At 63.5% G+C, this 55336-nt stretch carries 57 protein-coding genes, 1 pseudogene and 1 riboswitch (2 of these 59 running past the window's edge); of the genes and pseudogenes, 29 read left to right on the top strand and 29 right to left on the bottom strand.

The annotated features are described in order from the left end of the window. The 3 genes from ACWGTO_RS02245 to ACWGTO_RS02235 all read left to right on the top strand — a co-directional run. A protein-coding gene (locus ACWGTO_RS02245; RefSeq protein WP_454573233.1) for a threonine/serine dehydratase crosses the window boundary here: on the top strand, positions 1-329 show its 3' portion. It extends 613 nt beyond the left edge of the window; 329 of the gene's 942 nt are visible here — the last part of the coding sequence; the start codon falls outside the window, past its left edge; it ends in the stop codon at positions 327-329. Between the two features lie 127 nt (positions 330-456). Continuing rightward, the gene (locus tag ACWGTO_RS02240) at positions 457-3069 is read left to right on the top strand and encodes a TIGR02302 family protein (protein ID WP_454573232.1); all 2613 of its coding nucleotides are present in this window, start codon (positions 457-459) and stop codon (positions 3067-3069) included. Between the two features lie 41 nt (positions 3070-3110). After that, the gene (locus ACWGTO_RS02235; RefSeq protein ID WP_454573231.1) at positions 3111-3482 is read left to right on the top strand and encodes a glyoxalase superfamily protein; all 372 of its coding nucleotides are present in this window, start codon (positions 3111-3113) and stop codon (positions 3480-3482) included. On the opposite strand, the gene ACWGTO_RS02230 is transcribed toward ACWGTO_RS02235, so the two are convergent. Then, entirely contained in the window at positions 3479-4369 is an 891-nt protein-coding gene (locus tag ACWGTO_RS02230; protein WP_454573230.1) for a LysR family transcriptional regulator, read from the bottom strand. The two genes, ACWGTO_RS02235 and ACWGTO_RS02230, sit on opposite strands and share 4 nt — an antisense overlap. Positions 4370-4595: 226 nt before the next feature. Here ACWGTO_RS02230 and ACWGTO_RS02225 point away from each other — a divergent pair, with 226 nt between their 5' ends. After that, entirely contained in the window at positions 4596-5546 is a 951-nt protein-coding gene (locus ACWGTO_RS02225) for a DMT family transporter (RefSeq protein WP_454573229.1), read from the top strand. A 6-nt stretch (positions 5547-5552) separates the two neighbouring features. On the opposite strand, the gene ACWGTO_RS02220 is transcribed toward ACWGTO_RS02225, so the two are convergent. The 3 genes from ACWGTO_RS02220 to ACWGTO_RS02210 form a co-directional block, all read right to left on the bottom strand. Next, entirely contained in the window at positions 5553-5924 is a 372-nt protein-coding gene (locus tag ACWGTO_RS02220; RefSeq protein WP_454573228.1) for a response regulator, read from the bottom strand. Between the two features lie 64 nt (positions 5925-5988). Next, positions 5989-6531, bottom strand: coding sequence for a hypoxanthine phosphoribosyltransferase (hpt, locus tag ACWGTO_RS02215; RefSeq protein WP_023673315.1), 543 nt, complete (start codon positions 6529-6531; stop codon positions 5989-5991). A 26-nt stretch (positions 6532-6557) separates the two neighbouring features. Continuing rightward, positions 6558-7202, bottom strand: coding sequence for a hypothetical protein (locus ACWGTO_RS02210; RefSeq protein ID WP_454573227.1), 645 nt, complete (start codon positions 7200-7202; stop codon positions 6558-6560). A 180-nt stretch (positions 7203-7382) separates the two neighbouring features. Here ACWGTO_RS02210 and ftsE point away from each other — a divergent pair, with 180 nt between their 5' ends. The 3 genes from ftsE to ACWGTO_RS02195 all read left to right on the top strand — a co-directional run bounded on the left by ftsE (position 7383) and on the right by ACWGTO_RS02195 (position 9884). Then, entirely contained in the window at positions 7383-8042 is a 660-nt protein-coding gene (ftsE, locus tag ACWGTO_RS02205) for a cell division ATP-binding protein FtsE (protein WP_112619244.1), read from the top strand. Continuing rightward, the gene (locus tag ACWGTO_RS02200) at positions 8035-9024 is read left to right on the top strand and encodes a cell division protein FtsX (RefSeq protein ID WP_454573226.1); all 990 of its coding nucleotides are present in this window, start codon (positions 8035-8037) and stop codon (positions 9022-9024) included. The genes ftsE and ACWGTO_RS02200 overlap by 8 nt, the downstream gene beginning before the upstream one ends. Before the next feature lie 134 nt (positions 9025-9158). Further along, entirely contained in the window at positions 9159-9884 is a 726-nt protein-coding gene (locus ACWGTO_RS02195) for a YdcF family protein (RefSeq protein ID WP_454573225.1), read from the top strand. Positions 9885-9889: 5 nt separating this feature from the next. On the opposite strand, the gene ACWGTO_RS02190 is transcribed toward ACWGTO_RS02195, so the two are convergent. Next, entirely contained in the window at positions 9890-10522 is a 633-nt protein-coding gene (locus ACWGTO_RS02190; RefSeq protein WP_454573224.1) for a pyridoxamine 5'-phosphate oxidase family protein, read from the bottom strand. 114 nt (positions 10523-10636) lie between these two features. On the opposite strand from ACWGTO_RS02190, the gene ACWGTO_RS02185 reads away from it, so the two are divergent. Together ACWGTO_RS02185 and ACWGTO_RS02180 are read left to right on the top strand one after the other, a co-directional pair. After that, positions 10637-11542 (top strand): LysR family transcriptional regulator, encoded by a 906-nt coding sequence (locus ACWGTO_RS02185; protein WP_454573223.1) that lies wholly within the window; start codon positions 10637-10639, stop codon positions 11540-11542. A 116-nt stretch (positions 11543-11658) separates the two neighbouring features. Continuing rightward, positions 11659-12456, top strand: coding sequence for a lysophospholipid acyltransferase family protein (locus tag ACWGTO_RS02180; protein ID WP_454573222.1), 798 nt, complete (start codon positions 11659-11661; stop codon positions 12454-12456). A 10-nt stretch (positions 12457-12466) separates the two neighbouring features. Here the strand turns inward: ACWGTO_RS02180 and ACWGTO_RS02175 are convergent, their stop codons facing one another. From ACWGTO_RS02175 to ACWGTO_RS02165, 3 genes are all read right to left on the bottom strand, one after another. After that, positions 12467-13093 (bottom strand): LysE family translocator, encoded by a 627-nt coding sequence (locus tag ACWGTO_RS02175; RefSeq protein WP_454573221.1) that lies wholly within the window; start codon positions 13091-13093, stop codon positions 12467-12469. Positions 13094-13178: 85 nt separating this feature from the next. Next, positions 13179-14126 carry an aldo/keto reductase gene (locus tag ACWGTO_RS02170; RefSeq protein WP_454573220.1) on the bottom strand — a complete coding sequence of 316 codons (948 nt, stop codon included), beginning with the start codon at positions 14124-14126 and terminating at the stop codon, positions 13179-13181. A 160-nt stretch (positions 14127-14286) separates the two neighbouring features. Then, complete coding sequence (locus ACWGTO_RS02165) at positions 14287-15255, bottom strand: GlxA family transcriptional regulator (RefSeq protein WP_454573219.1); 969 nt, start codon at positions 15253-15255, stop codon at positions 14287-14289. 163 nt (positions 15256-15418) lie between these two features. Here ACWGTO_RS02165 and ACWGTO_RS02160 point away from each other — a divergent pair, with 163 nt between their 5' ends. Continuing rightward, a complete protein-coding gene (locus ACWGTO_RS02160; protein ID WP_454573218.1) occupies positions 15419-16399 on the top strand; it encodes a quinone oxidoreductase family protein in 981 nt (326 codons plus the stop codon). On the opposite strand, the gene ACWGTO_RS02155 is transcribed toward ACWGTO_RS02160, so the two are convergent. Next, positions 16389-16934: a gamma-glutamylcyclotransferase gene (locus ACWGTO_RS02155; protein WP_454573217.1), complete on the bottom strand. Its 546-nt coding sequence runs from the start codon at positions 16932-16934 to the stop codon at positions 16389-16391. The genes ACWGTO_RS02160 and ACWGTO_RS02155 overlap by 11 nt on opposite strands. A 123-nt stretch (positions 16935-17057) precedes the next feature. On the opposite strand from ACWGTO_RS02155, the gene ACWGTO_RS02150 reads away from it, so the two are divergent. Together ACWGTO_RS02150 and ACWGTO_RS02145 are read left to right on the top strand one after the other, a co-directional pair. Then, positions 17058-18056 (top strand): DUF2125 domain-containing protein, encoded by a 999-nt coding sequence (locus ACWGTO_RS02150; RefSeq protein WP_454573216.1) that lies wholly within the window; start codon positions 17058-17060, stop codon positions 18054-18056. A gap of 60 nt (positions 18057-18116) precedes the next feature. After that, positions 18117-19041 (top strand): annotated as a pseudogene (locus ACWGTO_RS02145) (sugar kinase). Between the two features lie 6 nt (positions 19042-19047). Here the strand turns inward: ACWGTO_RS02145 and ACWGTO_RS02140 are convergent. Beyond that, complete coding sequence (locus tag ACWGTO_RS02140) at positions 19048-19983, bottom strand: prephenate/arogenate dehydrogenase family protein (protein WP_454573215.1); 936 nt, start codon at positions 19981-19983, stop codon at positions 19048-19050. 5 nt (positions 19984-19988) lie between these two features. Continuing rightward, entirely contained in the window at positions 19989-21098 is a 1110-nt protein-coding gene (hisC, locus tag ACWGTO_RS02135; protein WP_454573214.1) for a histidinol-phosphate transaminase, read from the bottom strand. Positions 21099-21244: 146 nt separating this feature from the next. Continuing rightward, positions 21245-21322: riboswitch (SAM riboswitch) on the top strand. A 60-nt stretch (positions 21323-21382) separates the two neighbouring features. Here hisC and metX point away from each other — a divergent pair. Beyond that, entirely contained in the window at positions 21383-22552 is a 1170-nt protein-coding gene (metX, locus tag ACWGTO_RS02130) for a homoserine O-acetyltransferase MetX (RefSeq protein WP_454573213.1), read from the top strand. Positions 22553-22610: 58 nt separating this feature from the next. Beyond that, positions 22611-23225: a methionine biosynthesis protein MetW gene (metW, locus tag ACWGTO_RS02125; protein WP_112562220.1), complete on the top strand. Its 615-nt coding sequence runs from the start codon at positions 22611-22613 to the stop codon at positions 23223-23225. 13 nt (positions 23226-23238) lie between these two features. On the opposite strand, the gene ACWGTO_RS02120 is transcribed toward metW, so the two are convergent. Beyond that, positions 23239-23700: a macro domain-containing protein gene (locus tag ACWGTO_RS02120; protein WP_454573212.1), complete on the bottom strand. Its 462-nt coding sequence runs from the start codon at positions 23698-23700 to the stop codon at positions 23239-23241. A gap of 134 nt (positions 23701-23834) precedes the next feature. Continuing rightward, a complete protein-coding gene (locus tag ACWGTO_RS02115; protein WP_454573211.1) occupies positions 23835-24155 on the bottom strand; it encodes a DUF1330 domain-containing protein in 321 nt (106 codons plus the stop codon). A gap of 236 nt (positions 24156-24391) precedes the next feature. Here ACWGTO_RS02115 and ACWGTO_RS02110 point away from each other — a divergent pair, with 236 nt between their 5' ends. Beyond that, positions 24392-25327 (top strand): glycosyltransferase family 2 protein, encoded by a 936-nt coding sequence (locus tag ACWGTO_RS02110; RefSeq protein WP_454573210.1) that lies wholly within the window; start codon positions 24392-24394, stop codon positions 25325-25327. A gap of 51 nt (positions 25328-25378) precedes the next feature. Here ACWGTO_RS02110 and ACWGTO_RS02105 read toward each other — a convergent pair whose 3' ends face one another. The 3 genes from ACWGTO_RS02105 to ACWGTO_RS02095 form a co-directional block, all read right to left on the bottom strand. Continuing rightward, positions 25379-26179 (bottom strand): DUF1194 domain-containing protein, encoded by an 801-nt coding sequence (locus ACWGTO_RS02105; RefSeq protein WP_454573209.1) that lies wholly within the window; start codon positions 26177-26179, stop codon positions 25379-25381. 64 nt (positions 26180-26243) lie between these two features. Next, on the bottom strand, positions 26244-28067 hold the full coding sequence (locus tag ACWGTO_RS02100; protein ID WP_454573208.1) for an ABC transporter ATP-binding protein/permease: 1824 nt from the start codon (positions 28065-28067) through the stop codon (positions 26244-26246). Between the two features lie 138 nt (positions 28068-28205). Then, positions 28206-28988 carry a class I SAM-dependent methyltransferase gene (locus ACWGTO_RS02095; RefSeq protein WP_454573503.1) on the bottom strand — a complete coding sequence of 261 codons (783 nt, stop codon included), beginning with the start codon at positions 28986-28988 and terminating at the stop codon, positions 28206-28208. A gap of 117 nt (positions 28989-29105) precedes the next feature. Here ACWGTO_RS02095 and gloB point away from each other — a divergent pair, with 117 nt between their 5' ends. Both gloB and ACWGTO_RS02085 read left to right on the top strand, forming a co-directional pair. Further along, positions 29106-29873 (top strand): hydroxyacylglutathione hydrolase, encoded by a 768-nt coding sequence (gene gloB, locus ACWGTO_RS02090; protein WP_454573207.1) that lies wholly within the window; start codon positions 29106-29108, stop codon positions 29871-29873. Between the two features lie 25 nt (positions 29874-29898). Next, on the top strand, positions 29899-30339 hold the full coding sequence (locus ACWGTO_RS02085) for a cupin domain-containing protein (RefSeq protein ID WP_454573206.1): 441 nt from the start codon (positions 29899-29901) through the stop codon (positions 30337-30339). On the opposite strand, the gene ACWGTO_RS02080 is transcribed toward ACWGTO_RS02085, so the two are convergent. Genes ACWGTO_RS02080 through ACWGTO_RS02070 form a run of 3 tightly spaced genes read right to left on the bottom strand, consistent with a single transcriptional unit; the run spans position 30314 to position 32751 of the window. Then, positions 30314-30988, bottom strand: coding sequence for a lysoplasmalogenase (locus ACWGTO_RS02080; RefSeq protein ID WP_454573205.1), 675 nt, complete (start codon positions 30986-30988; stop codon positions 30314-30316). The genes ACWGTO_RS02085 and ACWGTO_RS02080 overlap by 26 nt on opposite strands. Beyond that, positions 30985-31920 carry an aromatic amino acid exporter YddG gene (gene yddG, locus ACWGTO_RS02075; RefSeq protein WP_454573204.1) on the bottom strand — a complete coding sequence of 312 codons (936 nt, stop codon included), beginning with the start codon at positions 31918-31920 and terminating at the stop codon, positions 30985-30987. Before yddG ends, ACWGTO_RS02080 begins: the two co-directional genes overlap by 4 nt. Positions 31921-31950: 30 nt before the next feature. Next, positions 31951-32751, bottom strand: coding sequence for a DUF3108 domain-containing protein (locus ACWGTO_RS02070; protein ID WP_454573203.1), 801 nt, complete (start codon positions 32749-32751; stop codon positions 31951-31953). Positions 32752-33014: 263 nt separating this feature from the next. Between ACWGTO_RS02070 and rpmB the strand changes: the two genes are divergently transcribed. The 3 genes from rpmB (at position 33015) to ACWGTO_RS02055 (ending at position 34787) form a co-directional block, all read left to right on the top strand. After that, entirely contained in the window at positions 33015-33311 is a 297-nt protein-coding gene (gene rpmB, locus ACWGTO_RS02065; RefSeq protein WP_454573202.1) for a 50S ribosomal protein L28, read from the top strand. 120 nt (positions 33312-33431) lie between these two features. Further along, positions 33432-34112 carry a queuosine precursor transporter gene (locus ACWGTO_RS02060; protein WP_454573201.1) on the top strand — a complete coding sequence of 227 codons (681 nt, stop codon included), beginning with the start codon at positions 33432-33434 and terminating at the stop codon, positions 34110-34112. Between the two features lie 3 nt (positions 34113-34115). Beyond that, a complete protein-coding gene (locus ACWGTO_RS02055; RefSeq protein ID WP_454573200.1) occupies positions 34116-34787 on the top strand; it encodes a hypothetical protein in 672 nt (223 codons plus the stop codon). Between the two features lie 9 nt (positions 34788-34796). On the opposite strand, the gene ACWGTO_RS02050 is transcribed toward ACWGTO_RS02055, so the two are convergent. From ACWGTO_RS02050 to ACWGTO_RS02035, 4 genes are all read right to left on the bottom strand, one after another. Continuing rightward, complete coding sequence (locus ACWGTO_RS02050; RefSeq protein ID WP_454573199.1) at positions 34797-35822, bottom strand: esterase-like activity of phytase family protein; 1026 nt, start codon at positions 35820-35822, stop codon at positions 34797-34799. Then, on the bottom strand, positions 35819-37717 hold the full coding sequence (cobT, locus tag ACWGTO_RS02045) for a cobaltochelatase subunit CobT (protein ID WP_454573198.1): 1899 nt from the start codon (positions 37715-37717) through the stop codon (positions 35819-35821). The genes ACWGTO_RS02050 and cobT overlap by 4 nt, the downstream gene beginning before the upstream one ends. Before the next feature lie 11 nt (positions 37718-37728). Continuing rightward, positions 37729-38715 carry a cobaltochelatase subunit CobS gene (gene cobS, locus ACWGTO_RS02040; protein WP_181058211.1) on the bottom strand — a complete coding sequence of 329 codons (987 nt, stop codon included), beginning with the start codon at positions 38713-38715 and terminating at the stop codon, positions 37729-37731. A gap of 123 nt (positions 38716-38838) precedes the next feature. Next, positions 38839-39468, bottom strand: a complete 630-nt coding sequence (locus tag ACWGTO_RS02035; protein ID WP_142866468.1) for a J domain-containing protein — start codon at positions 39466-39468, stop codon at positions 38839-38841. 168 nt (positions 39469-39636) lie between these two features. On the opposite strand from ACWGTO_RS02035, the gene ACWGTO_RS02030 reads away from it, so the two are divergent. Beyond that, positions 39637-39939, top strand: a complete 303-nt coding sequence (locus ACWGTO_RS02030) for a BolA family protein (protein WP_192258319.1) — start codon at positions 39637-39639, stop codon at positions 39937-39939. Positions 39940-39944: 5 nt separating this feature from the next. On the opposite strand, the gene ACWGTO_RS02025 is transcribed toward ACWGTO_RS02030, so the two are convergent. Both ACWGTO_RS02025 and ACWGTO_RS02020 read right to left on the bottom strand, forming a co-directional pair. Beyond that, positions 39945-41498 (bottom strand): acetolactate synthase large subunit, encoded by a 1554-nt coding sequence (locus ACWGTO_RS02025; protein WP_454573197.1) that lies wholly within the window; start codon positions 41496-41498, stop codon positions 39945-39947. A gap of 121 nt (positions 41499-41619) precedes the next feature. After that, entirely contained in the window at positions 41620-42426 is an 807-nt protein-coding gene (locus tag ACWGTO_RS02020; RefSeq protein ID WP_454573196.1) for an alpha/beta hydrolase, read from the bottom strand. A 292-nt stretch (positions 42427-42718) separates the two neighbouring features. Here ACWGTO_RS02020 and ACWGTO_RS02015 point away from each other — a divergent pair, with 292 nt between their 5' ends. From ACWGTO_RS02015 to ACWGTO_RS02005, 3 genes are read left to right on the top strand one after another with little or no spacing between them, the layout of a single operon-like run. Next, positions 42719-44668: a PrkA family serine protein kinase gene (locus tag ACWGTO_RS02015; RefSeq protein ID WP_454573195.1), complete on the top strand. Its 1950-nt coding sequence runs from the start codon at positions 42719-42721 to the stop codon at positions 44666-44668. An 18-nt stretch (positions 44669-44686) separates the two neighbouring features. Beyond that, complete coding sequence (locus tag ACWGTO_RS02010; RefSeq protein WP_454573194.1) at positions 44687-46000, top strand: YeaH/YhbH family protein; 1314 nt, start codon at positions 44687-44689, stop codon at positions 45998-46000. 11 nt (positions 46001-46011) lie between these two features. After that, the gene (locus ACWGTO_RS02005; RefSeq protein WP_454573193.1) at positions 46012-47556 is read left to right on the top strand and encodes a SpoVR family protein; all 1545 of its coding nucleotides are present in this window, start codon (positions 46012-46014) and stop codon (positions 47554-47556) included. 111 nt (positions 47557-47667) lie between these two features. Here ACWGTO_RS02005 and ACWGTO_RS02000 read toward each other — a convergent pair whose 3' ends face one another. The 3 genes from ACWGTO_RS02000 to ACWGTO_RS01990 are packed head-to-tail and all read right to left on the bottom strand — an operon-like array spanning position 47668 to position 50298. Continuing rightward, on the bottom strand, positions 47668-48558 hold the full coding sequence (locus ACWGTO_RS02000; protein WP_454573192.1) for an HlyC/CorC family transporter: 891 nt from the start codon (positions 48556-48558) through the stop codon (positions 47668-47670). A 1-nt stretch (position 48559) separates the two neighbouring features. Further along, positions 48560-49690, bottom strand: coding sequence for a 3-dehydroquinate synthase (gene aroB, locus ACWGTO_RS01995; protein WP_454573191.1), 1131 nt, complete (start codon positions 49688-49690; stop codon positions 48560-48562). Beyond that, positions 49687-50298 (bottom strand): shikimate kinase, encoded by a 612-nt coding sequence (locus ACWGTO_RS01990; RefSeq protein ID WP_454573190.1) that lies wholly within the window; start codon positions 50296-50298, stop codon positions 49687-49689. Before ACWGTO_RS01990 ends, aroB begins: the two co-directional genes overlap by 4 nt. Positions 50299-50513: 215 nt before the next feature. Here ACWGTO_RS01990 and ACWGTO_RS01985 point away from each other — a divergent pair, with 215 nt between their 5' ends. From ACWGTO_RS01985 to ACWGTO_RS01965, 5 genes are all read left to right on the top strand, one after another. Further along, positions 50514-50666 (top strand): hypothetical protein, encoded by a 153-nt coding sequence (locus ACWGTO_RS01985; protein WP_023670666.1) that lies wholly within the window; start codon positions 50514-50516, stop codon positions 50664-50666. A 24-nt stretch (positions 50667-50690) separates the two neighbouring features. Continuing rightward, a complete protein-coding gene (locus ACWGTO_RS01980) occupies positions 50691-51602 on the top strand; it encodes a site-specific tyrosine recombinase XerD (RefSeq protein WP_454573189.1) in 912 nt (303 codons plus the stop codon). A 99-nt stretch (positions 51603-51701) separates the two neighbouring features. Next, entirely contained in the window at positions 51702-52652 is a 951-nt protein-coding gene (locus ACWGTO_RS01975; protein WP_454573188.1) for an acetyl-CoA carboxylase carboxyltransferase subunit alpha, read from the top strand. A 236-nt stretch (positions 52653-52888) separates the two neighbouring features. Continuing rightward, positions 52889-54184, top strand: a complete 1296-nt coding sequence (locus ACWGTO_RS01970; protein WP_454573187.1) for a L,D-transpeptidase family protein — start codon at positions 52889-52891, stop codon at positions 54182-54184. Between the two features lie 4 nt (positions 54185-54188). Beyond that, complete coding sequence (locus ACWGTO_RS01965; protein WP_454573186.1) at positions 54189-54422, top strand: sulfurtransferase TusA family protein; 234 nt, start codon at positions 54189-54191, stop codon at positions 54420-54422. 76 nt (positions 54423-54498) lie between these two features. Here the strand turns inward: ACWGTO_RS01965 and ACWGTO_RS01960 are convergent, their stop codons facing one another. Then, positions 54499-55336 carry the 3' portion of a CobW family GTP-binding protein gene (locus ACWGTO_RS01960; RefSeq protein WP_454573185.1) on the bottom strand. It continues 284 nt past the right edge of the window, so only the last 838 of its 1122 coding nucleotides appear in the window; its start codon lies off the right edge, out of view — the gene reads right to left on this strand; its stop codon occupies positions 54499-54501.

Genomic DNA, 55336 nt, shown 5'->3' with positions numbered 1-55336 from the left:
AGGGTGCGCCAACGCTGCATCGCGCCTTCGAGGCCGGACATCCGGTCGATGCGCCAGCCGAAGGCGTCGCCGCCGATTCGCTCGCGCCCAAGCGCGTCGGCGAGATGATGTTCCCGATCGCCGAGGCCTTCGTCGAACGCTCCATCCTGGTCACCGACGAAGCCATCATCGCCGCGCAGAAGGCGCTGTGGGAGCGTGTGCGGATCATCGCCGAGCCGGGCGGCGCTGCGGCCTTCGCGGCTCTCTTGTCCGGCCGCTACACCGCGGCGCCGGGCGAACGGGTTGCCGTGCTGGTCTGCGGTTCCAACACCGATCCGGCGAAATTCTAAAACCTTGCTTGACGGAAAAACCCGTCAAAGCTCTTCAAGTTTTCCGGAACCGCCTCGCCTTTGCCGTGTTTGCTGGTAAACTTCCGCTTGTTGAGTCCGGGCTATCCCGCCCGGGCAGGAAGGGCCGATGACGGAACGCCCCATTTCCAGCGGCGATCGCAGCCTGGCCGGGCGGCTTGCCTTGAGCCGGCTGGCAACACGGGTCTCGATGACGGTCGAGCGCGGGTGGCCGCTGCTTCTGCCGCTGCTCATCCTCGTCAGCCTGTATCTCAGCCTCTCCTGGCTCGGCCTCTTTCCCCGCCTGCCTGACATTGCGCGCATTGTCCTGGTCGCGGCGTTCGGCATTGCCACGCTCGCGGCGCTCTATCCGCTGCGTTTCTTCAAGCTTCCATCCGCCGCCGAGGTCGACCGCCGCATCGAGGCGGCCAACCAGTTGCAGCACAGCCCTGTGTTGGTGCAGACAGACCGTCCGAGCGGCAAGGAAAGCATTTTTTCCCAGGCGCTGTGGCGCGAACACCAAAAGCGCATGGCCGAGAAGCTTGGCAGCCTCGGCGCCGATCTGCCTCGCGCCCGCGTGCCGGAGCGCGACCCTTGGGGGCTGCGCGCCGTGGCGGCGCTGCTGTTGGTTGCCGCTTTTGCCTTTTCCTTTGGGCCGTCCGGCGGCAGGGTATCCGATGGTTTCCGCGCCCATGCGGCGCGCGACGTCGTGCCGCCGCGCATCGATGCCTGGGTGACGCCGCCGGCCTATACCGGCAAGCCGCCGATTTTCCTCACCACGCCAGTTCTCGATGGCAACACCAAGCAGGCAGCCGCCACCTTTACCGTGCCGCAAGGCAGCGACGTCTCGCTGCGCGTCACCGGCGGCTCCGGCGAGGAAACGCTCAGCTTCGCCGACAAGAGCGGCAACGCCCGCGCCATCGACCCGACGGGACCGCAGGCCGCCGCCGTCAAGGCAGCAGCAGTGAACCCGGCGACGCCCAAGCTGCGCCAGTTCACCGGCAAGCTGACCGCCGACGGCACGCTGACGCTGAAATCGGGCGAAGCCGATCTCGGTCAGTGGGCCTTCGCCGTGATCCCCGACAAGCCGCCGACCATTAGCTTCGTCGGCGAGCCTAAACGCGCCGTCAACGGCGCTTTCGAGCTCAACTACCAGATCGACGACGACTATGGCGCGGCCACCGCCAAGGCGGCTTTCGCACTTGCCGATCCGGCCGCGCCCGATGCGCATCCGCTCTACGGCCCGCCTGAAATGCCATTGGCGCTGCCGCGTCGCGGCGGTAAGGCGAACGCCGCCAAGACCACCAAGGATCTCACCGAACACGTCTGGGCCGGCGCCAGAATCAAGCTGTCGCTTGTCGCCACCGACGATGCCGGACACACCGCGACCAGCGAAACCAAGACTATTGTGATGCCCGAGCGGCCCTTCGCCAACCCGCTGGCGCGGGCCGTGATCGAGCAGCGCCGTCTGCTGGCGCTCGATGCCAATGCCAAGCCGCGCGTGCTCGAGCTGATGGACGCGATCACGCTTCGGCCCGAAGATACCTTCGCCAACATGTCGCATTACCTCGCCATCATGGGCGCCCGCAGCCGGCTGAAGATGTCCGACAGCGACGACCAGCTGCGCAACGAGGTTGCCTATCTCTGGGAAATCGCGCTCGGCATCGAGGAAGGCAATCTCTCGGCCGCCGAAAAGCGCCTGCGCCAGGCGCAGCAGGCGCTGCAGGACGCCATCAAGCGTGGCGCCAGCGACGAAGAGATCGAAAAGGCGATGAAGGAGCTTCGCGAGGCGATGAACGAATTCCTGCAGGAATTCGCCGAACGCGCCAAGCAGAACCCGAACGCGCCGCAGATGCAGCAGAACGGCCGCGAGCTGCGCCAGAGCGACATCGACCGCATGATGGACCAGATCGAGAACCTGGCGAAATCAGGCGACCGCGACAAGGCGCAGGAGCTGCTGTCGCAGTTGGAAAACATGATGAACAACCTACAGGCCGGCCGTCAGCAGCAAGGCGGCGAGCAGGACAGCGAGATGCGCCAGCAGATGGACAAGCTGGGCGAGATCATGCGCCGCCAGCAGGAGATGATGAACGACACCTACCGCATGGACCAGATGCAGCGCGGTCAGGGCCAGCGAGATCAGGACCAGCAGCAGGATGGCGACCAGCAGCTCGGCGGACAGGATGAGGACAAACCCGGCCCCGGTGACGATCGCGATCCGCTTGCCCGCAAAAAGCCGATGACGGCGCAGGAATTCGCCGATGCGATGAAGCAGCTGCAGGAAGGCCAGGGCCAGTTGCAGAGCGAACTCGACAAGCTGAAGAAGGGCCTGGAAGGCATGGGCATGCAGCCCAATGAGGGATTTGGCGATGCCGGCAAATCCATGGGCAATGCCGAAAAGTCGCTTGGCGAAGGGGAAGGCGACCAGGCAGTCGGCCACCAGGGTCGCGCGCTGGAGGCGCTGCGCAAGGGCGCCAAGGAGATGATGAAGCAGCTGCAGGCGATGCAGGGCGACCAGGGCGGTAGCCAGGAAGGCGTCCGCCAACAGGACGCCGACCGCGATCCGTTGGGTCGGCCACGCGCCAGCCGCGGACCCGATTTCGGCGATTCGGTGAAGGTGCCCGACGAGATCGACGTGCAGCGCGCCCGCCAGATCCTCGAAGCAATCCGCAAGCGGCTCGGCAACGCGCTCAGCCCCGACATCGAGCGCAGCTACCTTGAGCGGCTGCTGGAGCTCAAGTAGCCTCCAGGGCAATTTCCTTCGAACTGAATGGTATCAGCGCCATGCCGAAACTCGGGGCCGTCACGCCCATCCTGCGCATCTTCGACATCGCCAAGGCGCGCGAATTCTATCTCGACTTCCTCGGCTTCGAGGTCGAGTTCGAGCATCGCTTCGACGACAATGCGCCCCTTTACATGGCGGTTGTTCGCGACGGCTGCGTCCTGCATCTGAGCGAACATCATGGCGACGGCGCTCCAGGCATCGCCATGCGCATCAAGGTCGAGGACATTGCGGCGCTGCATCGCGAACTGATCGGCAGGAAATACCGCTATGCCCGACCAGGGCTTGAAACCACGCCGTGGGAGACCCGTGAAGTGTCGGTTGGTGATCCCTTCGGCAATCGCCTGCATTTCTACGAGGATGCGGCAAGCTAGGCAGTTCCAGGAAAGAGCCGTTCCAAATCGGACCTGTTGACGAAAGCGTCGCGGATCGCTTCCTGCATGCCGTCGATCGCCTCGCCTGACGCGTTCGGGTTGCGATGCATCACCACATTCGAGGAATCGATATGGCCGAACCCATCGGCGGCGGTAAGCTCGCGACAGCCATCGGGAATGTTGCTGCGCGAGATCGGCGCGATCGCCAGGCCAGAGGTGACGGCGAGCTTCAGGCCGCCAGTGGTGTCGCTGGTATAGGCGACTCGGTAGGCCAGCCCACGCTGCTCCAGCGATTTGATGGCGAAGTCCTTGCACCAGCCGGCCCGATTGTAGAGCGCGATCGGCACCGGCCGTTCCTCATGCATGTGATGCAGGCTCGATGTCACCCACACCGTCGGATCGTGCATCAGCACCTCGCCACCGCCAGGATCCTGCCATTCGAACACCACGGCGAGGTCGAGCTCGCCGGCAGCCAGCGCCGCCAGCTGTGTGCCCGAATGCGCGTAGCGCACCGTGACCTCGACCTTGGTGTGGCGCTTGGAGAAGGCGCCGAGCGCGCGCGACAGGATGGCGTGGCCATATTCCTCGGGAATGCCGATGCGCACCGGCCCGCCGAGCGGTGCCGCCGCCATCGAGGCCGCCGTCTCGTCGAGCAGCGAGACGATGCGGCGGGCATTGACGATCAGTTCGCCGCCACGGCGCGTCAGCGCAACACCGCGCGAGCCGCGTTCGAACAGGCTGTCGCCGACCAGCTCTTCGAGCTTCTTCATCTGCATCGACACAGCCGACTGGGTACGGCCGGCCTGCTCTGCCGCCCGGGTGAAATTGCCCGCTTCGGCAATCGCGACGAAGGTACGCAGGAGATCGCTGTCGAGGGTTGGCCGCATCGAATCCGTCATAAGCAAATTTGATCGCTAGTATCATTCCAATTCGTTTGCAACATGTCAAACGCCGGACGATAGTCAGCCTACCCATTGGATATGCGGCCGCGAAATCGGTTGCGGACCAATCAAGAGTCCTCACTCATACCCGCTGCCCGAAACGGTGGCGGGTTCTTTTTACCCCGCAGCCGGGCGGCTGCGGGCAGGCAAGGCAAGGGGCCAGCAAGACGACATGCGCAACCGGATCGTTCTCGGCATCATCAGCCTGTGCCTTGGCGTGCTGGTGTTCTCGCTCCAGGACCCGCTGGTCAAGGCGGTGTCGGGCGGCTATCCCGTGACCGAGGTAATGTGGATTCGCTCGATCGTTGCCTTGCCGATCCTGATCGTTCTCGTCCACGCCGATGTCGGCCTGCGGGCCATCGCCTCGAAGCGGTTTGGTCTGTTGACGATCCGCGCCTTCATCCAGTTCAGCTCCTACACCGTCTACTATCTGGCGATCGCCGCCTTGCCGCTGGCCGACGCGGTCGCGCTCTATTTCATGGCGCCGCTGTTCATCATGGCGATGGCTGGACCCTATCTTGGCGAACGTGTCTCCTGGCAGGCGCTGGCCACTGTGCTGATCGGCATGCTGGGCGTGGTCGTGATGCTGCGCCCGGGCGCCGGCCTGTTCGACTGGGCGGCCTTCTTGTCGCTGGGTTCGGCGCTGCTCTACGGTTTTTCGCAGCTGATGGCACGCAAGATCGGCGACACCGAATCCTCCACCGTCATGGCATTCTACCAGAACGGCGCCTACCTCGTGGGTGCTGCCGCGGTTGCCGGCTCATTCTGGCTTGCCGGCGTTACCCACGCGGTCCATCCCAGCCTCGAATTCCTGGTGCGGCCATGGGTCTGGCCGACGACACCGGATTTCCTCAAGATGGCCACCTGCGGCTTCGTCGCTTCGGCCGGCATGATCCTTTTGTCGCAAGCATACAGGCTAGCGCCGGCCAACCGCGTCGCCACCTTCGAATATACAGGCATCATCTGGTCGCCGCTGTGGGGCTTCCTGTTCTTCGACGAGGTGCCGCGCTCGACCACCGCCATCGGTGCGGTGCTAATCATTGGTGCCGGGCTGCTCGCGCTCAACACCGAGCGGCGCAGGAGCACCGGCCCCGTCCTTGCTGCAAGCCAGGATGCCGCGTGAGGCGTATCAGGCGAAGCAGGCCAGCGCCTGGTCGACCCGCGAGCGGATTTCGGCCAGCGTGAACGGCTTTTGCACGACATCGACAATGATGCCGTTCAGCTCTTCGGCGCGCTCGCGCTGATCGGCATAGCCGGTCATCAAAAGGATCTTCATCGTCGGAAAGAGCCTGACCGCGGCGATCGCCATCTCTATGCCGTCCATCTCCGGCATGCGGATGTCGGAGACGACGAGGTCGTAACCGCCGCCCGCCGCGCTGATCATCGCCAGCCCCTGTGCGCCGTCTGCGGCAATGTCGATAGTGTGCCCGGCGCGTTCGAGCGCGCGGGCGGCGAGGGTGCGGACGGACTCATCGTCCTCGACGATCAGAAGCTTTGCCATGGGCCGGAACTTGGCGGGCAAAAGTTGACTTTTTCTGAAAATTTGAAACGTCGGAGGTCTTTTCTCAGGCGTCGCCCTTCACGACACCGACAAACGGCAATTCGCGAAAAGCGTGAGCGACGTCCATTCCGTAACCGACGACGAAATAATCGGGACAGTCAAAGCCGACATAATCGGCGTTGAGCTCGGTCTGGCGACGCATGCGCTTGTCGAGCAGCACCGCAATGGCGCAGCTTTTGGCGCCACGCGACAGCATCAGATTGCGGGTGAAGGAGAGCGTCTTGCCTGATTCGAGGATATCGTCGATCAACAGCACGTCGCGGCCGGCGACCTCATTGTCGATGTCGCGCAGCACCCTCACCTCGCCGCTGGTGGTGCCGGCGCCATAGCTGGAAATGAAGATGAATTCGACCTCTGGCGACAGCCCGACATCGTGCATGGCCCGAATGAGATCTGCAGCGAAGATGAAGGAGCCCTTCAGCACGGAAATCACCAGCAGGTCGTGATAGTCGTGCTCGGCAATCTCCTTGGCGAGTTCAAGATTGCGCCGCGCGATCGCGGACGCCGAAAACAGGACTTCGATGTCCTTGCCGCGCACAACTGGCATCAATAACCTTTCCGAGAGAACGTCGCCTAGCCGGCGAAAGTGACCGAGACGGCCTTCACACCGTTTCTAGGCACGTCGAGACGGCTGGAAAAGCCGAATCTTTCGCCGGGCGCCAACGAACGGTTGGATGTCCCCAACGTATAGCGCGTGATGCGGCTGTCATTGCCGGTGACGCGTATCTCCAGCGGCGGCAATGATCCCGCCTTCACACCGTCATTTACGGCCTCGCCATCCACGAACAGAACCGGGGTGGCGCCGGATGAATCGACGCGCGAGGTGACGCCGGCAATGGTAAGCGCGGCGCCGGCCGGCTGCTCAGCCGCAAGGAACGGCGTTTGGCGCACCAGAGCGTGGCCCCCTGAGACCCAGAAGGCGGCGAGTGCCGCCCCAACGCCGGCGATCCAGAAGATCGGCCCGCCACGCGAAGCCGGCGGCCGCACCGTTGCGGCTTCCGGCTTGCGCAGCATGTCCATGCCTTCGATCGACGGCGTGGCCATGCCCCGCGCCGGCGACGACGCGGCTTCCACGCTTGGAACCAGGCGGGGCAGCACCTCATAATCGGCATCGACGATGTCGGTCGCCACAGGACGCAATTCCGGCGCGCCATTTGTCCACAGCCCGGTCATGATTTCGCCGGAAACCGGGCGCGCGGTTCTTTGGTCAGCCATCACGGCCCCGCTGTTCGCTCTTCGTTTCTTTTGCGTAAATGGAAATGGTTAACGCTTCCCCACCGGAACTCTTGTGACGCATTCAAAAACAGCGAAAATTAACCGACGGTTAACCATGGCGGCCGATGGTCGTTTGACAGAAAGGGCTGGCACGCCGCCGCCATACATTTCAGGTCGTCGCACGTGATCCGCTTCGAAAATGTCGGCCTCCGCTATGGCATGGGTCCGGAAATCCTCCGCGACATCTCGCTGCACATTCCGGAGAGCTCCTTCCAGTTCCTGAGCGGGCCCTCCGGCGCCGGCAAGACGACGCTGCTGCGCCTTCTGTTCATGTCGCTTAAGCCGACACGCGGGCTGATCACCATCTTCGGCAAGGACCGCTCGCGCATCTCGCGCGCCGAACTGCCGCATCTGAGGCGCCGCATCGGCGTGGTGTTTCAGGATTTCCGCCTGCTCGACCACATGACCACCTATGAGAATGTCGCCCTGCCGCTGCGTGTGCGCGGCCGCGAGGAAGCGAGCTATCGCACCGACGTCACCGAACTTTTGAAATGGGTTGGGCTTGGCGAGCGCATGCACGTGTTGCCGCCGGTCCTGTCGGGCGGCGAAAAGCAGCGCGCCGCCATCGCCCGTGCGCTGATCGAACAGCCCGAGATCCTGCTCGCCGACGAGCCGACCGGCAATGTCGACCCGCCGCTGGCGCGTAGGCTGCTCAGGCTGTTCATCGAGCTCAACCGCCTCGGCACCGCGGTGGTGATCGCCACCCACGATCTCGGCCTGATGGAGCAGGTCGACGCGCGCCGCATGATCCTGGCCGGCGGAAGGCTTGACGTCTATGACTGACTTGTCCGCCGAACAGCTGCATGAAGAGGCCGCCGAGCCGGCGGCAGCGACGCAGCGCGCTCAGCGCCGCATGGCGCCGATCGTGCCGGCGCAGAACATTGCCGGCCGCGCCTTGGTGCTGGTCATCGCCATCATGACCTTCCTGTCTTGCCTGACCTTCGGCGCCGTGACGCTGGTGCGCGACACCGCCTCGGTGTGGGAGAACCAGATCTCGCGCGAGGCAACCATCCAGATCAAGCCTGTCGACGGCCTCGACATGGAGGCCGCCCTTGCCCAGGCGTCGCAGATCGCCGGCGAATTCCCCGGCGTGAAGGCGACCCGGATCATCGACCGCGATGCGACGGCGCGTCTCCTGGAGCCGTGGCTGGGCTCGGGCCTGAACATCGACGAACTGCCGGTGCCGCGTCTGATCATCGTCACCATCGACGAGACCAGCCCGCCCGACTTTGCCGCCATCCGCGCGGCGATCACACCCAAGCTGCCCAGCGCATCGCTTGACGATCACCGCACCTGGGTCGACCGGCTGGTCGCCATGGCCCGCACCACCGTCACCATCGGCATCGCCGTTCTGGTGCTGATGCTGTCGGCGACGGTGCTGACGGTGGTGTTCGCCACCCGGGGCGCCATGGCCGGCAACGGCCATATCATCGAAGTCCTGCATTTCGTCGGCGCCGAGGCGCGTTTCATCGCGCGCGAGTTCCGCTGGCATTTCCTGGTCACCGGCATGAAAGGCGCTGCCGCCGGCGGCGCCGCCGCGATCCTCGTTTTCATCGTCTTTTCCTGGTGGTCGTCGCGCAACATGGCAACGCCGCAGGCCGACCAGGCCACCGCTTTGTTCGGCAATTTCGCCATCGGATCGGCGGGTTATCTCGGCGTCGGCCTGATGGTGCTGGTGATCGGTGGGCTGACGGCGGCGACATCGCACGCCACCGTCGTTGCCTATCTCAGCGACATCGATGTCCGCCAGCCGGACGCGGGCTGAACCATGAGGACAGAAGCGAAAACAGTTCGAGGGCCAACGGACAGGAACACCGGGGCGATCACGGATCGAAAAACGACGTAACGTAATGTGCGCTTTTTTCCTTATCAAAGCGGCATTTCAGGATTAACCATAGGATGATGGACGCGCGGAACTCGACCGGGACGGCTGGACAGATCCCAGTGGTGGGTGCGCGTTCGCATGGGCGCACCGGCCCGAGCCGATTGCGGACAGCATTGCGTCTCGCCTCCCTCTGTCTGCTGCTGCTGGTGGCGCTGTTTGCCGGCGGCTTCGGCTGGTTCGCCAGCAAGGTCAGCCACATGACCACTCCGGCCAATCCCGCCAAGGCCGATGCGATCATCGTCTTGACCGGCGGCCAGGCACGCCTCGACGCCGCACTCGATCTGCTTGCCTCCGGCAAGGGCGAGCGGCTGCTGATCTCAGGCGTCCATCCCTCCGCCAGCCGCCGCCAGTTGCAGGCCGCGACCGGCGGCGACAAAGCGCTGTTTTCCTGCTGCATCGACATCGACCGCGCCGCGCTCGACACGATCGGCAATGCCGAGGAAAGCGCCAAATGGGTTGAGAGCCACGCCTATGGCAGCGTCATCCTCGTCACCAACAACTACCACATGCCGCGCAGCCTCCTGGAAATGGGCCGCCTGCTGCACGGCGCCAGGCTTGAGCCCTATCCGGTGGTCAACACCAACCTCGACAATGGCGACTGGCTGACCAAACCGGAAGCGCTCCGCGTGCTTCTGACCGAATACAGCAAATACCTGCTGGCGCTGGCGCGCGGCATCGTTCCGATCCGCCAGACCCCTGACAGCGTCGCGCTGGCCGAGGTTTCGACCGCGAAGGACTGAGTCGATTATCCCTTGGCCGCGCCTTCCGGGGCGCGGCGCAGCCGCGCAATCTCCTGTTCGAGCCGCTCAATCCGCTTGTCGCGTTCGGCAAGTGCGGCCGCCACGTCGGCAGCCTCGAAACGCTGCGGAATGTGTTGCGGACAGTTGGCATCCCAGGCCGAGACGATGAACAGGATGACCTGCTCGGGGCGCGCCTTGTAGTCCTGCGGCATCAGCTTTGCCAAAAGCTCGGCATCGTCCTCGACGACGCGCGCCGTGCCCCAGATCTTGATGCGCTGCCGATGCGCATAGTCGATCAGGAACAGGAATGCCTGGTTGTTGTCGGCAAGGTTGCCCTGGGTGATGAACTGCCTGTTCCCCGAAAAATCGGCAAAACCGATGGTCTTCTCATCCAGCACCTTGAGGAAACCGGCAGGCCCGCCGCGGTGCTGGATATAGGGTTGGCCCTCGCCATTGGCCGTCGACAGGAAAACGCTTGTCTGCGCAGCGATGAAGTCGGCGAGGTCCGGCGTGATATGGGCGCGCCAGCCGCCACGCTCCTCGGCGCTTGCATAGCCTTTTCGCGATCCCTTGCGGGCCTGGATCGCCTTGACTGTCGGCGTGAAGGCGACATCGCTTGTGAAGGTATGGGCGTTCATGGAAGCCTCCGCGAGGCCAAACCTCTGGCCGTTGTGCACCAGAGATAGAGGCTTCCATGTTTTGGATGTAGATGGCATATTCGTAACCCGCCCTTCCAATTTCCGGGAGAAACCATGGATCGCCTCGAAGCCATGTCGCTGTTCGTCGCCGCGGTGGAAGCCGGCAGTCTTTCCGCTGCCGGCCGCCGATCCGGCATCCCGCTGGCGACGGTCAGCCGCAAGGTTTCCGACCTCGAAAAGCATCTGAAGACGCGCCTGCTCAACCGCACGACAAGGCAGCTGACGCTGACCGATGCCGGCCAGGCCTATCTTGCCGCCTGCCGGCGCATCCTCGGCGAGGTCAGCGAGGCCGAACGTACCGCCGCCGGCGAATACAGCACGCCGACCGGCGACCTGTTCATCACCGCGCCGATCGTCTTTGGCCGCCTGCACGTGCTGCCTGTCGTTACCGAGTTCCTGGCGGCCTACCGCCAGGTCAACATCCGCCTGACGCTGGCCGACCGGATTACCCAACTGGCGGAGGAACATCTCGACCTCGCCATCCGCATCGGCGAGCTTGCGCCTTCGAGCCTGGTCGCCATCCGCGTCGGCGCGATCCGCCGCGTCGTCTGCGCCAGCCCCGGCTATACCGCCGCGCACGGCATGCCACAGGCGCCGGACGATCTGGCTGCGCATGAATGCATCAGTTTCGAGGGGCCTGCGGCGCTCGCCAGCTGGAGCTTTGCCGGCGGCAAGGGTGAGCTCATCGTCCCGATCCGCTCGCGGCTGAGCGTCAACACCGCGGAAGCGGCGATCGATGCCGCGATTGCCGGCGCCGGGGTGACGCGGGTGCTGTCCTACCAGATCGCGGACGCGGTACGCTCCGGCGTGCTCGTCCCGGTCTTGCGGCCCTTCGAGCCGCAGCCATGGCCGGTGAGCCTGGTCCATGCCGGCCAGGGCCTGCTGCCGGTGAAACTGCGTGCCTTCCTCGATTTCGCCGCCCCGCGGCTGAAGCAGCGGCTGCTGGAGGCGACGTGGTGAGCTGAGGCGGGCTGCGGATCGACGGGGAGCCAGCCGATGTCGGGCCATTGCGGCGTTTCCTTTTTGTCTGCGCTTGGTGTAACCAACGCACACCTCCTCAACAGGCCCTTCCCCGCATGCTCTATATCCGCTCGCTGGCGTTCAACTTCGTCTTCTACGTCAATCTGATCGTCCAGATGATCCTCTGGACCCCGTACTATTTCCTGTCGCCGCGCCACCGTGCCTGGTTCGTGCCGAAATTCTGGTCACGCACCAGCCTCTGGCTCCACGACAAGATCGCCGGCACCAGGAGCGACATCACCGGCGTCGAGAACCTGCCCGAAGGCTCCTTCATCCTGGCGCCGAAACACCAGTCATTCTGGGACGCGATCGCTTTCTTTCCATTCCTCCAGGACCCGCTTTACATCCTGAAGCGCGAGCTCACCTGGATCCCGTTCTTCGGCTGGTACATCCTGAAGATGCGGATGATCCCGGTCCATCGCGGCAGCCGCTCCAAGGCGTTGAAGCAGGTCGTTGCCTCGACAAAGCAGGAAATGGCGCGCAACCCCCGCCAGCTGATCATCTATCCCGAGGGCACGCGCCGCGCGCCGGGCGATGAGCCGAACTACAAATACGGCATAGTCGAACTCTATGCGCAGCTCGGCGTTCCGGTGGTCCCGGTCGCCCATGTCGCCGGCCTCTATTGGCCGCGCCGCAAATTCCTGCGCTTTCCCGGCACCATCAAGGCCCGCTTCCTGCCGCCGATTCCGCCCGGGCTCGGCAAGGACGAATTCATGGACCGGCTAATCGGCGAGACGGAAGCCGCCTGCGACCAGCTGCTGATCGAGGCGTCGCAGGCGCCTAACCCGCCGTCGATGCCGCCGACGGCGGTCAAGCGACTGGCTGAACTCGCCGCCGCGAAGGCAAAGGCCTGATCTATTCAGCTTACGGCCACGCGGCCAATGCCGTGGTCACCACCAGCGTTGCTGCGAACACCAGATTGATGATCCGCGACGCCAGCGGCTGGCGCAGGTAGCGGGCGAAGGCCGCGCCGGCGAGCAGCCACAGCACATGGATGGCGACGATCATCAGAGTGAGAACAGCCAGCCTTGCCGGAACGCCGAGAGCATCGGCGCCGGCCGCCGTCGCGGAGCCGGCAAGGACGGCGGCAATCGCCACATAGGCCTTCGGATTTGCAACGGCGAGCAGGAAGCCGCCGAGGAAGGTTGGCAGCACAGCGCCGCTGTCGCGTGCCGCCAGCGGCGGCGCCGTCGCTATTCTGAAGGCGAGATAGAGGATGTAGGCGGCGGAAGCGACCGCCAGCATCGGCGCAACCCCTGGCATCGAGGCGAGGATAGCCGTGATGCCGGTGGCCACCACCAGCAGCACAGCGACCGTGCCAACTATGATACCCGATGCGTAGCCGAGCGAATTGCGCAGGCCAAAGGCTGCGCCAATCGCCGTGACGCTGATCGTGGCCGGGCCAGGACTGCCCATGACCACGGTTGCCGCCAGCACCAGCGCCAGCAATTGCTGCCAGGGCTGCGTCTGCGAAAGAATGTCTGCGACCATGCTGCTCCCGCCTCTGCCACCATATCGGGGCAGATTGGCAAGGCAGCGGACAATCGTCTTGAACGATCGTGCCGAACCTGACGCGTTACCCGCTGGCCTTGTCCAGCGCAGCAAGATCCTCCGCGCTGAGCTTCAGCGATGCCGCGCGCACCAGGCTGTCGACCTGGTCGAGCGTCGTCGCGCTGGCGATCGGCGCTGTGATGCCGGGCTGCGCCATCACCCAGGCGAGCGCCACTTCCGCCTGGCTGGCCGAATGCCGCGCCGAGACATTGTCGAGAGCCGCCAGGATGCGCATGCCGCGCGCATTGAGATACCCCTTCACGCCACCGCCGCGTTCACTTTTGCCAAGATCGGCCTCGCTGCGGTACTTGCCGCTGAGGAACCCCTTGGCGAGGGCGAAATAGGTGATGACGCCGATATCCTCCGCCGCGCACAGATCATGCAGCGGCCCGTCGAAGGAAGAGCGGTCATAGAGATTGTATTCCGGCTGCAGCACGGCATAGCGCGGCAGCCCGCGCAGACTGGCCACATCGAGCGCGGCGCGCAACTGGCCGGCGTCGAGGTTCGAGGCGCCGATATGGCGCACCTTGCCTGCGGCAAGCAGCTTCTGATAGGCGCCGAGCGTTTCCTCGTAAGGCGTCGTCGGGTCAGGCCAATGCGAGAGATAAAGGTCGATAACGTCGGTCTGCAGCCGCTTGAGCGACGCCTCCACCGCTCTTTCGATATGGGAGGCCGACAAATCCTTCTTGCCTTGCCCCATATCCGAGCCGACCTTGGTGACGACAACGATCTTGTCGCGGTTGCCGCGGCTCTTCATCCATTTGCCGATGATCGTCTCGGACTCGCCGCCCTTGTTGCCGGGCACCCAGCGCGAATAGGAATCCGCCGTATCGATGGCGTTGAGGCCGGCGCCGGCGAACCGGTCGAGCAGGTCGAAGGAGGTCTTCTCGTCAGCGGTCCAGCCAAAGACATTGCCGCCCAGAACCAGCGGCGCGATGGAAAGGTCGGTTTGACCGAGACGACGTTTCTGCAAGATGGGGCTCCGTGATGCTGGCGGCGGCGGGCGAACCCGAATGCTTCGGGCCGCAGCTAAGCTAGGTCTCGCCGCGCCGAGGTCAAAGGCCTCAGCCAATTTTCCAGCGGACCAGCGCTTCACAAAGGCGCGACCTGCCCGCCTATAACCTGGCCATTGCCTACTGGCTTTGACGCCGGTATTCGCCGGGTGGCAGTCCGACTGTGCGATTGAAAAGCCGGCTGAACGAGGCCGCGTCCTGATAGCCGACCTGATAGCATATCTCCGCAACACCAAGCCTGGTGCTTTCGAGAAGCGTCTTGGCGGCCTCGAGCCGTTGGTCCTGAATCCATCGGCCGGGAGTCGTGCGCAATTCATCGGCAAACCGGCGCGCCAGTGTTCGTGGCGACAGGCCGAGTTGCGCGCCAAGCAAGGCAAGGTCGAGCGTTCTGAGCTGGTTTCTTGCCAGGGTTTCGAGGCGGTCGCGCAACGGCTCATGCAAGGGCAGCAAATCGGTGAGCGGGAATTCATATGGCGCCTGGCTGTGGCGCGACGGCGGCAGCACCAGCAGCTTTCGAACCAACCGCTCTTCCTTGACGAAGCCAAACTCCTTTAGAAGCGCCTTGCCGAGTTCCAGGCCTGAAAAACCACCGCCGCAAGTATAGATCCGACCGTCCCCGACCAGGACGCGGGAAGCATCCCAGCGCACTTTCCGAAAGCGGCGCTGAGCATCGGCCTTCAGCCACCAGGAAATCGTCGCGCGTTTTCGATCGAGAAGGCCGGCATCGGCCAGGAAATAACCGGCCCCGCAATGCGCGGCGATAATGGCGCCGTCACGCTGTGCCCTGGTGATCAACGGCGCGGCATGGCGGCTCTCTTGCGCCAACGCGGCAACCAGTTCCGGCACCTGCATGCCGGGCATGGCAAGCAGGATCAGCAGGTCCATACGCTGCGAGGGTTCGCGTCTGGTGTGAAACGAAATTCCCGGTGTCGTCGTGGCGTCAGCCTGCCGCGCCACGAATTCGAAGGAAATCGCCGGTGCGCCGCGGATGGTGTTCACCAGGTCGAACATTTCGACGAGCGTGGCGGCGACTGCGGAATAGAAAGTCGACGGCAGCCAGATTACGGCGTGGAGGGGTTGGTTGGCCAAGATGCCTCCTCATGCACAACAAGATATGGCAAATTTAGCATACAGATTGTCAAATCTGCCAATTCTGATTTTCGGCGACCGCCCATAAGGTCCGCCGCGCCGATGCATGTATCGGCGTGTTTGGCCGGTCGCGTCCCGGCCGCTGGCCCGTGTGGAGACCGACATGAAAGCAATTGTATTCGACGAAATCGGCTCGCCGCGCGACGTGCTCTATCTCGATGATGTCCCCACGCCGCGCATCGGTGACGGCGAGGTGCTGGTCAGGATGGTCTCGGCTTCGGTCAACCCGGGCGACTTTCTGTTCATCCAGAACCTCTATCCCGAACCGAAGAAGCCGCATTTTCCCCGGCAGATCGCCGGAAATCATGGTGCAGGCATCGTCGAGGCGGCCGGGACAGGAGTCGCGCTGCAACCCGGCACGCTTGTCGCCTTCAGCCACTACAACACCTGGGCCGAGTACGCGGCCATTCCCGCTGAATGGCTTATCCCTTTGCCCGCCGACTATCCCGCCGAACGCGCCGGGCAAATGGTGAACCCCATCACCGCCTGGGACCTGCTGGTGGATTCCCGGGTGCAGCCTGGCCAGTGGCTGGCGGTCACGGCTGGCTATTCCTCGATTTCAACCATGGTGATGCAGTTCGCCCAACGGCGCGGCATCAATGTCATCGCGGTGGTACGACGTCAGCATCAAAGGCTGAACTTGAAGGAGCTTGGCGCCGCCGCCATCCTCGACCTGTCGGACGTGAATGGCGACATCCGGGAGGCCATCATGGACATGACCGGCGGCGCCGGACTGAACGGCATCATCGACAATGTCGGCCGGCCTGTCAGCGGCGAGTTGATCCGCACCCTTGCCCTTGGCGGGCAGATGGTCATCAACGGCGGCATGAGCGCGGAGCGTTTCGAGCTGCACAATTTCGACGTGCTGCTGAGCGGCGCCGAAATCAGGGCAAACATTTATCGCTACTTCTTTTCGCCGCCCGTCGAAGCCGACCGGCCGATGCTGCGCGAGATTGTCGACATCTTCGGCCAGCCCGGCTTCCATATCCCTGTCGGCGGTATCCACCCGCTGACCCAATTCAAGCTTGCCGTCGCAAACAGCCTGGATCGCGCCGATCTGGGAAAACAGATTTTCACGATGTAGCGTCGGGCGCGACCCCTCTCGCCACCTCTTCCAGCCAGTGATCGCGAATGCCGAGCGCCTTCAGATGCTCGACCGTGCTTACCACATAGCCCTCATTGTTTCCGGACTGGCCGACAGCCCCACGGATGACGCCTGCCGCATGCGCGGCATCGAGCCCGCCGGCATACTGTTCATGCTGGCGGTCGACGATGTAGGCGACGGCTTTCACGGTCTCACGCTCGGCCAAGCCGTTCCCGTCGAGGCTGATATCGAGCACACGCTCGAGATAGACACTGGTGACGAGTTCACGCTCGCGCAGATAGGTCAGCACCTCATCGCGCAACTCGCCGGGTACGCGAAACGCCAGCCCGATGCAGGAGCCGCCGCGGTCGAGGCCGAGCACCAGGCCCGGCCGCTCTCGCGTGCCGCGATGCACGAAGGAATACACGCAGAGCGACCGGCGGTAGCCGTAAAGCCGGGCGCGGCGGGTCTCGACATGAGCGAATCCCGGCCGCCAGATCAGCGAGCCGTAGCCAAAAACCCAAAAATCGCCCATATCGCCAAGCCTGATTGCACGTGAGTGACGCCGCCGCATCGGAATCGGTGCTCTTCTCTCTTTTTGCTTGTTGCGTAAGCCACAGTCCACCCGCAACACGCCCGCGTTAATGAAAGCCGCAGCATGACGTCAACTGACGAGCGTCCGTCAAAATTTCGCCGCCGGCTGTTCTGGATCGCCGCTTTGGTCGTTATGCTGTTCGGCGTCTACAGCGCGGTCTGGTTCTATGTCGCCGGCCGCGTCAGAAGCGAAGCCGACAAGGCGGTGGCGGAGCTGAACGCCAAAGGCATAGAGGCCGGCTGCGCCAATCTCACCGTCAGCGGCTATCCCCTGAGCTTTGCCGTCTTCTGTGACACGCTGGCTTACGAGGATGACACCAGGAACGTCGCCGCCTCGACCGGCAGCTTCAATTTCGTGGCCGAACTCATCCGTCCCCTGTCGCCCGCTGCCGAGTTGCGCGGACCACTGCGCACATCGGTGCCCGGAATGACGCCGCTATGGATCGATTGGGGCAATCTGCAGGCCGACGCAAAACTCTCCTGGCCCCTACCCCGCAGCATTTCGCTGCGGGCCGATAGCCTGTCCGGCCAGACCGACCCGGCCGATGACACCGACCCGGTCTCGCTGTTCAGTGCCGGCACTGCAGCGGGAGAGCTGCGGCCCGACGGCCAGGACATCGGCTATGTCGGAAGCTTCACCGATCTTGAGATCGACGCCGACGCGATCGGCGGGCGCGTGTTGCCGCCGCTCGATGGCAGCGGCGACGCGACGCTGAAGAACGGCGTTGCGCTGATGAAGACGGAGGCCAGGAGCCTGCGCGGCCAGGCGGCCGACATTCACAAGCTCGACCTGTCGTCGGGAACTGCGCGCATCACCGTCTCCGGCCCGGTGTCGGTCGACGCCAACGGACTGATCAACGCCGACCTGACGATCAAGCTCAAGGATCCCAAAGCTGTGGCGGCAATCCTCGCCACCGCAATCCCCGAGCAGAAGAGCCAGATCGAGCAAGGCTTTGCCGGCCTGGCGCTGCTCGGCAACGAACCGTCAATGCCGCTCAAGGTGGTGAGGGGCAAGGCTTCGCTCGGCTTCATTCCGCTGGGCAAGATCAAGCCGGTCGATTAGAGCATGATCCCAAAGCACGAACGGCTTTGGGGGAAGACCTATGCTTAGCCAAGCCAACACATGAGCCGGCCAGTTAAACTGCTCAGCGTTGGCGCGCTGACGCTGGATACCATCCTGCGTCTGGAAACCCTGCCCACGCATCAGGGCAAGTTCATCGCATCGGACGGCGTCCAGCTCGCTGCGGGCATGGCGACAAGTGCGGCCTGCGGCCGCACGCCGTCTCGGCGCGGAGGTGTTCCTGTGGGCCAGTGCGGGCGACGATGCCATCGGCGATCAGCTGCTGGCCGGCGTCGAAGCCGAGGGCGTCGATTGCAGCTTTGTCCGCCGCGTCAAAGGCGCGCGTTCGGCGCTGGCCTCGATCCTGATCGACGCCCATGGCGAGCGCATCATCGTGCCATTCTACGACCCGAAGGCGCAGGTTGACCCCGAGGCGCTGCCTGTCGCCGATCTTTCCGGCTTCGACGCCGTTCTGGTTGACGTCCGCTGGCCGGGCGCTGCAGCACTTGCCCTGACCGCCGCGCGCGACGCCGGCCGCCCGGCGATCCTCGACGCCGACACCGCGCCGCTCGAAGTGCTGGAGCGTCTGCTGCCGCTGGCCTCGCACATCGTCGCTTCGGAGACGGCGGCGCGCATTGTCTGCGGCCATGCGCTGGACCCTGAAACCGCCTGTGCCGACCTCGCTAGCCGCACCGATGCCTTCGTCGCGGTCACTGGCGGCGCGGCGGGCAGCTGGTGGCAAGATCGCTCATCGGGGTTGGTACGCCACGTCGCGGCGCCGAAGGTCAAGGCGGTGGATACGCTGGCCGCCGGCGACGTTTTTCACGGCGCCTTTGCCGTCGGGCTCGCCGAAGCCATGCCGATCGAGCAGGCCTTGCGTTTTGCCAGTGCCGCCGCCGCGCTCAAATGCCAGCGCTTCGGCGGCCGGCTGGGCGCGCCGAACCGGGCCGAGACAATGGCCATGGTCGCCGTAACCTGGCCTGCCTGAAACAGACTAGCCTTTTGTAGGATGCTCCACCGCCTGGCGGCCAAAATCCGGCACGTCAATATCCTGGCCGGCCTCGATGATCGAACGGCGCACGGCGCGGGTGCGGGTGAACAGGTCGAACAGCTTGTCGCCGTCGCCCCAGCGTATCGCCCGCTGCAGCGAAGCGAGGTCCTCCGAAAAGCGCGCCAGCATCTCAAGGATGGCGTCCTTGTTGTGCAGGCACACGTCGCGCCACATGGTCGGGTCGGAAGCGGCAAGGCGGGTGAAGTCACGGAAACCCGAGGCTGAATATTTGATCACTTCCGACTTGGTCACCGACTGCAGATCGTCGGCGGTGCCGACGATGTTGTAGGCGATGATGTGCGGCAGATGCGAAACGATGGCCAGCGTCATGTCGTGATGCTGCGGGTCCATCGTGTCGATGTTCGAGCCGCAGCGCCGCCAGAACTCCGACAGCTTTTCCAGCGCGGCCGAATCGGTGCCCGACAGCGGCGTGAAGATGCACCAGCGGTTTTCGAACAGCTCGGCAAAACCGGCGTCCGGGCCCGACTTCTCCGTACCCGCCAGCGGATGCCCAGGTATGAAATGCACGCCTTCCGGCACATGCGGCTGCATCTGCGCAATGACGGAGGCCTTGGTCGAACCGACATCGGTGAGGATGGCACCCTTTTTCAGCGCCGGCGCGATTTCCTCCGCCACCTCGCCCGACGAGCCAACCGGCACCGAAACGATGACAAGGTCGGCATCGCGAACCGCTTCTTTTGCGTCTGCGGTGTAGGATTCACCGAGACCAAGCTCCTTCGCACGCGCCAGCGTGGTCGGGCTGCGCGTCGCGATGGCGACATGCCTGGCCAGACCTTCGCGGCGGATGACGCGGGCCAGTGACGAGCCGATCAGGCCGATGCCGACCAGCGCGATTTTCTCGAACATCGGTGATGTCATGTGCTTCAGCTTTTCAGGAATGTCGTGAGCGCGTCGATGACGCCGCGATTGGCTTCTTCTGTGCCGACGCTCATGCGCAGCGCGTTGGGGAAGCCATAGCCGGTAACCCGCCGCAATATATAGCCGCGCTGGGTGAGATACTCGTCCGCTGCCTCTGCCGAATGCTTCTTGTCCTGCGGAAAGTGGATGAGCACGAAATTGCCGACACTCGGCGTCACCCTGAGGCCAAGCTTCGTCAGCTCTTCATTCAGCCAGGTAAGCCAGACCTCGTTGTGCAACGAACTGCGCTCGACATGGGCGCGGTCGCGGATCGCCGCGATGCCGGCCTCGATCGCCGTTGCATTGACGTTGAAGGGCCCGCGGATGCGGTTGATCGCATCGACGATGTGCAGCGGGCCATACATCCAGCCGATGCGCGCGCCGCCAAGGCCGAGCTTGGAGAAGGTGCGGGTCATGACCACATTCTGCGCGCTGCCCGCCAACTCGATGCCGGCCTCATAGTCGTTGCGTCGCACATATTCCGCATAGGCCGCGTCAAGCACCAGCAGCACATTGCCCGGCAGCGCGGCATGCAGCCGACGCACCTCCTGGAACGGCAGATAGGTTCCGGTCGGATTGTTGGGATTGGCGAGGAACACGATCTTCGTGGCCGGCGTAACCGCGGCCAGGATCGCGTCGACATCGGCGCGCTCCTCGGTCTCTTTGACCGCAACCGGCCTGGCCCCCGCCGACTGGATGTAGATCTTGTAGACCATGAAGGCGTGTTCGGTAAAAATCGCCTCGTCGCCCGGCGCCAGATAGGTCTGCGCCAGCAGGCCCAAAATCTCGTCCGAGCCGTTGGAACAGATGATGTTTGCCGGGTTGAGGCCGTGCACTTCGGCGATCGCCTCGCGCAGCCGCCTTGCGGTGCCGTCGGGATAGACGTCGAGCCTCGCGGCAACTTCACGCGCCGCCTCGATTGCCTTCGGCGACGGGCCGAGCGGGTTCTCGTTCGACGACAATTTATGGACCTTGGCGACGCCGGCCGGCGCCGTACTCTTGCCCGGCACATAGGCTTCTATGTCCATGATGCCCGCGCGGGGCGTCGGCCGTGCCTTGTCCGCTGTCTTGTCCATGTCGCAAATCCGTCTGAAATGCCGCCGTCCGGAGGCCGCAGCGGAAATACAAGCCGTGGCCGCTGTTGTCGAGAGGCTGCTGGGGTGTGCAATGCCTGGTCCCCACCCTGGCCGTTGACGCCGGGCCGCGCGAGTTCTAGAAGAACGCAACGTCCCGTGGTGATTTGGCCGGTCGGCTTGCAGCCACGTTAAACAACTCGCTAAAGGGCCGTTTGCGTGACGTAACCGGCTTTGCGATCGCATTGCCGGTTTTTTATTGCCTGACGGCGGGCAAGGAGAGTCACATGACCACGCTCCGCGCTGCAAAAACCAACAACGAGGCCGACAACCCGTCGAGCCCGGTGTTGCATTTCGGCGCCGACAAGCCGCTGAAGCTCGACGCCGGCACACTTCTGTCGCCGTTCCAGATCGCCTACCAGACCTACGGCGCCTTGAACGACGCCCGTTCCAACGCTATCCTGGTCTGCCATGCGCTGACCGGCGACCAGCATGTCGCCAGCACCAATCCGGTGACCGGCAAATCGGGCTGGTGGGAAGTGCTGATCGGCCCCGGCAGAATCATCGACACCAACCGCTTCTTCGTCATCTGCTCCAACGTCATCGGCGGCTGCCTCGGCTCGACCGGTCCGGCCTCGACCAATCCGGCCACCGGCAAGCCCTATGGGCTCGACCTGCCAATCATCACCATCCGCGACATGGTGCGGGCGCAGTTGATGCTGGTCGACCATTTCGGCATCGAAAAATTGTTTTGTGTGCTCGGCGGCTCGATGGGCGGCATGCAGGTGCTGGAATGGGCATCGTGCTATTCCGAGCGCGTCTTCTCGGCGCTGCCGATCGCCACCGGCGCGCGCCATTCCTCGCAGAACATCGCCTTCCACGAGGTCGGCCGCCAAGCCGTCATGGCCGACCCGGACTGGCATGGCGGCAAATATTTCGAGCATGGTGCGCGCCCGGAAAAGGGACTGGCGGTGGCGCGCATGGCCGCTCACATCACCTATCTGTCGGAGGCCGCCCTACACAGGAAATTCGGCCGCAATCTGCAGGATCGCGAAGCGCTGACCTTCGGTTTCGATGCCGATTTCCAGATCGAGAGCTATCTGCGCCACCAAGGCATGACGTTCGTCGACCGCTTCGACGCCAACTCCTACCTCTACATGACCCGTTCGATGGACTATTTCGACCTTGCCGCCGACCATGGCGGCCGGCTGGCCGATGCCTTCGCCGGCACAAAGACGCGATTTTGCCTGGTCTCCTTCACCTCGGACTGGCTGTTCCCGACGGAGGAGAGCCGCTCGATCGTGCATGCACTCAACGCCGCCGGCGCTTCCGTCTCCTTCGTCGAGATCGACACCGACCGCGGCCATGACGCCTTCCTGCTCGACGAGCCGGAACTGTTCGCCGCCATCAACGGCTTCATCGGCTCCGCTGCAAGGGCGAGAGGGCTCAGCGCATGACCCCGAAATATTGCAGACTTTTCGGCCATGGATCATGCGCCAGGCAAGGGGCGAAGCCATGAGCGTCAACCGCGCCCAGCGCGTCGACCTCGAAGTCGTCGCCGGCCTCATCCCGCCGCTCTCGCGGGTGCTCGACGTCGGCTCCGGCGACGGCCTGCTGCTCGAACTCCTGCAGGAGACCAAGCAGGTCGACGGTCGCGGGCTGGAACTGTCGCAGCGCGGCGTCAACGAGTGCGTGGCGCGCGGCCTCTCGGTCATCCAGGGCGACGCCGACACCGACCTCGAATTCTATCCCGACAAGGGTTTTGACTTCGTCGTCCTGTCGCAGACGCTGCAGGCGACCCGCAACCCGAAGCTGGTGCTGGACGAACTCTTGAGGATCGGCAACCGCGCCATCGTCTCCTTCCCCAATTTCGGCCATTGGCGGGTGCGGCTGTCGTTGTTCTTCAAGGGACGGATGCCGGTGACGGAGGACCTGCCCTATTCCTGGTACGACACGCCCAACATCCACTTCTGCACCATCCGCGACTTCGTCAACCTGGTCGAGGAGCTCGGCGCCTCGGTGGAAAAGGCGACCGCGCTCGACGGCAACGGCCAGAAGATCGGCCTGTCGATGCCATGGTGGTTCTGGAATTTCTTCGGCCAGCAGGCGGTGTTCTTGCTGAAGCGCTGATTCGCCGGAGACGCTACCCGGCGTACTCGACAAAGGTGTGATCTTCGCCAGCAAGCTCGCCCGCGATGATCGAGGCGATCTTTTCCCAGTCGCCACCGGCCAGGCCAGCGCCGATTTTCGGATAGCCGATGCGTTTGCCGGCGAATTGGACCTTGACTGCCCGCATGACCTTTCGGATCGCCTCATAGTCGGCTTTCATACCCTGCCCTTGCCAGTGGAATTGCGTGTAGCCGTTGACGATATGAAAGGTTCGGTCCCCGCGCCTGATCTCGGCGACCGATATGCGTCCGAGCTTGGCGGGATCGCCTTTCATGGTCGCGCGGTCGGCCGCATAGGCCTCGGGAAAGCGCTGCTTAATGGACAGCGCAATGCCTTTGCCCATCGCGCACTGGCAATTGCAGCCATGCACGACGACATCGAACCGCCCATCGAGCGCAAGTTGCAGCAGATCGCCGCGAATCGTCTGCATCGACATGGAAAACCGGCCTCCCAGTGACGGCGTTTCGCCCCCAGTTGGAGCGGGCAGTTTCCGCGTGCGCCTGTCTGACCGTCGCAAAACTGGGGTTTACGGGTCAATCGAATTCTCGATAGCTGCCGATTGATCTCCACCTATCCCAGCACGTCCGTGGCCTTGTGCGGGAGCCTGACACCGTCGGCGATGACCACATCGGCGTCGGAGTTGTCGGTGCGCAAGGCCAGAATCTCCCGATAGGCTGATGAATCGTACCAGCCGCGCGCATGTTCCTTGTCTGGAAACTCAATGATGATCAAGTGCCCGGACCAATCGTTCTCAATCACGTCCAGCTCGCCGCCATGAACAAGATAGCGGCCACCAAACGGTGCAAGTGTTGCATCGATCTTCTGCAGATACTCGACGATCTGCGGGCCCATTGTGACTTGGCGCATATGGGCGACGGCGTAGGCGGTCATGGCTGAACTCCCTGTGTAGTCGAAGCCGAACAACCGGCCCTCGTGGGCGCAATCTGCCGCGATGACGTCATCTGATCGATTACGTCAGACGTAATCGGATCGCCGAGGGCATCCTGGCTCAACAGTTTGTGATGACATTGCTGCTGCATTTTTGTAGCGTCGAATCGAACGCAATCCTGAGGCGGAACCGACCGTTCGTCCGAACACTACGGAATCCGGGGCATAGCCAAAGCAATATGTCGAAGACTGCCGACCTCGCTCCGCTAATCACGGTGATCACACCGACTCACAACCGGCGGAGCAAGGTTCTGCGCGCCGTCGAGAGCGTTCTGGCGCAGAACGTCACTCGTTTTGAGCACATTGTCGTCGATGACGGCTCGACCGACGGCACGGCCGCAGCCCTTGCCGAAATCCGCGACCCGCGGCTGGTCTATGTCGGTTCGAAATGGCGCGGCGCCAATGCTGCCCGTAATGCCGGCATCGAACGGGCGCAGGCGCCCGTGGTGACCTTTCTCGATTCCGATGATGTCTATCTTCCGGACCGGCTGGAGCGGACACTTGAGTGGTTCGAGGCCAATCCCTCGCTGGAAGTGCTGATCAGCTCCTTCGTCTCGCTGAAGGGCAATCGCCGCACCAATTGCGTCAATCGCGATGCGTTCCTGACCCGCGATTCGCTGGAGCGGGCCCTGGTTGGGCAGACAATCTTCATTGCCGGGTCGGCAATCACCGCCCGGCGCGAGTCGCTGCTGGCCATCGGCGGCTACGACAGCGACGTCACGCGCATGCAGGATCGCGAATTGTTGCTGCGCTTTGCCCACCGCAGCGGCGCGCAACTCTCCGAAGTGATCGACTGGAAAAAGTACAATTCCGAGAATTCCATCTCCGGACAGCGCGATGGCTATGTCGAAGCCTATGCCAGTTTGATCGACAAGCACCCCTATATCGCCGACCGCTACCCCCACATTCCGCCCTACATGATTGCCCGGCAGCTCATCGCCGACGCGCTCAAGGGCAGGGTTTCGCAGGCATTCTCCGGCTATCTGGCCAACCGGTCGTCGAAGGCACTCGGCTATTCGGTGCCGCAACTGTTGCGCGGCTATGTCGGCGGCCGGCGCTGGCGCCGCGATCTCTACACCGAATTTCGCGACAAATACGGTGCGCGGCCGGCCTGAAGCTCCCTGGAAGCCGCGCAGCGGCCCTCCCTCCGGAAATGCCCCAAAACCTCATTTATCGAGTTCCGGGAAATACGGATCGGAATAAAACCGCCGGTCGCGTTCGCCCTGCAGGCAATCCATCGGTGCGGCCGCGTCGATCGTGACCACGGTCGCATCGGCAATACCGCTCACCTCCATGATAAGCTTGCGGCGTATGGCGGTAGCGAATTCGGAGGCGGCGTAGATCGGCAGCACGAAGGAGCCGGGCCCGCCGGTGACACAGTCGTCATAGTACTGGTCGAGATGGCTGAAGGTCGGCGACGGGCTGATCAGGATCGGCAGGCCGTTGATGACGATGCCCTTGGCCACCGCGGCATCGCGTGTGGTGGCGACCGGCAGTCCGGTGTTGTTGGGACCGTCGCCGGAAATGTCGATGACACTGCGTGGCGCGTCGAACCCGGTGCCGTCGAACAGCCCGGCGCCGAAGGCAAGCGCGCCGGAGATCGAGGTGCCGCGAAAGCTGCGGAACGGCCGCGCGGCTATTCTGTCGGCGAAGGCGTTGGCGCTCTCTGCGCTGTCGATGACCTGCCAGGCGATGACGCCATCCTCGCGCACGACGCCCGCCCATTCGAAATAGGCAAGCGCGATGCGGCCGGTCGTGCCCGAGCGCACAGCCTTGATGAAATCGGGATGCCTGAGCGCCTCGACATAGCCGGCGCGCTGCAGCGCGAACTCCCTCTCGTCCATCGACTGCGAGATATCGACGGCCAGTACCAGTTCGACATCGACGGCACCGCTGCTTGCCGGGGCCACCACGGGCGTGACCGGAGTGCAAGCAAGGCAGGCTAGCAGGCTGAGCGCATCGAGCATGGCCGCACCACGGATGTTTCGATCCGCGAATCTTCGCCGCGATCGCGGCGAAATAAAGCCCCGGCTAGTTCTTTCGCCGTACAGTCGCCTTCGGCGGCGGGTCGATAGCGCCGGCCCTGACGCGGGCGGGTTTCAGCGCCGGCGCACCGGAATCCTTCACGATGCTCAGCGCGCGGGGGAAGAACTGATTGCTGTGCAGGCCTCGCCCGATGTTGAGGATCGCGGTCCCGGGCAGGCGTTTTTCCAGCATCGACAGAACCCGCCGCAGCGACGGCCCGTCGAACGCATCCATCGCCTCGTCGATGATCACCCATTTCGGCTTTCGCAAGGCGAGCCTGGCGAAGGCGAGCGAGCGTTGTTCGTCATCGCCGAGTTCACGCCCCCAGCGTGCGGAACGGTCGAGCGAGGATGACAGGCGCTCGAGGCCGACCTCGGCAAGCACTGCCGAAATTTCGGCATCGCTGGCTGGCGCGAGGCCGTTCGGATGGTCAAGCACCTCGCGTAGCGTGCCGGCCGGGAAATACGGTACGCGCGGCACGAAGATCGGGGCCTCTCCCGCCGGCAGGCCGATCCGTCCGCTCCCCCACGGCCACAGGCCGGCAATGGCGCGGAAGAACAGCGTCTTGCCGGCGCCTGGCTCGCCGGTGATCATGACGCGCTCGCCGGGATGGATTTCGACATGGCTTTCGGCAAGTTTGGTGCAGCCTTCCGGTGAGGCCACTTCAAGCCTCTCGAAGGTCATGTTGCCATTGGCATTGTCGCTGACCTCGATGCGCCTTTCTTTGTCATGCAGCACGTCGGTTTCATCGAGTGCAATGCGAAAGTCGGCGACACGCATCAGTGTCGCGCGCCAGTCGGCGATGCCGCCGATGTTGTTGATGAACCAGCGCAGCGACGAATGCACCTGGTTGAAGGCACCGACCGCCATCATCAGCCCGCCAAAGCTGATATCGCCCGAGAAATAGACCGGCGACGCCACCAGGATCGGCGCCACGACGGTGATCCAGCCATAAGTGTCTGTCACCCACGCCAGATTGATCTGCGCCTTGTAGATATTGCGCATCGCGCCCAGCACCGTGCCGAGGTCGATTTCGAGCCGGCGCTTCGCATCGGCTTCGCCGTGATAGAGCGCAATGGCGTCGACATTCTCGTTGACCCGCACCATCGAGGAGCGCAGCTCGGCTTCGCGCGTGTAGCGATCGCTGTTGAGGCGGATCAGCGGCCGGCCGACCAGCCAGCTCAGCCAGGAGGCGATGCCGGCATAGAGGAACGCGGCCCAGACCATGTAGCCCGGTATCGCCAGCGACCAGCCGTTGATGTGGAAGACGAAGCCCGACGACAATTGCCACAGCACGCCGACGAAGGACACGAGCAGGATGAAGGATTGCAGCAATCCGACGCCGAGATCCGTCGTCAGATCGCTGAGATGCGCGGCATCCTGCTGCATGCGCTGGTCGGGATTGACGCCGATGGCGCCGGCATTGGCGAGCCGGAAGGCCCGCGCCGGCCGCATCCACTGGTCGATAAGGTCGAGCGTCAGCGCCTCGCGCAGCTTCAGCCGGATCATCTGGTTGAGCCAGGTCTGAGCGATGTTGAGCACCAGCAGCGTACCGGCGATCATTGCAAAGATCATCAGCTGATGCAGGAAGGCTGCCATGTCACGACGCGCCAGCGCATCGTAGAAGGGCTGGTTCCAGCGGTTGAGCAGAACCTGGCCGATCGACGTCGCGACGATGACCGCCATGATGCCGACCGACGTCCACAGCAGCCATTTGCGCACCGGCGAGCCTACCAGCGCCCGTTTGATCGTCGCCACCTGGTCGCGCAGGCTGCTGGCTTCGACGGTTACCGGCTGCGGTGTGGCGTTGATGTCCAGTTGATCAGCCATGGCCTGGGGTCCTTACGTTCAACAGCGGTGCTGAAACCGGATGGAGGGACTTGAAGGCATCCGCCGCTCAAACGGGCTGCGAATGCATCTGCGACAGATAGGTGGGAAAATCCCACGCAACACCAGTTTTCATCACGATCACGAAGGTGTCACCCGACGCGTGGTCGATGTCACCCCATCGGCGCGGCGGCCAAGCCTTGTCGCGCCGTGCGGCGACAGCACCGGGACGAAGACGCGGCGCGAGGCGCGCTGCGCGACCGGCACACCCTGATAGAGCCGCTTCTGCGCCTCGACCACGATGACGCCGGAAAAGATTGGCCAGAACCGCCGGCCGGCGCGCTCCAGCACATTGTGGAACCGCATCATGAAGCGCCGCGGCGATGGCGGGAAGAACAGCGCATCGGACCAGGACGCCGGTGTGAAATTCGCCTCGCGCAGCAATTCGGTTAGCTGGCCGCGCGAGAACGGCCGGCCATTGCCGAACGGTGTGTGCTCGAACCGGGCCCAGACGCCGCGCCTGTTAGGAACGACGATGACGACGCGGCCCGCCGGCGACAACACCCGCCAGATTTCGTTCAGTGTCTCGCGCGGGTTTTCGACGTGTTCGAGCGAATGCACCAGCAGCATGCGGTCGATGCAGGAATCGACAAGCGGCAACTCCTCGTCGAAGACCAGCGCCGTCGAGGTCGGTCCATTCGCCGGCCAGACGACCGCACCTTGGGTTGCCGGCATGAAGGCAAAGACCCGCTCGGCATCGGCGCCGAACCGCTCCAGCCACGGCAAGGTATAGCCGAGCCCAACCAGCCGCTCATTGGGCACGGCAGCCCAGATCGAGGAAAGCGCCATGGTGATCGAGCGTTCGGCCAGGCGGCCAAGCGTGGTCGAATAGAAGGAACGGAGATCGACGATATCGGAATGCATACGCGGGACGGTAGCTGCGATGCCGCTGAAGTTCAACAAAGCCGCCAAGTCCTGCAAAGCTAGATGACATCGCGGGCCAAGCGCCCTATGTCTGCGGCGACAGATGGAGAGATGAAAATGCCAGTCGAAATCGAACAGTTCATGTGCCGCAGCGACAATTTCGGCGTGCTTGTGCATGACCCCAAAAGCGGTGAGACCGCCATCATCGACGCGCCCGAGGAGGCGCCGATCCTGGCCGCGATCGAGCGTACCGGCTGGAAGCCGACGATGATCCTGACCACCCATCACCATGTCGACCATGTCGAGGCCAATCTGGCGCTGAAGGAGCTCTTCAAGCTGCGCATCGTAGGACCGGATGCGGAAAAGGAAAAGATCCCCGGCATCGACGAGACCGTCGGCCAAGGCTCCGTCGTCCATCTCGGTGGCGAGCGGATCGATGTCATCGCCACGCCCGGCCACACGGCGGGCCACGTCTCCTATCATCTGCCGGCCTCGAAAGTGGCGTTCACCGCTGACACGCTTTTCGCGCTCGGCTGCGGCCGGCTGTTCGAATGCAAGCCGCCGGTGATGTACGACTCGCTGAAGAAGCTGGCGGCGCTGCCGGCCGACACGGTCATCTATTGCGGCCATGAATACACGCTCTCCAATGCCCGCTTCGCGTTGACCGTCGACCCGACCAATTCTGCGCTGAAGGAGCGGGCGGCGAAGATCGAGACGCTGCGCGCCGACAACAAGGCGACGCTGCCGACCACGATCGGCGAGGAACTGTCGACCAATCCGTTCCTGCGCTGGCACGATCCCGCGATCCGCAAGCACCTCGGCATGGAAAACGCCAGCGATGCCGACGTGTTCGCCGAAATCCGCAAGCGCAAGGATAATTTCTGAGCATCGTGACGTCTGCGGGAAAGCCATGACCAGCGCCGCTGAAATCATCGCCACGCTCGGCCTTAGGCCGCATCCGGAAGGCGGCTGGTATGCGGAGACCTTTCGCGACGGCGCCGGCGGCGCGCGTGGGCATTCGACGGCGATCTATTTCCTCCTTGAACAGGACCGGATTTCCGCATGGCACCGGGTCAAGGACGCGGCCGAGGTCTGGCATTTCCATGCCGGGGCGCCGCTGGCGCTGTCGATGTGCGAGGAAGGCAGTGCAATGATCGAGCAGGTGCTCGGCATTGAACTTGCGGCGGGCGAGCGGCCGCAGATCGTCGTGCCGGCCGGCTGTTGGCAATCGGCGCGCAGCCTCGGCGAATGGACATTGGTCGGCTGCACCGTGGCGCCGGGCTTCGACTTCGCCGCCTTCGAGATGGCCGAACCCGGCTGGGAGCCTAGCTTGGCAAAAAGCCGAGCGTAATCGCCAACTGGGCTGCGTAATAAAGCACCCAGACGGCATAGCGCATGCCGGCACGGTAGGGCGCGATGGCAGGCACGAGGAATTTCTCGGCGGCGAGCAGCCCGTCCGATGCCATGAACATAACGGCGCCGCCGATGACCCACGGATTGTCGAGCGTCAACGCCGAAACACCCATCGCCAATATGGCCGCGATATAGACGGCGATCGGCACCCGCAGGCCGGGACCGACACGGCGCCAGAGTGCCGCCAGCATGACGACCACGAAAGCCGCTATGGCAAGCGCCATCGCGCCGCGCCAGGTCTCGGTGCCCAGCACGTCCAGCCCGCCGCCGCGGCGCAGGAAGAGCGGCACATAGAGGATATGCGCCGCCAGGAAACTGGCCAAACCACCGAGGAAAGCCCTTTCGCCATCGCGCGACAGGAAGGCATCGCCGACGGCGCTGAGGGCAAGTGCCGCGACGAGCAGCAGCGGCCCTCCTTGCATGAAGGCGAGCACGGCAAGCATGGCCACGGCCAGCGTCTTTGCCGCCGAGCGGGCAAGTGTGGGCCGCATGTCCAGGGTGAAGGCGTAGATCACCGCCGCCACCAGCGAAAAAATCAATGTCGCATTGGCGTTGGCGTCGATGCCGCCGGCAAACGGCATCGTCATGCCCTGGCTCCGCCTTCGGATGCCCCGGCTTCACTTTCGGATACCCCGGCTCCACGCTCAGCCACCGCAGGTTTGCGCAGAAACAGCGATTTGGCCGCCAATGCCGCGCCGCCGGTGATCAGCACGCAGGCGGCGAGGATGCGCAGCGACGGCTCGGCGACGCCGGCCGCGATCAGCACCAGGGTCGACAGAAGCGGCGCGGCGTAGCTCGCCGCGCCGAGCACCTGGATATTGCCGCGCTTGACGCCGATATCCCAGGCGTAGAAGGCGGCGCCCACCGGCATTGACCCGAGACCGAGCACAGCAAGCCACTGGCCGGGGCCGTCGGGGAGCACCGTCTTTTCCAGCAGGAGATGGCAGACCAGCGAAAGGGCTGCGGTGGCGGCGCAGAACCAAGTGACGATCGAGGTCGGCACCGCCGGAAAACGCCGCGACAGCAGCGAATAGGACGACCACAGCAGCGCGCAGACGGCCGCCATTGCATAGCCAAAGGCATAGCGCGCATCGAAGGCCAGTCCTCCGCCCTTGGTGACGATGAGCACCGTGCCGGCGAGCCCAAGCAGCGCACCGACGACGTGGTTCCAAGCCAGCTTCTCACCCGGCATCAGCGCCGATCCCAGCACGATCAGCAGCGGCCACAGATAGGCGATCAGACTTGCCTCCACCGCCGGTGCGTTGCGCAGCGCGGTGAAGTAGAAAAAGTGGTAGCCGAACAGGCCGGCAATGCCGATCACCCATACCTGGCGTGGAATCTTCTGGCTTTTGCCGCTCGGCGGCATGAACAGCCGGGCGACCAGCCCTACCGCGGTGCCGATGGTGAAGGTGATGGCCGACAACAGAAAGGGCGGGACAGCACCCGAAGCATCTGTGAGCAATGCCAGCAGCGCCCACATGGCAACCGCCGAAAAGCCGATCAGTGTTGCGCGCGCCATGCCCGTCTCCGGCGACGCGCAAAAACGCGTCTATTCAGTTGCTTCGAACCGCCGCGCACTAACGGTCAAGGTGCCGATCTGAGTCCCGACCGTGGCGTGGATCGGCGCATATATCCCGGTTTGGCCGAGCGGTGCAAACGTCACCATCATCTGGCTCTTGTTCTTCAGGTAATTCAGCGCCTTGCGGCCCTTGCGGTAGCCCGCCACCGGCTCGAAGCCCATCTTGCAGGTGACAGTGTCGCCCTTGTAGCCCTTGACCGAGATCGAGCCCTTCGAGGCATAGGTCAGCGTCAGATCGGCGCGCATTTCGCCGTCGTAGAACTTCACCTTGCGCCCGCAGACCTTGTCGAGGCTGTCGGCATGGATGACGGTGGCGGCCATCGGATCGAGCACCGATGTCAGATCGTTGCCACCCAGCGGTATCCACGTCTTGGGGTTGCGCTTTTTCGGCTCGGGGATGACCTGGGTGGCGGTGACCGCGCCATTGGCAAAGCGGATGTCGACCACGGAAGCTTTCTTGCCGGACTTGTAATCGGCGCGAAACGCCTGCGGCTGCATCTGCTTGCCCAGGATCTTGCCCTTTGACGAGATCGTGCCGCTCGTATCGTCGAACAAGGTGGCGAGACCGGCTGCCGCGACGGTGCCGTCTATGGCATAGCTGTCGCCTTGGTAATGGCTGGAAAATGTCGCCTTAGCCACCGAAAGCCCGAGGAAGGATACCGTGTATTCGCCCTTGAAGGACTGCGGAGCGGCCGCCGGGGCGGCGGCAAACGTTGAGGTCGGCAACGCGATGGCAAGCATGGCCGCAACGGCATGTGACAGTCGAAGCATGGCGGGGGTCGTTCCCTAAATTTCCAGGCCGCAGACGGGGCAGCTTCGGCCTGGCATGTCCCTATGCGACCGCTTATAGGCTGAATTCCGGCCTTAATATGAAACGGGCGCCGCATCTCTGGGGAAGCCGGAGCTTGACGCCCCGGCGAAATGCAACTATGGAACGCCAACTTTTTCCATAAGGCCGCCTGACTGAAACCGCGCGCCGCCCGGCGCGGGCGAAAATGGTTTGGCAGGCTTAGAAAGAACTGAAGGTTAGAACCATGTCCCGCACCTGCGAACTCACTGCCAAGGCAGTCCAGACCGGCAACAATGTGAGCCACGCCAACAACAAGACCAAGCGTCGCTTCCTGCCGAACCTCGTCAATGTGACGCTGATTTCGGAAGCGCTGAACCAGAATGTGCGCCTGCGCATTTCGGCCAACGCGCTGCGTTCGGTCGAGCATCGCGGTGGCCTCGACGCCTTCCTGGCCAAGGCCGACGCCAAGGAACTGTCGCAGCGTGCGCGCCTCTTGAAGAAGCAGATCGCCAAGAAGCAGGCCGACCAGCCCGCCGCTTAAGACTTTAAGGCGGGGGACGACCGCCTTGAGCATCGGAGTGATCCGATGCTCAAAATCATAAGGCAGCGCCATCCGAACTTCGGATAGCGCCTGGCTGGTTCCATTACCCAGGATAAAAAAATGACTTCCTTCTCGCGATATTTGCCCTTTGTGGCCGCCATGGCGCTTGTCGTCGTGGCATCGAACATCCTGGTGCAGTTTCCGATGCAGGGCCAGGTCGGCGGCCTGTCGCTGGCCGACATCCTGACCTGGGGCGCCTTCACCTACCCGTTCTCCTTCCTGGTCACCGACCTTGCCAACCGTCGCTACGGCCCGACCGTGGCGCGCCGCATCGTCTTTGTCGGCTTCATGACGGCGGTAATCTGCTCGATCCTCATCCCGCCCTTCCTGTTTCGCCACGGGCTGATCGAATTCGAGACCGCCGCCGACCGGCTGGTGCGCATTGCGGCGGCTTCGGGTGCTGCGTTCCTCTGCGCGCAGTTGCTCGACGTCACCGTATTCAACCGGCTGCGCCGGCAGAGCTGGTGGCGCGCGCCGATCGTCGGCACGCTGGTTGGCTCGGTGTTCGATACGCTGGTGTTCTTCAGCATCGCCTTTTCCGCCCTCTTCGCCTTTGCCGGCCCGAATGACAGCTTTGCGCTGGAGACGGCACCGCTGATGGGCGTGCTGCCGGTGGAGACCGTGCGCTGGGTGTCCTGGGCGCTCGGCGATCTCTCGGTGAAGCTGATCATCGCCGTTGTGGCACTGATCCCTTACCGGCTGCTCGCCGCCCGCTGGAGCCAGCCGGCGGTCGCGGTCTAGGCCGTGATCCCCTGGGTCCAGCTTGACGCTGCAAAGACGCCCGACGGCGCCCAGGAACTGCGCTTAAAGCAGCGCGGGGCTGAATTCTCGATCATGCTCGGCACCAACGAGTTGATGAACAGTCGCCTCAGCGGTTCCGAGGAAGCGCTGGCAAAACTCTCCTGCGACAGGATTGCCGGACACGGCCGACCGAAAATCCTGATCGGCGGCCTCGGCATGGGCTTTACGCTGCGCGCAGCGCTTACCGAGTTGGGCGCCGACGCGAGCATCACCGTCGCTGAGCTTGTCCCGGCCGTCGTCGCCTGGGCGCGCGGCCCGATGGCAGTGCTTTTCGACGGCTGCCTTGACGATCCCCGCGTGAGCGTCCTTGAGGCCGATGTTGGCCACATCATAAGGGCCGACAAGGCCGCCTGGGACGCCATCCTGCTCGATGTCGACAATGGCCCTGAAGGCATTGTCTACAAGGGCAATGATGCCCTCTATGACGCTGCCGGCCTCGGCGCGGCACGTGCCGCACTGAAACCTGGCGGCGTGCTGGCGGTGTGGTCGCAAGGGCCTGACAGCGGTTTTACGCGGCGGCTGAAGCAGGCAGGGTTTTCGGTCGAGGAAGCAAAGGCGCGCGCGCATGGCAAGCGCGGCGCGCGCCATGTCATCTGGCTCGCGACAAAACCGTAGCGCCGCCGCTCAATCCTGGTGCAGGATGAATTCCAGGTAGAGGTTGCGTTGCAGGATCGAGTGGTTGTCGTCCGAGATCAGCGACACCATCAGCGCACCGTCATCGCGGGTCCAGACGTCGAGCCCTTCCATATTGTCGATCTGATAGCCCATGTCGGCGTCCATCAGCACCGGCCCGTCGGCGACAGCGCCTTTCTCGACGCTTTCGCCATAGATCCGCCTGAGCCGCATCCTGACGCCACCAGCCATGGAGAAACTGCGCTCCAGCAGCAGCAGGTCGCCATCCGGCAGGAAGGCGCCGTCGGTGATGTCGAAATCGCCATTGCGCTTCACCGTGAAGACGCCCTTGTGCGGCCCTTCGATGATGGCGGCATAGATATTGCCTGATTTGTCGAGGCTCTTTTCCGAGACCACGACCAAGCCGCCCTCGTGCTGGCCGTAGGGATTGGCGTGGGTGACCGTCTCGAAGCCGCGGTTCTGCCGCAGTTCCCGGGCTGGAACCAGGAAATTCAGCTGCTTGAACGGCGCCTTCATGTTGCTGGCGTCGATCTTGAACTGGGCGACGCGGTGATCGCGCTCGAAGCCGACGGTGGCAATGCCGTCCTTGACCGCCAGGCCTTCGGCGTCGACCTGCCATTTCTTGTCGATCGGCCGGCCCGAGGCATCGACCATCTGCTGCATGCGGAAATTCTGGACGCCTGACGGACGCTTGCCGGCATCGTGGGTGATCGAACCGAAAAACCAGAAGCCGGTATCGGCGACGCCGATGAAATCGCCGCCGGGCTTGAGGAAGCGAAACGCTGACAGCGCTCCGAAATCGCGCGTCGGCGACGTCATCTCCAGCCCGCCGACAAACTCCAGCGGACCGAACTGTTTGTCGGCGCTGCCTATATGGAAGGTGGTGATCGGCCGTGCCGAGACTTCGACCGGCTCGACCGAGCTTGGGCCGGCGGCGTTGGCCAGCGCCAAAGCCATACCGAACAAGGCAGTGGCGGCGAAGAGCGTCTGCCTGAAGCCGCCGCGCAAGAAGATCATCCGGCGCGCCGATAGCCGCCGCGGCGCGTGTCGCGCGCGTTTTCCTCGGCAAACAGCGAGGCCAGCTGCTCGGTCATGGCACCGGCCAGTTCCTCGGCGTCGACGATGGTGACGGCGCGCCGGTAGTAGCGGGTGACGTCGTGGCCGATGCCGATGGCCAGCAACTCGACCGGCGAGCGTGTCTCGATCAGTTCGATGACGGCGCGCAGATGACGCTCGAGATAGTTGCCCGGATTGACCGACAGCGTCGAATCGTCGACCGGCGCGCCATCCGAGATCATCATCAGGATCTTGCGCTGTTCGGGCCGGGCGATCAGCCGGTTGTGCGCCCACAGCAGCGCCTCGCCGTCGATGTTTTCCTTGAGCAGGCCTTCGCGCATCATCAGGCCGAGATTGCGCCGGGCACGGCGCCACGGATGGTCGGCGGATTTGTAGATGATGTGGCGCAGATCATTGAGCCGGCCGGGGTTCGGCGGCTTGCCATCCTTCAACCACTTCTCGCGCGCCTGGCCGCCCTTCCACGCCCGCGTGGTGAAGCCGAGGATCTCGACCGAAACGCCGCAGCGCTCCAGCGTACGCGCCAGTATGTCGGCGCAGGTGGCGGCCACCGTGATTGGCCGGCCGCGCATCGAGCCCGAATTGTCGAGCACCAGCGTCACCACCGTGTCGCGGAATTTGGTGTCGCGCTCCTGCTTGAACGACAGCGGCTGCATCGGGTCGATGACGACGCGCACCAGCCGGGCCGGATCGAGATAGCCCTCTTCGAGGTCGAAATCCCAGGAGCGGTTCTGCTGCGCCATCAGGCGGCGCTGCAACCGGTTGGCGAGCCGCCCGACGACGCCGGAGAGATTGGCCAGCTGCTTGTCGAGGAAAGCGCGCAGCCGGTCGAGCTCTTCCTCCTCGCACAGCTCTTCCGCACCGACCGTCTCGTCGAAGGCGGTGGTAAAGACCTTGTAGTCGATTTCCTTCGGCAGGTTGGTGAAGGGGTTGTCGTTGCGGCGCGCCTCACCGGGCGTCTCGGCATCCGCATCGTCGTCGTCGGACAAATCGTCGGCCGTGGCATCGGAGGCTTCCGTCTCGGACGACTGTTCGTCGTCGGCCGACGCCTCGGCATCCTCGGACTGCGACTGCTCGGAGCCGGAATCGTCTTCGCCGCCCTCCTCGCTCTGCTCCTCGCCCTGCGGCTGGTTCTCGTCATTGTCCTCGGAGTCTTCGGTCTCCTGGTCGTCGCCGAGTTCCTCGGCCATCTCCATGGACGCCAGCATGTCGCGCACGACGCGGGCGAAGGCCTGCTGGTCGCCGAGCTTGGCCGACAGCCCGTCGAGATCGGCCTTGGCCTTCTCCTCGACCCAGGGCCGCCAGAGGTCGACCAGCCGCTCGCCGCTCTTGGGGATCGGGCGGCCGGTCAGCTTCTCGCGCACCATCAGCGCCAGCGCTTCCTCGATCGGCGCGTCGGCCTTGTCCTTGACGTCGACGAGGTTGGCCTTGGCGTATTTGTCCTCCAGCATCGAGCCTATATTGTCGGCGACGCCCTGCATGGCGCGGCTGCCGATCGCTTCGACGCGGGCCTGTTCGACCGCGTCATAGATCGAGCGCGCCAGCTTGCCTTCCGGCGCCAGTTTGGTGTGGATGCGCTGATCGTGGCAGGCGCGCTTCAGCGCCATGGAGTCGCCGAGCCCGCGGGTAATGGCGATATCCTCTTTCGAGGCTTTCTTCGGCAGTTCCGGCAACCGTGCACGACTACCGGCAAGGGCGGGCCTGTCCTTGGCGAAACCGACCTCAAACTCCTTGTCGCCGGCAATGGCGCGCATGCAGACTGTGACGGCGCGCTTGAAGCTGTCGGCTTCAGACCCCGTCTTCGACTTGTTGCGCGTGTTGTCGCCCGGACCCGCCATCGAGGCTCTGCTTAGCCCAGCACCACGTTTGCAGCGCTCTCGGGCAGATCCTCACCGAAGGCGCGCTGGTAGAACTCGGCCACCACCGAGCGTTCCAGCTCGTCGCACTTGTTGAGGAAGGTCAGCCGGAACGCCATGCCGATATTGCCGAAGATCTCGGCATTCTCGGCCCAGGTGATGACGGTCCGCGGGCTCATCACGGTCGACAGATCGCCATTGATGAAGGCCGAGCGCGTCATGTCGGCGACGCGCACCATCTTGTTGACGATCTCTTTGCCCTTGCCGTCGCGATAATGCTTGGCCTTGGCCAGCACGATGTTCACCTCATTATCGTGCGGCAGGTAGTTCAGCGTGGTGACGATCGACCAGCGGTCCATTTGCGCCTGGTTGATCTGCTGGGTGCCGTGATAGAGGCCGGTTGTGTCGCCGAGGCCGACCGTGTTGGCGGTCGAAAACAGCCGGAATGCCGGGTGCGGGCGGATGACCCGGCTCTGGTCGAGCAGCGTCAGGCGGCCAGACGATTCCAGCACGCGCTGGATGACGAACATCACGTCCGGACGGCCGGCATCGTACTCGTCGAAGCACAGCGCGACATTGTGCTGGTAAGCCCAGGGCAGGATGCCGTCGCGGAATTCGGTGATCTGCAGCCCGTCCTTGACGACGATGGCGTCCTTGCCGACGAGGTCGATACGGCTGACATGGCTGTCGAGGTTGACGCGTACGCAGGGCCAGTTGAGGCGGGCGGCGACCTGTTCGATATGCGTCGACTTGCCGGTGCCGTGATAGCCCGACACCATGACGCGGCGGTTGTAGGCAAAGCCGGCGAGGATCGCCAGCGTCGTCGCCTTGTCGAACAGATAGTCCGGATCGATGTCCGGCACATGTTCGCTGGTCACCGAATAGGCCGGCACCACCATCTTGGAGTCGAAGCCGAATTTGTCCTTCACCGAGACCGTCGTGTCGGGCAAATTGGCGATGTCGCGATCGACCTTGTTCATCTCTATCCACGTCTCCACGGGCGAAATGCCTGATTTCGCCGGCAATCGATTTTGTCCGGGGGCGGTCTTAGAGCCTTTTCCACCCTTATGAAAGTTGGAAAACGACACGAACCGTTGGGTCGCTCAGCACAAACCCGCCTGCTTGAGCACGCGATAGGCCTGCAGCACATCGCGGAACCGGTCTTCCGAACCTCTGTCGCCGCCATTCGCATCCGGATGGTGGCGCTTCACAAGTTCCTTATAGCGCGCCTTGATGTCCTTGCCAGTCGCCTTTGTATCAAGGCCAAGCGTTTCCAGTGCCTTGGCCTCAAGCGGCTTGGCCTTTCGTTCGCGCGCCTCGCGCGGGTCTTTCGGCCCTTTGAACAGATCGAAAGGGTCGCGCATGCGGTTGTAATAGCCAGCGCGGCCGGAGCGCATCTGCGCCATATCGGGCGAAGAGCGAGTCGAGGCGCCAGCGAGGCCCATCTTCCATGTCGGCCGATGGCCGGTCATCGCTTCCTTCTGGAAGCGGGCGATCTCGGTGTCCGGGACGCCGGAGAAGTAGTTGAAACCCTTGTTGTATTCACGCACATGGTCGAAGCAGAACTGGAAATACTCGCCTTCCTTCATGCGACCGACCGGCGCGCGATGGGTGCCGGCCTCCTTGCAGCCGTCCCACTGGCAGATCGGCGAGCGTGACTTCAGCTCCGCATCCTTTTCGGGACGGATCCGAATCTTCTCGAAATATTTGGGGTACGGTTTCATCTCACCCATTTATGGGCTGTTCGCACGTGCGAAACAAGAATTGACATTTTCACGATGATCGCCCTAACCGCTGAATCGCGGCATAAAGCAAGGCGAATGGTGATTTTTGAGGCGGCCCGGCGAGATCGATCCCGATTTCCCGATCACGCCTTGCAGATATGGTGAAGGGAAGTGGCGATGTCCATACAGGCGACCATGGAAGACAAGCTGAACAAGGCGTTTTCGCCGGAGCGGCTGGTGATCGTCAATGAAAGCCACCTCCACGCCGGTCACCACCACCACGGCTCAGACCATCACGGCGCTTATGACGGCACCGGCGAGACGCATTTTCGCGTCCGCATCGTCTCGCCGGTCTTTGCCGGCATGAGCCGCATCGACCGCCACCGCGCCGTCAACGAATTGCTGGCGGCGGAGTTGAAGGCGGGCGTCCATGCGCTCGCCATCGAACCGGCCGCACCCGGCGAAAAGACCCGCTGGTAAGCCTCTCAGATCACCGCTTCGATCAGAAACGGTCCGGGGCGCGACAATGCACTGTCGAGCAGCGCGTCGAAGCGCTCGCACGTATCGGCGCGGGCCGCTTCCACGCCCATCCCCTTGGCCAGCGCAACCCAGTCCAGCACCGGGTCGTCGAGATCGAGCATACGCCTGGCGTTCTCGCCGATCGAATTCACGCCGAGATTCTTCATCTCGCCATGCAGGATGGCGTAGGTCCGGTTGGAAAAGACGATCGTGACCACGTCGAGCTTTTCCCGGGCCTGCGTCCATAGGCCCTGTACCGTGTACATGCCGCTGCCATCGGCTTCGAGATTGATCACCTTGCGATCCGGGCAGGCGATCGCCGCGCCTGTTGCCATCGGAATGCCGCCGCCGATCGATCCGCCCGTGCCCATCATATAATCGTGCGGGGCAGCAAAGGCCGACAGCGCGAAGAACCGCCGTGCCGAGGTGACCGCTTCGTCGCAGACGATGGCATTCGCTGGCAGCTTGCGCGCCACCGAAAGAGCGATCGCGTCGTCCGTCAATCTGCCGCTTGGCGTCGGCTCGTCGGGAAAGGCCGTTGCGACGGTGAATTGCTTCGTCGACTTGATGCCGAGCTCGTCGGCCAACGCCTCCAGCGCCGCTTTCAGATCCTCGCCATGCGCCGCCAGGGAGAGCACCTGGCAATCGTCTCGGACCAGCCGTCCCGGCTTGCCCGGATAGGCGAAGAAGGCCACCGGCTCCTTCGCGCCGACCAGCACCAGCACGTCGACATCTCGGAGCGTGGCTGTCGCCGCATCGACCGGATAGGGGATGCGCGTCGGCGCGAACCGTCCGCGCCCGCGCTGCATCCGGGCGATCAGAACCTCGCTGAACAGGCGGACATCGCCGGCCGCCGAGATTCGACCCGCGATCTCAAGCGCATCGGCCCGTGCTGCACGCCCGCGCACCACCATGCCAATACGGCCCGGACGGGCGCGGATCGCTTCGGCGACTGCGCGCACGGCTTCCATGTCGACGGCGGGGGTCGGCGCCAGTTTCACCTTGCCAGGTGAAACCGCGTCAACCTCGCCCCAGGCAGCATCTGCCGGCAGGATCAGGGTCGTGACACCAGGCGGCGTCAGCGAGGCGCGATAGGCGGCCTCCGCTGCCGGGGCGATATCGGCCGGACCTTTGACGCGGCCAACCCAGTTCGACATCGGCGCCGCCAGGCCCTCTATGTCGCTGGTCAGCGGCGCGTCGAGCGGCAGATGGTAGGAGGCGTGGTCGCCGACAATGTTGATCATCGGGCTGCGCGCACGCCTTGCATTGTGCATGTTGGCCAAACCGTTGGCGAGACCCGGTCCGGTATGCAGCAGAGTCGCCGCGGGACGGTCGGTCATGCGCGCATAGCCGTCGGCGGCACCCGTTACCACGCCCTCGAACAGGCCGAGCACGCACCGCATCTCGGGCTTGCGATCCAGCGCGGCAACGAAATGCATTTCGGACGTGCCCGGATTGGCGAAACAGACCGTGACGTCATTGGCCAGGAGCACGTCACACAGCAGGTCGGCGCCATTCATGAAATTCTCTCCGGTTAGCGTCACAAAGCAGACGGTCGAAGGGTGCAATAGCACCCGCAAACGCCGGCACGGCAATATCCCGCCGGCGCTTTTGGTCTGATCCAGCTGTCTCGCAGCGCAATCAGCTGACCGCGGATTTGAGGAACGCCAGCGTGGCGGCCGTCAACGCATCGCCGTCCTCGCCAAAGTCATGGTTGATCGACATATGCGTGTAGGCGCTGCCGTCGAACAGTGTCACCGCAGTGCCGGTGGCGCGCAGGCGCTCGGCAAAGGCCGTCGATTGCTCGTCGCGGCCATCGGCGCGTGAATAGGCAATGAAAGTCGGCGGATGCTTGCGCCCGTCGACATAGCTCGCCGGCGACAGAGCCGCCCATTGCGAAGGATCGGAAAAGACGCGGGCATAAGCGCGGACCATGCCGCCGCTTTTTTCGAGTGCCGCAAGATCATAGGCCCTGGTATCGTCGAGGATCAACCCGGCAACGCCGGGCAGCCCGCCGCGCATGCCGGTCAGCGCGATCAGATGGCAGCCGGCCGAATGGCCCATGCCGACGATGCGGTTCGGATCGCCGCCATATCGGGCGATGTTGGCGCGCACATAGGCATAGGCCTTTTCGACATCGCCCGCCTGGGTGGCGACATCGGCTTCCGGCAGCATGCGATAGTCGATCGAGACGAAGCAGAACCCGTTGGCGAGCAGGAAGGCCGGCTTGGCGCCCACCTGGCTGCGCTTGCCGAGCCGCCAGGCGCCGCCATGAACGAAAAGCACCACCGGCAGGTTGTTCGCACCGGCGGGAGCGTAGATGTCGAGCTTGGCCGGTCCATAGTCGAACGTTTGCGGTTCTGGCTGGCGTAGCCGCAAGGCAGCCGACGCGCCGACCGGCAGCATCGCTGCCAGCGACGCGAATATCAGACTTCGCCGGTCCATCATCGCCCTCTCCTGGTCTGCCGCTACAGTGCATCGCAGTAGCGGGCACGTCCAGTTATCGATTGGCAAACAAGCCGACCGCGCGCACACTGATCTTGGCTGTTGATTCGGGTGGGCACACTGGTTCACAACGAGATGCGCGACGCGCCGCTTCTTTGCGGCCACGAAGAGTGGCGCTCTCAAAGCTATGTGATCCCAGCCGGTTAATTGAGTTTGCCGGGAACAAACAACGCTTGCCGGCAGTTGAAGGAGCGATGAGCCGATTGGCAGCCTATCGGCTCCGAGGCAAGGCATCATGCGCGAGAACCAATCAGACGTCTTCGATCTGTTTTCGGAGATCTATGCGAACGCGGCTCAGGAAGAGATAAGCCTTCAGCAATATCTGCTAGCCTGCCGTGAGGACAAATCCATGTATGCCTCGGCCCCCGAGCGAATGGTCGAGGCGATAGGCGAGCCGAACCTGGTCGATACCAGCAAGGATGAGCGGCTGGGCCGCATTTTCTCCAACCGCACGATCAAGATCTACCCCTCCTTCTCCGACTTCTACGGAATGGAGGATACGATCGAACGTATCGCCGGATATTTCCGCTATGCCTCGCAGGGGTTGGAGGAACGCAAACAGATCCTCTATCTGCTTGGCCCTGTCGGCGGCGGCAAATCCTCGCTCGCGGAGCGGCTGAAGAAGCTGATGGAGCAGCGGCCAATCTACACGCTGAAGGTCGGCAACCAGATCAGCCCGGTCTTCGAATCTCCGCTCGGCCTTTTCAACCCCGACCGCATGGGCGATCTGCTGGAAGACAAATACGGCATAGCCCGACGCCGCCTGAACGGACTTATTTCGCCCTGGGCGGCCAAGCGCCTCGACGAATTGGCCGGCGACATCTCCAAATTCAGTGTCGTCAAGCTGTTGCCGTCGCGGCTGCGCCAGATCTCCATCGCCAAGACCGAGCCCGGCGACGAGAACAATCAGGACGTCTCGGCACTGGTCGGCAAGGTCGACATCAGGCAATTGGAGAACTTCAGCCAGTCCGACCCGGATGCCTATTCCTACAGCGGCGGCTTGAACCGGACCACGCAGGGGCTGCTTGAGTTCGTCGAGATGTTCAAGGCGCCCATCAAGGTCCTGCATCCGTTGCTGACGGCAACCCAGGAAGGCAGTTACAACGGCACCGAGAATTTCGGTGCCTTCCCTTACCAGGGCATCGTCGTCGCCCATTCCAATGAATCGGAATGGCAGCAGTTCAAGAACAACAAAAACAATGAGGCCTTCCTCGACCGCATCCTGGTGGTCAAGGTTCCCTATTGCCTGCGCATCACCGAGGAAAGGCAGATCTACGAGAAGCTGCTGCGCGAGAGCGAGCTGGCGAGCAGTCCCTGCGCGCCCGAGGTGCTGGACATTCTCAGCCGCTTCACCGTTTCGACCCGCCTGGCCGAGCACGAGAACTCACCGCTCTACACCAAGATGCGCGCCTATGACGGCGAGAATCTCAAGGAAGTCGACCCCAAGGCCAAATCGGTCCAGGAATATCGCGACGCCGCCGGCGTCGACGAGGGCATGACCGGAGTTAGCACACGTTTCGCCTTCAAGATCCTGTCGCAGACGTTCAACTACGACACCAAGGAGGTGGCGGCCGATCCGGTGCATCTGATGTACATCCTCGAGGAGGCGATCAAACGCGAGCAGTTCCCGAAGGCAACGGAAGCCGCCTATCTCGAATTCATCAAGTCGGAACTCGCAGCCCGCTATGCCGAGTTCATCGGTCACGAGATCCAGAAGGCCTATCTGGAATCCTATAGCGAGTACGGCCAGAACCTCTTCGACCGCTACATCGCTTACGCCGATGCCTGGATCGAGGATCAGGACTACAAGGACCCCGATACGGGGCAGATCCTCAACCGCGAGGTCCTGGAGAAGGAATTGTCCCAGGTCGAAAAGCCGGCTGGCATCGCCAATCCCAAGGACTTCCGCAACGAAGTCGTCAAATTCACCTTGCGAGCCCGGGCTCGCAACGACGGTCGCAATCCCTCCTGGACGAGTTATGAAAAGCTGCGCGAGGTCATCGAGAAGCGCATGTTCGGCCAGGTCGAAGACCTGCTGCCGGTGATCAGCTTCGGCTCCAAGCAGGACAACGTCACCGAGAAGCGGCACAATGAGTTCGTGCAACGCATGGTGGAGCGCGGCTACACCGAACGGCAGGTGCGCCGGCTGGTCGACTGGTACATGCGCGTGAACAAGGCGGGTTGAGCAAGCCTGGACGGTTCCATGCCGATCTTCATCGACCGCCGTCTGAACCCGAAGGACAAGAGCCTTGGCAATCGCCAACGCTTCCTGAAGCGTGCGCGCGAAGAACTCAAGCGCAGCATCCGCGACCGCGTCCGCGCCGGTAGCATCGCCGATCTGGATCGCGACCATGCCGTGCCGATCCCACGCAAAGGCACTGGCGAGCCGACCTTCAGCGACGCCAAGGATAGCGGCCGGCGCCAGCACATCCTGCCGGGCAACAAGTCGTTCAATACCGGTGACCTGGTCCCAAAGCCAAGCGGCGGAGGAGGCGCAGGCGCTTCGGCTCCCGGAACCACGGAATCCGAAGACGATTTCCGCTTCGTGCTGTCGCGCGAGGAGGTGCTGGATCTATTCTTCGAAGACCTCGAATTGCCCGATCTGGTCAAGCTCAGCCTCAAGCAAATTCTCAGCTTCAAGCCGAAGCGGGCGGGTTTCGCGGCCAGCGGAGCGCCGACCAACATCAATGTCGGACGCACGATGCGAAACAGCCACGGGCGACGCATCGCGCTGAGGCGTCCGAAACGGGCGGAGGTGGAAGCCCTGGCCCGGCAGATCGCCGAACTGGAAGCAAAGCCGACAAATCCCAAGACGCATGAGCGCATCGTCGCCCTGCGCGCGGAGCTCGATCGGCTGGAGCGCCGGCGCCGGCGGATCGCCTATGTCGATCCGGTCGACATTCGCTTCAACCGCTTCGACCCCCAGCCGAGACCGAATGCCAGCGCCGTCATGTTCTGCCTGATGGACGTGTCCGGATCGATGGGCGAGCGGGAAAAGGATTTGGCCAAGCGCTTCTTCGTCTTGCTGCATCTGTTCCTGACGCGGCGCTATGAGCGCACGGAGATCGTTTTCATCCGCCACACGCACGAGGCCAAGGAGGTGGACGAGCACACATTTTTCTATCATACGCAGAGCGGCGGCACCGTCGTTTCCACGGCGCTCGAGGAGATGCACCGCATTATCGAAGAGCGCTATCCGGCCTCTGAGTGGAACATTTACGCCGCCCAGGCCTCCGACGGCGACAACTTTGCCACCGACTCCGAGCGCTGCATTGAGCTGCTCGACCGCAGGCTCATGCGGCTTTGCCAGTATTTCGCCTATGTCGAGATCATCGACGAACGGGAAAGCCACATTTTCGGTTCGACCGAGAACGGAACGTCGCTCTGGCGCGCCTACAACGCCGTCGATCAGAAATGGCCGAGCTTCCAGATGCGGCGCATCGCCGCTCCGGCCGATATCTATCCGGTGTTCCGCGAACTCTTCGCCAGGCAACCCGATCTGCGCAAGAGCGCTTGAGGACATCGCCGATGGCCAGCCAGGCGCGCAAATCTGCACTGCTGTTTTCCGGATCGGACTGGGATTTCGCGAAACTGTCGCGAGTATATGACGAAATCGAGGCGATTGCCGTCGAAGAGCTCCGCCTCGATATCTATCCCGTGCAGATGGAGGTCATTTCGTCCGAACAGATGCTCGACGCTTATTCGTCCGTCGGCATGCCACTGATGTATCGCCATTGGTCGTTCGGCAAGCATTTCATCTATGACGAGCTTCTCTACCGCAAGGGGGCGCGCGGCCTGGCCTACGAGATCGTCATCAACTCCAATCCCTGCATCGTCTATCTCATGGAAGAAAACACCATGGCGCTGCAGGCGCTGGTAACTGCCCATGCAGCATTTGGCCACAACCACTTCTTCAAGAACAATCATCTCTTCCGCCAATGGACGGATGCCGGCGGCATCCTGAGCTACCTGAATTTCGCCAAGGGCTACATCGCCCGGTGCGAGGAGCGGCATGGGCTGGCCGCGGTGGAGTCGATCCTCGATGCCGCCCACGCTCTGATGGAGCAAGGCGTGTTCCGCTACCATCGGCCGCCGAAACTGTCCTCCGAGCGGCAGCGCGAAGGACTGCGCGAGCGCCTCGAATATGAGGAGCGATCGTTCAACGATCTCTGGCGCACGCTGCCGCCGTCGCAGGGAAAGAACAAGCCTGAAGCGAGGGACGAGGTCCTGGCGGAGCGCAAGAAGTCGCTCAACCTGCCCGAGGAGAACCTGCTCTATTTTCTCGAGAAGAACAGTCTGGTGCTCGAGCCCTGGCAGCGTGAGATCGTCAGGATCGTGCGCGTCGTCGCGCAATATTTCTACCCGCAGCGGCAGACCCAGGTGATGAACGAAGGCTGCGCCACTTTCGTGCACTACACTTTGATGAACACGCTCTTCGATCGGGGCCGCATCAGCGAAGGCGCCATGCTGGAAATCCTGCGCAACCACTCCAATGTCATCTTCCAGCCGGCCTATGACGATCCACGTTTCTCCGGCATCAATCCCTATGCGCTGGGTCTCGACATGATGCAGGATATCCAGCGCATCTCAGCCGAACCGACGGCCGAAGACCGCGACTGGTTCCCTGACATCGCCGGTCGCGGCGACTGGCGCGACACCCTGCTCGATGCCTGGGCCAATCATCGCGACGAATCCTTCATCCACCAGTATCTCAGCCCGGCGCTGATCCGAAAATGGCGGCTCTTCTTGCTGGCCGATGGTGCCGACGAGCCGCATTACCAAGTCGCCTCGATCCACAATGAGCGTGGCTATCGCAAGATACGATCCGCGCTGGCTCACAGTTACGAGATTGGCGCGAAAAGGCCCGACATTGAAGTGGTGGACGTCGACCTCTTGGGCGATCGGCACCTGCGACTGCAGCACAATGTCAAGAATGGCATCCTGCTCGATGGCGAAAGCCGCGACGCGACGCTCCGCCACATCAGGCGCCTCTGGGGCTACGACGTCAGTCTGGCGGCAGTCGATGCCGAGACCGGCGCGATGCTCAGCGAGCGCTCGACAAAAGAGCTTTGAGGTGGCTGATCTTAGAGCAATTCCAGGAAAGTGCGTAGCGGCTTTCCGTCCGGAATTGCGCAAAAACAAAGAGATAGAGCGGTTGGCCTTTCCGTGAAACGGTGAGACGCTCTAGCCATCGCCGGCCGGCCTGATCCTCAACCGCGCGATCCGGTTCTTGTCGCGCTTCATCACCACGAAGCGCTTGCCGTGGAAGGTAAAGGCCTGCTTTTCCTCGGGGATAGACTGCGTCTCGTGGATGACCAGGCCGGCAATGGTGGTGGCTTCCTCGTCCGGCAGGTTCCAGTCGAGCGCCCGGTTGAGATCGCGGATCGGCACGCTGCCATCGACGACGACGGAGCCGTCGGCTTCCTGCTTGACGCCCTGGATGTCGACATCGTGCTCGTCGGCGATCTCGCCGACAATCTCCTCGATGATATCCTCTAGCGTCACCAGCCCTTCGACCTCGCCATATTCGTCGACGACGATGGCAAAATGCGCCTTGGCGCGCAGGAAGGCGTTGAGCTGTTCCTGCAAGGTCGTGGTGTCGGGCACGAACCACGGCTTCGACGCGATCTTCATCACGTCGATTTTGGTAAAGTCGTTGCCGACCTCGTTCAGCGCCCGCAGCAGGTCCTTGGCATGCAGCACGCCGACAATGTTGTCGAGCGAGCCCTTCCACAGCGGCATGCGGGTATGCGGGCTCTGCAGGATCTCGCGCACCACCGCTTCCGGCGCATTGTCGGCATTGACCGAGCGCATATTGGTGCGGTGGACCATGATGTCGGAGACTTCGAGCTCGGCGAGATCGAACAGGCCGCCGACGCGGTCGCGTTCCTCGCGCACCATCTGGCCGTCGCGGCGGAAATCGTCGACCGCGCCGCGCAACTCGTCCTGGGTCGAACGCTGCGGCTCGATGCGCGACAGTTCGTAGCCGAACATCGCAAGCAGGCGCGTGCGCACGGCAATGAAAAACAGGATGAGGATGGCGAGGACGGCGACGACGATCCAGCCAATGTCCATCTCAGCCGGCTTTCCTGTTGTCCGGATGATTTTCCCTGAGGAATGACAGCACTTCGGACGCCGGCACATCCTTGGCGATGAAGGCCTGGCCGATACCGCGCGTCAGGATGAAGGTCAGCGCGCCGCGCGACACTTTCTTGTCCTGGGTGATGAAGCCAAGCAGCGCCTCCGCGTCGGGTAATTCGCCAGGGATGTCGGACATCCGCCAGGGCAGGCCGACGGCGCGCAGATGCGCTTCAACCCGCGCTGCGTCATCGGGGCTCGCCAGATTGAGCCGTGCGGAAAAACGGTGCGCCAGCGCCATGCCGACGGCGACGCCTTCGCCATGGACAAGACGAGCGCCGTCATACTGTGTGGCCCCCTCCAGCGCATGGCCGAATGTATGGCCGAGATTGAGCAACGCGCGGTCGCCGGTTTCAAACTCGTCGCGGGCGACGACATCGGCCTTGGCGCGGCAGGCCTCGGCAATTGCCTCCGCCCGCTCCGCACCGCCGGCGAATACTTTTGTCCAGTTCTCTTCCAGCCATGCGAAAAACGCCGGTCGGTCGATCAGCCCGTATTTGGCAAGCTCGGCATAGCCGGCGCGGAATTCGCGGATCGGCAGCGTGTCGAGCACTTCGGTGTCGGCCAGCACCAGTTTCGGCTGGTGGAAGACGCCGACCAGATTCTTGCCGCGCGGGCTGTTGATGCCGGTCTTGCCGCCGACCGAGGAATCGACCTGCGCCAGCAGCGACGTGGGGATCTGCACGAAATTCATGCCGCGCCGAACGATGCCGGAGGCAAAGCCGGTGAGGTCCCCGATGACCCCGCCGCCGAGCGCGATGACGACGTCGCCGCGCTCCAGTTTCGCGGCCAGGACGCCGTCGACCACCTCTTCGAGATGGGAAAAGCTCTTGGTCTTTTCGCCGGCCGGCAAGGTGATGACGGCAGGGTGGATGCCGCCTGTTTCCAGACCGGCCTTAAGCGCGTCGAGATGTGCCGCCGCGACATTGTCATCGGTGACCACCGCCGCCCTCGTGCCGGGCAGGCGGCGCGATATCTCGGCGCCGGCACGCCTCAAAAGGCCGGGGCCGATCAGAATGTCATAGGCGCGCTCGCCAAGGCCGACCTCGACAATGACAGGCTCGCTCATGGTCGCACCTCGCCCGGCGCCGTGGTGGCCGGAATGCCGAAATGCCCGCACAATGCGTCGACGACCTCGGTCGCAATGACTTCCTTGCGGTCGTCGCGGGTCGGCACGGTGACGTTTGACGTGGCATAGACCGGATAGCGCTCGCCCATCAGCCGCTCCAGCACGGCGCGCGGATCGGGGCTTTTGAGCAAGGGCCGGTTCTGCTTCTTGGAGACGCGCTCCATCAAAAGATCGAGCTCGGCCTTCAGCCACACCGAGACGCCATGCGACGCGATCGCGTCGCGCGTCTGCGCATTCATGAAGGCGCCGCCGCCGGTCGACAGCACCTGCGGGCCGTGTTCCAGAAGGCGCAGGATGACGCGATGCTCGAGCGCCCGGAATTCGGTCTCGCCATAGCGTTCGAACAGCTCCGGCACGGTCATGCGCGACACGCTTTCGATCTCCTGGTCGCTGTCGATGAACGGCAGCGACAGCATGGCCGCCACCTTGCGGCCGATCGCTGTCTTGCCGGCGCCCATCAGGCCGACAAAGACGATCGAACGACTGCCCAGCCTGTCGAGCAGCGCGGCATGGCTCTCGCCAGGAGGAGTTGGTGGTAACACGTTCATGAGACCATGCTGTTTCTAAGCCGTCTTTGCCGGCGTATCGACATCAAAAGCCCGTTTGCGTCAAGCATCGCGCCCTGAGCAGGTCTCGGAAAGTGCAGTGGTTTTCCCGCATGGGCCTGCGTTGGACAAGACCCTTCGTCCTTGAATTGCCCGGATTGGCGTCCCATAAGGACACAGGGTTTGGAATCGTAGAACAACAAGACGGGCGAAAATTGATGCCGACACTGTTCCGCTTTGTCGTGACGATGATGATTCTTGCCGGCATTGCCTATGGTACGATGGTGGCGCTGGCGATGTTCGTCGAGCCGAAAAAGGCGGAAATCACGGTGCGCATTCCGCCGGAAAAGCTGAATCCCAAGAAAAACTGACCCAAAGCAGGCTGACTTCAGAAAATGAACAGCGCGGCTCGTATCGAAGCCTTCCTCGAAATGATGAGCGCCGAACGCGGTGCCGCCGAAAACACGCTCTCTTCCTATCGCCGCGATCTCGAAGATGCCGCGCAGCAAATTGGCGGCGGGCTTGCCGGTGCTGCCGCGGCCGACATCCGCGCCTATCTCGACGACATCGCCGCGCGTGGCTTTGCGCCGACCTCGCAGGCGCGCAAACTGTCGGCGATCCGCCAGTTCTTCAAGTTCCTCTACGCCGAGGGCCTGCGCAGCGATGACCCGACCGGCACGCTGGACAGCCCGAAAAAGGGCCGGCCGCTGCCCAAGACGATGAGCGAGGCCGATACCGGCAGGCTGCTCGACCGCGCGGCCCTGGAAGCAGGCGATGGCGCCAGTGGCGACCGGCTGACGGCATTGCGCCTGCACGCGCTGGTCGAAGTGCTCTATGCCACCGGCCTGCGTGTGTCCGAACTGGTCGGCCTGCCGGTGACCGTCGCCCAGCGCGACGACCGCTTTTTCATGGTGCGCGGCAAGGGCGACAAGGAGCGCATGGTGCCGCTGTCGGCCAAGGCCCGCGAGGCCATGCGGACCTGGCTCACGGCGCGGGCCACGGTGCCGGCTTTCGCCGACAGCCCGTTCCTGTTTCCGGCCGCCGGCGACAGCGGCTTTCTCTCCCGGCAGGTCTTTGCCCGCGACCTCAAGAGTCTTGCCGCCCGGGCAGGCATATCGGCTGCGAAAATATCGCCGCACGTGTTGCGCCACGCTTTTGCCAGCCATCTCCTGCAGAACGGCGCCGATCTCAGGGCGGTGCAGCAGCTGCTCGGCCACGCCGATATCTCGACCACGCAGATTTACACGCATGTGCTGGAGGAGCGGCTGGTGCGGCTGGTCAACGATCATCACCCGCTTGCCGACTAGGCCTCATGTCGCTATGTGAAGGCACGTTCCACCGCGCGGAGCCGCCACTTCCCGGGTCCCGCCAAGTCTTTGCCTTCCGACGCATCGGTCCGCTCAAGAATGTACAATTACCTCGATTTCGAAAAGCCGGTGCAGGACCTTGAACTCAAGATCCTCGAGTTGAAGAAGCTTGCCGAGAACGGCGAGGCGGTCGATGTCGGCGACGAAATCAGCCGGCTCGAGAAGCGCGTGCGCGACGCGCTGCGCGACATCTACAAGGCATTGACGCCGTGGCAGAAGGTGCAGGTGGCGCGCCACACCGACAGGCCGCATTGCCTCGACTACATCAAGGGTCTGTTCAACGATTTCACGCCGCTCGCCGGCGACCGCAATTTCGGCGAGGACCAGGCGATCATCGGCGGCTTCGCCCGCTTCCGCGGTGAACCGGTGGCCGTCATCGGCCAGGAAAAGGGCTCGGATACCGCGAGCCGGCTCAAGCACAATTTCGGTTCGGTGCGGCCTGAAGGCTACCGCAAGGCGGTGCGGCTGATGGAGCTTGCCGACCGCTTCAATATCCCGCTTCTGACGCTGGTCGACACCGCCGGCGCCTATCCCGGCGTTGGTGCCGAGGAACGCGGCCAGGCCGAAGCCATCGCCCGTTCAACCTCGGCCTGCCTCGGCCTCAAAGTGCCGTCGATCTCGGTGGTCATCGGCGAAGGCGGCTCGGGCGGCGCCATTGCGATCGCCACCGCCAACCGCGTCTACATGCTGGAACACGCCATCTATTCGGTGATCTCGCCGGAGGGCGCCGCCTCGATCCTGTGGCGCGACACCACGCGATCCAAGGATGCGGCGACCAATATGAAAATCACCGCCCAGGATCTTCTGGAAATGAAGATCATCGACGCCATCATTCCCGAGCCGCTTGGCGGCGCCCAGCGCGCGCCCGAAACGGTCATCGCCGCCACCGGCGACCTCATAGCCAAGACGATGAAGGATTTTGCCGGCGCCAACACCGATTTCCGCGAGCAGCGCCGGGAAAAATACCTGGCGATGGGCCGCAGCCTCTAATTCTGGCTATCGGCGTGCCGCAATGTGGCGTTAGCGAGCAATTTCGCCACAAAAATGCCGCCGCATTCGGTTCAATGAAAAGTCCGTGACATCGAGCGAATTTGCCGTGGGGGCAGCCGTCCGGAGCTTGCGGTAAGGAATTTTCAAGGTTAACGGGCTTAGGGTCCGTGAAGGTTGAGTGTGTTGGCCTGCGGCTGCGAAGCCCCACGCCTCGGGAAAAAGACATAGCCGTAACCATGTTTGCCAAGCTTGCCCGCACCGGAATCCTGATCGCCGCCCTCGGCGTTGCCGGCTGCAACGATTCCTCGATGAAGGATTTCGCGCCGGAGGCCAACAAGCCGCTGCCGGACAAGATCCTCGCCGACATGAAGGCCAAGGGCATGGTCCGCACCTCGTCGGTGATGGCCCGCATCTTCAAGGAGGAGGGCAAGCTCGAGATCTGGAAGGCCAAGACCACCGGCCGCTACGAGATGGTCGCCAGCTACGACATTTGCAAATGGTCGGGCAAGCTCGGCCCGAAATACACCGAGGGCGACCGCCAGGCGCCGGAAGGGTTCTACACGGTTCGCCCGTCGCAGATGAACCCGCGCTCGAACTATCATCTGTCGTTCAACATCGGCTACCCGAACGCCTATGACCGTGCCAATGGCCGCACCGGCGCCAATCTGATGGTGCACGGCGCCTGCTCGTCGTCGGGCTGCTATTCGATGACCGATCCGCAGATCGAGCAGATCTACGCTTTCGGCCGCGACGCCTTCCAGGGCGGCCAGACCGAGTTCCAGATCCAGGCCTTTCCGTTCCGCATGACCGCCGCCAACATGGCGCGCTACCGCAACGACCCGAACTACGAGTTCTGGAAGATGCTGAAGGTCGGCTACGACAATTTCGAGATCACCAAAGTGCCGCCGAAGGTCGATGTCTGCGAGAAGCGCTATGTCTTCAACCAGGTGGCGCCTGAGGGCACCACTTTCGATCCGACCGGCGCCTGCCCTGCGACCACGCAGCCGGATTCGCTGAAGAGCGCCTACAACGCCTATCAGAGCAGCTATGACGCGGCCTTCACCGGCGCGGTCAAGGCCAGCGTGCCGGCGCCCAAGCCGACCATTGCCGGCATCAAGGAAGCCAGCATCGTTTCCGACTGGTCGAAGCGCCGCGCCCGCGGCGAGCGCGTGCCGATCGATCCGCCATCACTGAATTCCGACGGCACGGTGACCGAGACGGCGCGCATGGGCCGCATCGATTCGCCGGCCGGCCGCAAGATGGCTGCACTCGACGCCGAGAAGGAAGCCAAGCGCAAGGCCGAGGAACAGCGGGGTGCGGCCATCGAGGCTGCGAAAGCCGCCAAGGCCCAGGCACTGGCTGAAAAGGAAGCGGCCAAGGCCCAGGCGATAGCCGAAAAGGAAGCAGCCAAGCAGGCTGCCCAGCAGCCGGTCGCCACCGCGAGCGTCGAGGCGGCGCCCGTCGAGCCGCCGGCCGACGAGAGCCGGATGTCGAAGATCAAGAACAAGCTGCTCGGCATGTTCGGCGGCTGAGCGCTTGGCCAAACGCGCTTCCGTCTATGATCTCAAGGGGCTGAACTGCCCCCTGCCCGTTCTTAAAGCGAAAAAACGCCTGGCGATGATGCAGCCGGGCAGCCGGCTGTGGCTGGAGACCACCGACCCGCTGGCGGTCATCGACATCCCCGCCTTTTGCGCCGACGCCGGCCACCAGCTGGTTGAAACAGCGGCCGTTTCCGGCGGCCATCGCTTTCTGGTCGAGCGCGGCGCGTAGCGCCTTGGAAACGCTCTTCCCGTTGTTTTGACGCAATTTCGGACGGAAAACCGCTCACACTTTTCCTGGAATTGCTTTAGCCCCCGGCAATCGCCAGCGGATTGCTCTCCAGCGCCGCGCGATCCGGCGTGTCGATCGACGGACGGTTGGTGAAGGCGGCAAACAGCCGCCGCACATAGTCTTCCGGCATGTCGAGCGTGATCAGCACAAGCCTTGTGCCGCGCTGGCCGTCCGGCCAGGACGGCAACCGCGCCGGCGGATGCAGGATCTTCTGCACGCCATGGACGACCAGCGGCCGCGACGGATCTTCCGCAAGCTCGATGACGCCCTTCATGCGCAACAGCTTGTCGCCATGCGCGGAGCGCAACAGGTCGAGAAACATCTCGATCGTCGAAAACGGCACCGGCCCGTCATGCACCAGCGAGTACGAGCGCACACGGGAATCGTGGCGATGGTGCTCGTGGTCGCCGTGATCATGATCGCCATGATGATGATCGCCATGATGATGGTGTTCATGATCATGCGCGGCTTCTTCGCCGAGCCAGCGCTGGACGTCGGCGGATTTGGTCGCCGGATTGTAAAGGCCGCAATCGAACAGCGCCGCCACGCCGGTTTGGCTGTCGCCGGCTTCCAGCACCACGGCGCCCGGGTTGAGCTGATGGAGCCGCGCCCGCAAAGCGTCGACATCGCCGGAATCGCCGGCCAGATCGACCTTGGTCAGCACGATGCGGTCGGCGACCGCCACCTGCTTGACCGCTTCGACATGGCCATCGAGCGTTGCATTGCCATTGATCGCGTCGACCAGTGTGATGACGCCATCGAGCCGGAACGCCTGGACAAGGGCGGGATGCGCCATGATCGACTGCAGCACCGGCGCCGGATCGGCGAGCCCCGTGGTCTCGACGACGACACGG

It is taken from the genome of Mesorhizobium sp. PL10 (genome assembly GCF_053714315.1).
Note: the sequence above shows the minus strand (reverse complement) of the source record. Positions and strands in the feature narration are given on the sequence as shown.

Coding starts and splice junctions, on each gene's coding strand:
- ACWGTO_RS02230 (WP_454573230.1), bottom strand. CDS start 4,369: ATGCGGCCAACCCTCGACAGCGATCTCCTGCGTACCTTCGTCGCGATT.
- ACWGTO_RS02140 (WP_454573215.1), bottom strand. CDS start 19,983: ATGACATCACCGATGTTCGAGAAAATCGCGCTGGTCGGCATCGGCCTG.
- ACWGTO_RS02155 (WP_454573217.1), bottom strand. CDS start 16,934: ATGGGCGATTTTTGGGTTTTTGGCTACGGCTCGCTGATCTGGCGGCCG.
- ACWGTO_RS02100 (WP_454573208.1), bottom strand. CDS start 28,067: ATGGCTGATCAACTGGACATCAACGCCACACCGCAGCCGGTAACCGTC.
- ACWGTO_RS02070 (WP_454573203.1), bottom strand. CDS start 32,751: ATGCTTCGACTGTCACATGCCGTTGCGGCCATGCTTGCCATCGCGTTG.
- aroB (WP_454573191.1), bottom strand. CDS start 49,690: ATGAGCGAGCCTGTCATTGTCGAGGTCGGCCTTGGCGAGCGCGCCTAT.
- ACWGTO_RS01975 (WP_454573188.1), top strand. CDS start 51,702: ATGTACAATTACCTCGATTTCGAAAAGCCGGTGCAGGACCTTGAACTC.
- ACWGTO_RS02235 (WP_454573231.1), top strand. CDS start 3,111: ATGCCGAAACTCGGGGCCGTCACGCCCATCCTGCGCATCTTCGACATC.
- ACWGTO_RS01990 (WP_454573190.1), bottom strand. CDS start 50,298: ATGAACGTGTTACCACCAACTCCTCCTGGCGAGAGCCATGCCGCGCTG.
- ACWGTO_RS02110 (WP_454573210.1), top strand. CDS start 24,392: ATGTCGAAGACTGCCGACCTCGCTCCGCTAATCACGGTGATCACACCG.
- ACWGTO_RS02150 (WP_454573216.1), top strand. CDS start 17,058: ATGACGTCAACTGACGAGCGTCCGTCAAAATTTCGCCGCCGGCTGTTC.
- ACWGTO_RS02005 (WP_454573193.1), top strand. CDS start 46,012: ATGGCCAGCCAGGCGCGCAAATCTGCACTGCTGTTTTCCGGATCGGAC.
- ACWGTO_RS01980 (WP_454573189.1), top strand. CDS start 50,691: ATGAACAGCGCGGCTCGTATCGAAGCCTTCCTCGAAATGATGAGCGCC.
- metW (WP_112562220.1), top strand. CDS start 22,611: ATGAGCGTCAACCGCGCCCAGCGCGTCGACCTCGAAGTCGTCGCCGGC.
- ACWGTO_RS02240 (WP_454573232.1), top strand. CDS start 457: ATGACGGAACGCCCCATTTCCAGCGGCGATCGCAGCCTGGCCGGGCGG.
- ACWGTO_RS02015 (WP_454573195.1), top strand. CDS start 42,719: ATGCGCGAGAACCAATCAGACGTCTTCGATCTGTTTTCGGAGATCTAT.
- rpmB (WP_454573202.1), top strand. CDS start 33,015: ATGTCCCGCACCTGCGAACTCACTGCCAAGGCAGTCCAGACCGGCAAC.
- ACWGTO_RS02115 (WP_454573211.1), bottom strand. CDS start 24,155: ATGACCGCCTACGCCGTCGCCCATATGCGCCAAGTCACAATGGGCCCG.
- ACWGTO_RS02175 (WP_454573221.1), bottom strand. CDS start 13,093: ATGGTCGCAGACATTCTTTCGCAGACGCAGCCCTGGCAGCAATTGCTG.
- ACWGTO_RS02025 (WP_454573197.1), bottom strand. CDS start 41,498: ATGAATGGCGCCGACCTGCTGTGTGACGTGCTCCTGGCCAATGACGTC.
- ACWGTO_RS02095 (WP_454573503.1), bottom strand. CDS start 28,988: ATGCATTCCGATATCGTCGATCTCCGTTCCTTCTATTCGACCACGCTT.
- ACWGTO_RS01970 (WP_454573187.1), top strand. CDS start 52,889: ATGTTTGCCAAGCTTGCCCGCACCGGAATCCTGATCGCCGCCCTCGGC.
- cobS (WP_181058211.1), bottom strand. CDS start 38,715: ATGAACAAGGTCGATCGCGACATCGCCAATTTGCCCGACACGACGGTC.
- ACWGTO_RS02185 (WP_454573223.1), top strand. CDS start 10,637: ATGGATCGCCTCGAAGCCATGTCGCTGTTCGTCGCCGCGGTGGAAGCC.
- ACWGTO_RS02000 (WP_454573192.1), bottom strand. CDS start 48,558: ATGGACATTGGCTGGATCGTCGTCGCCGTCCTCGCCATCCTCATCCTG.
- ACWGTO_RS02160 (WP_454573218.1), top strand. CDS start 15,419: ATGAAAGCAATTGTATTCGACGAAATCGGCTCGCCGCGCGACGTGCTC.
- cobT (WP_454573198.1), bottom strand. CDS start 37,717: ATGGCGGGTCCGGGCGACAACACGCGCAACAAGTCGAAGACGGGGTCT.
- ACWGTO_RS02035 (WP_142866468.1), bottom strand. CDS start 39,468: ATGGGTGAGATGAAACCGTACCCCAAATATTTCGAGAAGATTCGGATC.
- ACWGTO_RS02105 (WP_454573209.1), bottom strand. CDS start 26,179: ATGCTCGATGCGCTCAGCCTGCTAGCCTGCCTTGCTTGCACTCCGGTC.
- ACWGTO_RS02220 (WP_454573228.1), bottom strand. CDS start 5,924: ATGGCAAAGCTTCTGATCGTCGAGGACGATGAGTCCGTCCGCACCCTC.
- ACWGTO_RS02225 (WP_454573229.1), top strand. CDS start 4,596: ATGCGCAACCGGATCGTTCTCGGCATCATCAGCCTGTGCCTTGGCGTG.
- ACWGTO_RS01985 (WP_023670666.1), top strand. CDS start 50,514: ATGCCGACACTGTTCCGCTTTGTCGTGACGATGATGATTCTTGCCGGC.
- ACWGTO_RS02085 (WP_454573206.1), top strand. CDS start 29,899: ATGACCAGCGCCGCTGAAATCATCGCCACGCTCGGCCTTAGGCCGCAT.
- ACWGTO_RS02200 (WP_454573226.1), top strand. CDS start 8,035: ATGACTGACTTGTCCGCCGAACAGCTGCATGAAGAGGCCGCCGAGCCG.
- metX (WP_454573213.1), top strand. CDS start 21,383: ATGACCACGCTCCGCGCTGCAAAAACCAACAACGAGGCCGACAACCCG.
- gloB (WP_454573207.1), top strand. CDS start 29,106: ATGCCAGTCGAAATCGAACAGTTCATGTGCCGCAGCGACAATTTCGGC.
- yddG (WP_454573204.1), bottom strand. CDS start 31,920: ATGGCGCGCGCAACACTGATCGGCTTTTCGGCGGTTGCCATGTGGGCG.
- ACWGTO_RS02120 (WP_454573212.1), bottom strand. CDS start 23,700: ATGTCGATGCAGACGATTCGCGGCGATCTGCTGCAACTTGCGCTCGAT.
- ACWGTO_RS02080 (WP_454573205.1), bottom strand. CDS start 30,988: ATGACGATGCCGTTTGCCGGCGGCATCGACGCCAACGCCAATGCGACA.
- ACWGTO_RS02030 (WP_192258319.1), top strand. CDS start 39,637: ATGTCCATACAGGCGACCATGGAAGACAAGCTGAACAAGGCGTTTTCG.
- hpt (WP_023673315.1), bottom strand. CDS start 6,531: ATGCCAGTTGTGCGCGGCAAGGACATCGAAGTCCTGTTTTCGGCGTCC.
- ACWGTO_RS02050 (WP_454573199.1), bottom strand. CDS start 35,822: ATGATCTTCTTGCGCGGCGGCTTCAGGCAGACGCTCTTCGCCGCCACT.
- ACWGTO_RS02020 (WP_454573196.1), bottom strand. CDS start 42,426: ATGATGGACCGGCGAAGTCTGATATTCGCGTCGCTGGCAGCGATGCTG.
- hisC (WP_454573214.1), bottom strand. CDS start 21,098: ATGGACAAGACAGCGGACAAGGCACGGCCGACGCCCCGCGCGGGCATC.
- ACWGTO_RS02010 (WP_454573194.1), top strand. CDS start 44,687: ATGCCGATCTTCATCGACCGCCGTCTGAACCCGAAGGACAAGAGCCTT.
- ACWGTO_RS02195 (WP_454573225.1), top strand. CDS start 9,159: ATGATGGACGCGCGGAACTCGACCGGGACGGCTGGACAGATCCCAGTG.
- ACWGTO_RS02060 (WP_454573201.1), top strand. CDS start 33,432: ATGACTTCCTTCTCGCGATATTTGCCCTTTGTGGCCGCCATGGCGCTT.
- ACWGTO_RS02180 (WP_454573222.1), top strand. CDS start 11,659: ATGCTCTATATCCGCTCGCTGGCGTTCAACTTCGTCTTCTACGTCAAT.
- ACWGTO_RS02190 (WP_454573224.1), bottom strand. CDS start 10,522: ATGAACGCCCATACCTTCACAAGCGATGTCGCCTTCACGCCGACAGTC.